Raw genomic sequence first — 57,671 nt, 5'->3', positions numbered from 1 at the left:
GATAGGTTTGAATCCTGACATTGAACGGCGGCACTGCCAATTGCCAAGTGAATACTACCCCAAATTTTTTCATCAAACAAAATATCGTTCATTGGCTCCCATATATATGGGTTTAGACCAATACCAAATTCACCTATATATCTTGCCCCCTCATCTATCTCTAATATCTCCAAGAGCTTCGCCGTGTCATTTGCTTTTGCATCAATAATTTTTCCATGTTCAAAGGTTAATACGATATTGTCGAATGTAGTCCCTCTAAAATTGACGGGAGTATTGAATTTAATCACTCCATTAATGGAATGTTTTATAGGAACGCTATAAACCTCACCGTCAGGCAGATTTTGTAGGCCAGCATCTTTTCTGACGGGCATTCCTTTAATGGACATCGTCAGATCAGTCCCTTCCCCCTTAATCCTCACTTTATCTGTTTTACTTAGAAGACTAACTAAAACATCCATTTGCTCTGATAATTTTGAATAATCTAGATTACACACGCTAAAGTAAAGATCCTCAAATTTTTCCGTTGACATCTTAGCGCGTTGCGCCGCAGCGGCATTAGGGTAACTCAGAATACACCATTTTGTTTTTGCCCATCTAGGTTCATGAACATGGTGATAATACACCTTCCAGTATTGATCAATTTTTTCTGAAGGAACATCGGATAGTTCACTGTCGTTGGCATCTGCTCTAATTAGCACATAAGCATCCATATCATTCATGCGGACAAAATCATATGATGCTAATCGTTCTAATTGTTCCGATGAACTATGCATCAATTGTGTTCGAAGAATATCCTGATCTGTGAATACTACAAAAGGATAAGCGCCTGCGTTATAAGCTTCTAAGACAATTGCTTTAGCTAATACGGTATCGTGGCCCTCTACTTCAATTAGCAACTTCTCTCCCTTTTGAAGATTTACAGAGTATGTAACAACGTTCCTCGCAAGTTGTTCTATTCTTAGGTCTTTCATAATATCCCTCCTGGAGTTGAATAATTCATATTATTAGACACATCAGATTGTTAAAAAGCCACATTATGAGTATTAGGGATATAGAATGTAAAAAGGAGCTACCCAAAAAGGCAGCTCCGATTAATCCTTGTTTGCTTTTTCAACAAGGTTTATTCGTACCGCATTCCTTGGTAACGGTAAAAAAGGGCGCACTAATCCCGTCTTTTAAATTACAGGATTAATAATGCATTTCCCTTACCATTACTGGAACACTGGCATGAATAATACCCCTTTCCATATATCCCCAACAATTTAAATATAAGCTTGTCTCACCAAATAATCAACAACTATTTATCTAAAATCATATCGTACCTAGGAAGCAGCTGAACAGGCTGCCGAAATGATCGGCTGCCTGTTGTTATTGCACTATCGTCTCCGTTAGCTTAACAGGACCGAGAACCGAATGACCCGAAGCGTGAATATGGTGCTAGCTACTGGATACGCCTTCTTTGATTTCCCCCTTAATTAACTTCTTAAAAGCAGTGTATTTTTTATTAGATTTTATAAAGTTTAATATCTCGTTGGCACACTCACTCGATCTCATTATTTCTGTATTGAATTCAAGATCATATTCATTAAAGCAATACACGTTATCGTATTGTGAACTTGCTAAACCAACCTCCCTGTCTCCTCTAAGTTGTTCTCTTCTAGCAAGTTCTTCCTTTGAACATTTAACTACTACGAATATGACAGGGTGATCCGAGAATAATTCAATACAAGTATTGAACCATTGGTCCTGTTAGCGAAGCGAGGCTGCCGATCTTGGGCATCTGTTCATTTGGATTATTCAATTCTTGTGCCCGTTAGTTCAATCTTCTGGATTTTCCCATTCCTCGTCTAATACCAGCTTACCTGTACGTCCCATTTTCTTTGTCGCTATGTTCAATTTCTTCTTCAGAACCCGACTTACTTGACCGGCCCCATCCAGGTTGAAATCGTCTTCTGCTGGTGCGGCAACGGCGGTTTCAACTTCCCGTTATCGATCAAATGCTTCAAAATATAAGCGACCAGCCGGCCTCCGCCGGTATTGCCTCTCACCATGTAAGCAAGCTGCGGCTCCAAATGCTTCGGCTGATTTTGCAGGAACAGCTTGAGCATTTTATCGTAGAGCTTGCCGACAGCAGGCGCATACAGAGCGGACAAATCCGGCATTGCCTTGTTCAACCGATCCAACGTTTGCGGAGAGTCGATCCAAACCGCATTGAACTTGTACCCCTCCTCCGTCTTGCGGATGTACCCCTTCTCCAGCAGGAACGAATATTGCTCGCTGTTCTCTTCGTTGTCGGGCAGTTCCCCTTGTTGGAACGCATGACAAATCTCGACATCCCGGTATTCCAGGAAACGCCAATCCACCTGGCGGTCGCTCCAGTACGTATTGAATTGCCACAAGTATAAGGGAGTGTCTTCGACATAGCGGAGCGACGGACCGAAGGTGACGTAACTACTCAAATCAAAACCCGGATCGGCATTGCGGCTCCGGTTCAACGCCGCATAGGCAATATACTGCCCTCCGTCCTTTCGCATTGGTGCGACCGCATCGAAGTTGTCGCCCGCCGGCATGCTCCGCCAAGATTGCTCCTCGACGTTCTTGGGCAGCAAGGTCCAGAGCAGGAAGTTATAGTCGCCGTCCGGAACGTACACTCCGCTATCCTCGACTTGCCGGCGAACTTCCATTAACGCGTCGAAATGAACATCGGCCACTTCGGCGGCGCAATCTTGCCAGAATTGATGACCGGCTACGACCAACTCGAAGAGGTCCCAGACGATGGTATTGCTTTGATATTTGCCGGGAGAGGTTTGGATGAGAAAATTGTAATCGGCCAGGTGCCGGACTTCGCCTTCCAGCAAAGACGGCGGCATTCCGAGCTCCTCCGCGATTTGATGTACGGTACGCGCCTTGTGATAAGCCGCGTAAACGATATTTTGCGCCAAGGCGCGTCCAAGAAAATCGTTGGTTTCGCCCAGTCTGCCGGCCGAACCGGAATGGCCCATTTCCCCCATGCTGACCGGATTGACACTCAAAGTTCCTGTTGCACGCATACGTTTCATCCCTTTCCTTAACTCCTTTTTGGCCTCGCTCAAATGCCACTTCACCGTGTTGACAGGAATGTTCAGAGCAATCGCGATATCGCCGATTTTAAGCTCGTCGTAGTAATGCATGACCACGATCCGGCGATGGATGTCGGACAGAAACGCGACTTCTCGGCGCAGCTCGCGGTAAGCTTCGGTTACCAGCAGCCGGTCAAGCGGCTCCCGGGAAGGGGCGGCCGACAGTTCAGACATGCCGTTGATTTCGATCGCTTGGGGAGCGTGCGCACGCTTTTTCAACCAATTCACCCAAGTGTATCGGGCAACCGTCCAAACGTAAGCCTCCAGGCATCTAATGTCCCGCACCCCGGAGAAGGATTTCAACAACTGCAGCATAATCTCCTGAGCCAGATCCTCCGCCTCCGCCCGCTGCTTGACCCGGTTCAACGCAAAACCGAAAATCGGTTTGACATAGCTCCGAATCGCTTCCGCCGCTTCTTTTCCGTTCTTCCCGATCGAATCCATCTTTCGCCTCCGCAGTTGCATCTGTAATTCCTGACAATCAAATAGTGTGCCAGGTGAAATAAAGGTTGGGATATTTTTTAAAAAAATTTGGACGTTGAACTCCCTCCGTACGATTCAGTTTTCTCACAAATGCTCGCTTATTCGCAGGATTTCGCCCGGTTGATAAAGGATGGAAGACAAGAAGGGGAACTCCGTGTCAGACTTTGGCAACATGAAAGCACACGGGAATAGAGGGGATATATGTTCCCCTAGATAATTCCCTTTACTGCACGCATTCTCCACGCCGCCCCTGGAGGTTATCACTCCCATGTCTCAACGGGTCTTTGCCCTCTCATTCCTTCGTTACGCCTGTCCAAGGGGTGGTGGCCGGTCTTGCTATCGTTACGGGTCGGTGCCCTTTGGTTCAATGCATCCGGTACTCCGTGCTTTCTTTTGAAATCCTGCGAATAAGCCAAAATTCGTACGACGAAACGGTTAAATGAAGCTTAAGCTGCTAGTTGAATTGGCATCGTTTTATGCGGATGGTATGCCTCGTTGCTACGAGCCATTCCAACTCAACCCAACGATGAATTTGGTTTTTAGCGCTTACGAGTCTCGTCACTACAGAATCTCGGTTAGAAAGAAAGACGCGCAGCTCTTCAAAAGCTTCTGGCGTGTTGCGAATGAATGAATAGTAACCATTTTTAACCATGTCTGCAATGACAAGAGCATCTTTTTTGTCGCTCTTCGATGGTGTATTGTCTCGGTTTTCCTTGTTCTTTTTCACGAGATGAGGATTAACAAGAACCACTTCAAAGGCTTCTTGCAACGATTGAATCCAGCGAAGAAGGATCTGGAAACCTTCTTCGTCATTAGAGAAAGATAGTGGATTGCCAATTGCGATCCCGCGAAAGTTTACTGCACGAGCGACATGCGTTTGTTGTGCAATGTCGATTCCGACGACGAGATGCTGAGGGGTAATTTTTTCAATGAGTTGATTTTGTCTGTCTTGGGCTTTAAACTTCATAGTAAAGCGTCCTCCTGGATGATGGGATTTTAAGGGCTATGACCCGTTGCGTACTCCCATCGTACCGAGGCGCTCTTCTTTTTGCAAAGCTGATAATTAACGCTCTACAGGAATGCTATCGTCTCCCGTTACCTTAACAAAGGCAGGATTAGAACAAATCGATCCAGCTTCGTAATATACTTATTGTCTTAAGAACTCAAGAACCTGAATAGAATCTTCTCCCCCAGCTTCAGCATGATTTATAAGTGGGATACCGTGCGGTCCAAGTGAATGTTTCAAATCAGGATTATCAGTAAGTACAGCTCTGACAATGTCGATCTTCCCTAACATAGCAGCTGCAAATAGATCCATGCGAGCCCCTTTACTTAAAAGAAAACTAGCAATGTCTTTTCTGCCCATATGAGCGGCAGCCCCTAAAGCAGTCTCCCAATCACCATTTCCCCAATCCCACGATGCATTTACCAGTCCTGGTTCTTGATCCAATAGCTGCTTAATTCGTTCTAAGTCACCATGAGCATTACCTACGAACTCTTGAACAAGTTCAGGATTGATAGTTTGTTTGTTCTCCATTAATAATCTCCTTTAATTTAAATTATTTTAAGAGTTCGGCTGACTCTGGATGCCCTTTTAAAATGGCTACTGTATATGCTGTTTCCCCATTATCATTTAAAGCGGTTTTGTCAGCATCATTTTCTAATAGAAGTTTAATGATCGATTCTCTGCCAAAGTATCCAGCAACATGAAGTGGAGTAAACCCTAAACGCCATTTCCCTTCACATTTAGCATTAATATCCGCTCCTTTAGCAATAAGAGTCCTTACAACATGCTCGTGATTCCCTGCGATCGCAGCGTGAATCGCCATGTTATTTAAGTTATTATCTTTGCTCCTAGCGTTCACTTCTGCGCCATGATCCAGTAAAAAATTTACGGTTTCCTCGTTACCAAAATGGGACGCTAACCCTAGGGGAGTAAAGCCATCATTACTATAGCTATGTAAAAAATCAGGAGATTTTTTCAATAACCTCTTCAGTTGGGGGATGTTTCCGATTGCTGATGCTTCAAAAACATTTAGTTCTGCACCATTACTTATAAGCAGCTCTTTAATCTCATTTGTTCGATAATAAGCGGACATGAGAACTGCTGTTTCTCCCTTGTCATTTCTTGCATTTACAAGCATCGAATCTTTATTTATTAGCTCAGCAACTTTTTCAAGATCGTTTATTTTTACAGCTTCAATCATTTCATTTTTTAGTTGATGAACATTATCTGCAAGACGCTGAGCTTTTATTAGCAGATCTTCTGATGATTTAATACCAGCATTAATGAAATGGGAAACTGCCCTAGAGCGATTTGATTCTAATCCCGATTCAATTAACAGATCGACAGCACGTAACGATAATTCATCTAAGCGGATAGATATAACTACACTCTGTTTTTTATTTTGCATAATGGTCTCCAATTGTAATTTTAATTACAAAATTACAATATCACAATTCCATTTTTTGTTCAACCATCCTGCCCAATAGCATAACGAGGCTGCACGCTTGATTCCGCGGCAGCCTAATGGTGTTATTTATTGAGCTCTCGTCTCCGTTAGCGTAACGAACTTTCTTATTCCGAGGAGGATGCTTTGCGAAGAAATGTTTTTATTAATGGATGAGTAATATTTTTCAGCGCCGAACGCTCAGGTTGAAATAAAGTCCCGATAAAAAAAGGATGTCGATCCAGTTCCATAATACGCACTTCGCCATCAAGGTCTACTCCGGCAACGCTTAAACCCGCATTTTCTAACCTGGAGCGATACTCCGAATTCAACCCGTAATTACAAATTCCATACTGTTCAACTATTTCAGGAGAGCCATAAAAATCTATCGTTTTTGAACCGGAGGCCAGCTTAAACGTATGCGTTTTTTCGCTAACCGAACAAGAGAGCGGAGCAACTAAAATCAACGAGGCGTCAGGATTTTCCTCGGCATGCTCTGCTGCAGTAAGTCCTACTACATTCCTTGCAAACTCAATGATCATATGTTGAAATCCACCGCACGTACCTAAAAAGGGAATCTGTTGCTCACGAGCAAACCGGATACCGTTGAGAGCTCCTTGCATGCTTCGGTAAGGACTGGCAGGGACGACCCAAATCGCATGATATTTAGATAACTTTTGTTCGAAATCCCGATCCAACGAAGGCGTTGGAACCCATTCGAAATTGAATTGAATACCCAGTTCATCTGCCGCCAATTGAATTGCTAGCGGTATAGCCACATGTGCTACAACATCCTCATCGTAATCCCCGATTAAACCGATACAATACACATCTAAACACCCTCTCCTCATTAAATAAAATAAAAATTGTAATCCAAGACTTGTATCAAGTCAAGAGCTTATATCCGTTATCCTGTCGTTTCTTCAACGAAAATAGCGCCCTATCGTATGACCGGCTGCCGTCTTGAAGATTGAACTATCGTATTCTTTAGCGTAATGACATTTTAATGACATTTCTTAATCAGCGAGAGCACGTTTTATGTTCGCTTTTGCCTCATCAACTAACCTCTCATCATTGTCATCAATTGCCTGCATCATTATCCCAGTTGGAATATACATGGCAATCAATCGAGCTAATATCTTCGTTTCTTCATCTACATCCCCATATACATTGAAAATGTCAGCACGCGCTTCCGGAGGTAAAAAGCTATACACAACATTCAAGTCACAAGCAGGATGTCCTATATTGACATCTCCCCAGTCAATAACCCCTGAAACTTTTCCATTTTTTTCTACCAGTATATTTTTAAAATGAAGGTCACCATGTAGGAATACGTGCTTTGGTTTCACTCTTTCAGTTCTGAGCTGTTCCAAATAATTCGTTATGGCATGATACTCTTCTTTACTAAAATGACGGGCAAGGTCGGTAATGCATTTATGCATTTTTTCCTTACGCAGCGCTATATCAGTCAGATTTCTATGGTCATGTTGAACTCCAATTTCTCGAGCTACTTTCACGGGGAATGCATGCAAACCTTTTAAAAATTGTGCGAGCGTTGTTGCTGAGAACGCACGTTGTTTGTCAGTTAAGCCGACTGGAAACTCCCCGGATAAATAGGGGTAGCCAAGGAACGGCATAGGATAATCATAGTCCCCTTCCCCAAAAAACATAGGTAAAGAATAGGCTATGGAAATATAATCTTTAAGCTTAGGTAATATCTTTCCTTCCATCCTTAAAGAACTAAGTGCAACTTTCCTTCTTGGAAAGCGAAATACATATTCAGCCCCGACAAGAAAAACAGTGTTATCCCAACCATGTCCTAGTTTTTTTACGCTTTTTGAAGCTAACTGTGGAAACTGATTGCTTATTAATTTATGAGCCAATTCTTCTGATACTTCCCATTCTGCATCCCATTGATTCGAACTTCCCATTCCCCTTTATCGACTCCCTCGCAAGCGCTTTTATTCGTCTAATCTGTTCGTTACTTCAACGATCAGAAGCAGGTCGCCGCGGCGCCTGCTCCAGTCATAATCATTTCACTATCGTACCCCTTAGCGTAACGCTCCTTCGAAAGACTGAGATCCACCAACTGCAAATAATGCAATCTTCTTGGCTTATTTGAGGTAAGACCAAGCCACCATAGCTGCTGCGACAAGAGCAACGCATGTTTCTTTAATATATCAAGACAAGGAGTTAACGAAAAATGAAAACTATTGCCATAGTTGGTGCATGAATATGGTCTTAGACGAAGATAACGCTTCTTTGAGCCGCTCACATACGATTTAAAAGCTTTTTCTGGTTCACTTCTTTTTCCAATTGTGTTATCATATTTTTAAAGAAGCCGAGTGCGGCTAACACTCGGCGAACAATCGGCTTGGATGGGGTATCCCTTCTTAGTTGAATAGGACTAAAAACCCACCTGGGCGCTCACCATAGGGTGGGTTTTTACTTTCTCTTGTTGTTTGAGTTGATGTATGTTAGTAGTGCAAGGATAAACGATCCAAACAGAAACATGATCGTTAAGGCATCCTTAACCTCCATGGCCTCACCTCCTTTCGAAGGGAAACCATGCCCACCCGAGATTCAATTGTCTTTCCCTATTATACCATCATCTACCTTGGGAATGAAGAACAAATGTTCCGGTTATGCACTCTGCTCAGTAAGCATTTCTGGTCGATCCTATTAACCAACTTTCCAACAATTTCTCAGTTTTTGAAAGGATCTGATCACAAGCCAGCAAGGGAAATTCGGGGTTTTCAGCATAACCAACAACTCGTGCTTGAGCCTGTCCCGAATTACGCGCAAAAAAATCTTCAATATCGCCGTTTTGGCGAAGATGAAGATTCTTTTCGGGAATGAACAGCCGCAGCCGGAATGTTACGAATTAAACTTGGGGACAGGGCCATTCCCTTTTTAAGCTTTGGGGGTCAAATCGACGTCGATCCGGAAAACGGCCCGCCCCTTTGCGCTACCCTGCTTGACGATCGTACGGAGCTTATGGACCTTCGTAATATCGGTCTTCCCGCTGCGGTCCTTCCGAATGGTCAGTGTCAAAATCATGCCGCGGAGCGTGTGTACGTTTCCGCGCAGCCGGTCCGAGATGAAGTTGCCGAGCGAATAGGCGGCGACCCGCGTGCGGACCTTGCCGTACCTGTCTTTCACTTTGCTCTTCGTGACGGGCTGAAGCACGTGAGGATGCGCGCCCAGCACCGCATTGGCGCCATGCCTCAGCAGCAGCCGGACAAGGCTCCGCTGCCTGTCGTTCGGGACGCGCTTAAATTCCTTTCCGAAGTGCAGACAGACGATAACGGCATCCGATTGTTTCTTCAACCGCCTTATATCCGCAATGATTTGCTTGTGCCTGATTCGATTCACGAGCCACGGCTCCGGAACCGGCAGCGAATTGGTCCCGTACGTGTAGGCGAGAATGCCGAGCTTGATTCCCTTGGCGCGAACGATGAGAAGCCGCCTCGATTCTTCGGGCGAGCGGGCAGTGCCCGTGTGGCGCAGGCCTTGCTTGTCGAGCACGCGCAACGTTCGCTTCAAGCCGGCCGGGCCGCCGTCCATGCAGTGATTGTTCGCCGTCGTCAGGACGTCGAAGCCAAGATGCTTCAGCGTCCGCGCGAGCTCATCCGGGCAATTGAACATCGGGTAGCCGATGCGGCTTTTCCGTTCGTATTTGTAACGCTTCCCCGCGCCTTGCTCGAACCAGCGCCTGCCGGAGAAGGTCGTCTCCAGGTTTCCGATCGTCACGTCCGGCTTCCTCAAATGGGGCGCTACCTTCGCGAACATTGGTCCGAATGCGTAGCTTTCCTTCTTCTTGGTGCGATCCGACCGCCTCGCCGACTCGATGATCGCCCCCCTCATCAGCAGGTCTCCGACCGCCGCCAACGTAATGGTTGCCATGTGCTGTTCCCCCTTTCGGCCTGTTCTATTACTGTATTCGCCGGAGAGGAAATCGTTCATGCCACTTAGGGCAGCGATTCAGACAGAACCTAGTTCATGTTCTCATGCTGCTCGCGAAACTGGGTTGGTGAAAGGCCCGTTGTTTTTTTGAATAGCGTGAAGAAATACGTCGTGTTTATAATACCGACTTTCTCGCTAATGACGGCAACGGATTCATTTGTGGAGAGCAGCAGCTTCTTCGCTTTTTCTATACGGATATTTTTTAAATAATCATTGAAAGACGTTTGTGTATGGCTACGGAATAGCTTGCCGAGATAACCCGGCGACAATTGAACCATTTGGGCGACCGTCTCAATGCCGAGATCGGGATTATGATAATGCTCCTGCAAATAGGCGCATACGGAATCAATCATGCTATCTGATCTGCCCGGCTGTTTTTTCTCGCCAAGCATTTGTATGAGCATACAGAATTTTCTAAGCTGCGACTGCACCTCTTCGAGCGTTTCGACATGTTGCAGCGCATGAACCGTAGTGTAGTATTCCTTGGAATGTTCCTGCATAATGGGCAGCGTTTCCTCAAAGTGGCGGTGCAGTGAGCCAAGAAGCTGGTTGGCGCATAAGAATGCCTGATAATAGTTCATGACTTGTAGCTGCTCAATAAATTGACTGAGCGTCTGCTCGATTTTTTCGGCATGACTCAGCCTTAGCGCTTCGATTAGTTTCTTCTCTGTCTGTGCAGGGTAGGCGTGGGACGAGTATGGCTTGTTTTGCAAAAGATTCGCCTGGATGACCGATTGTCGACCATAGAAGAAGCGGTATTTGACGTATTCATACGCTGACGCGAACGACTGCTGAATATCGTTACGGTCAGTCACCAAATTGCCTACCCCGAAAGAAACCGTAAAGTGGAAATAGCTGCGAATCACTTCTTGAACTTCCGTCAACGTAAGCAGAAGCTTGTCCGGATCAATCGGAGCTTCAGGAAGCATTAGAATGCCCATCGTTCGTTCATCCACTACGATCGATTCGTTAGGAGCATGCTTGGCAAGCAATTCGCTGCTAATGTTGTTAATTGAAAATCGATACAAACCTTGCTTGGTCTGATCGTTTTTCCGTTCAAATTCCTCGTAGCAGTCGATGGCAGCCACAACGACCATATAATAGGCGCTCGAGAATGCCTTGTTAATCGCTGAGTTGAGGATATGCGTCGATGAAAGATCCGCGTGCGTGCCGCGCAGCAGATGCTGCAAATAAGTCTTCTTCAACACCGGAAAAGACTGCTTTTGAGCCGTCTCTACCGTCATCGCCTGATCTACGACGTTCGTGAACGCCTCAGAGAGCAGAGAGAATTCGTTGCGATTTTTCTTTTCGTCCGAATAGACTCTCCCCGTGACGTCATTCACTTTGCCAATGAGCCGCCCAAGTGGGTTATACAGCTTATTTGTGGCGACATACGCAGTTAGGGCGCCGAGTGCTAGAATGGCAATTGCAACAAGCATCGTATACCCTCTTAAGGCAGCAATATCCTTTATCAGCTCATCATAGGGCTTGATGCTGACAAAGTACCAATTCATCTGGCTCGATTGAACGAAAGTTACCAGCTGGTTTCTGTCGTCGATGTTTGCTTTGAAGTGGCTGGATGATCCTTCATAATCCAGAATGCGCTGAATATAAGGCTGCTCGTCAAATCGTTTCATGAATTGGTTGGGGTCCGTATGGGATAAAACAAGCCCATTGCTATCCATGACGAAAACGTTGTCGCTGCCACTGCTGATCGACCGGATGGTTTTCAGAATGTATTTTTCATCCACGTGAATGAGAATAGCGCCTTTATCAGAGGACGTAAGCGCGTACTTGGGTCTTAATATAAAAGTAATCACATTCTCTACTGCTTTTGTGTTCATGGAATAGGATGGAAGGAGTTTTTGTGAGAAATAGCTCATATAGTCAAGCTCGGTCATACTCGTCAATTGCTTTTTCTCTTTATCATTCAACTCGTAAGGTGTTCCCGCCGTGCTTAAATAACGTTTCGTATTGTCATTGTAGATGCCTAAATGTTTGATGAAAGGGTACGTTGACTGAATGTCGGTCAAAATATTCATCGCTTCATGCTCCTGAACCCGGTCAAGATGCTTGTTCATCAATACCGTTATAATGCGGTGGTTGTTGAGCAAATGACTACCAATCGTTCCGACTTGCTCCTGTACGACATTAGAGGTATAGCTTGTCTGCTGCAGCATGGATATGACATGTTTGCCAATCGTTTGCTCGGTCTTGGATGCAAACATAAAGTAGAGCGTGCCGCTAACGGCTAGTACAGTCAAGGCAACGATTAGAACGAAATACATGAGCATTTTACGGTATACCGCATAACGAAAAAACGATTTTCCCCACATAAGATGTTGCCCCCTGATTCTTCCCGGTTCCGTTTAAAAACGTTTTCAATTTGATTATAAAACTTTAAATGAGATAGCTGATTTTTGCAATCCGGAGTGGCTTCATTTCGCAAAAATTAAAGGATGACTGAAATTTAAAGGGTCAAAATCTCTTGATTTTAAACGGTTTCTAAACCTTTTAACTACCCAGCGAAAACTAGAGAATTCATACTACAAACAGGTGAAACGAACACCAACAGATGACGAAAGGGGATACACGCAATGGAACACGCCATTCCAAAACGATTAAAACGCTACGGCTTTTTGACCGATATCCGGAGGAATCCGGTTTCTTATTTACTGGTGCTGCCGGCCTTGCTTTACACCATTATATATGGTTACTTGACGCTGCCTTATATGGTCATTGCGTTTCAAAAATTCAATTACACGAAAGGGATATTCAACAGCGAATGGGTAGGCTGGAAAAACTTCGAGTTTTTTTTCAATTCGACAGCGGCGTCGATGGTCACCTGGAACACAATTAAGTTAAATGTACTGTCTATCTTCTTTGGTACGGTCGTTGCGCTTGCTTTTGCCATCTTATTGAACGAGATACGATCAAAATTATTCAAACGTATTTCGCAATCGACCGTACTGTTTCCATACTTTTTGTCGTGGATTATTGTCAGCTACATTGTATATTCGTTCTTCGGAACGGAGCATGGTTTGATTAACAACTTTATTGAGAGGCTAGGCGGTGAACCCCATAACTGGTATGCCGATCCGAAGCCTTGGACATGGATCTTGGTTGGTCTTAGCGTATGGAAAGAAGTGGGCATGTCGGCGATCATCTATTTGGCGGCGATCACGTCCATTGACGATTCGCTATATGAAGCGGCGAAAATGGATGGAGCAAATCGCTGGCAGCAGATCAAATCCATCACGATACCTATGCTCATGCCTACCGTATCCATCTTAACTCTGCTCGCCATCGGGAAAATTTTCTACTCCGACTTCGGCATGTTCTACGCTATTATCGGCGATAATGGCTTGCTGTATTCGACAACCGACGTTATCGATACGTATACGTATCGCACGCTTCGAACTTCTGGAAGCCCGGCTATTGCGATGGCAATCGGCATGTATCAATCAATCGTTGGTTTCATTCTCGTATTATCCGCGAACTGGATCGTGAAGAAAGTGAACAAAGACAGCGCAATGTTCTAATGGGGGGAGGATATTCGGATGAACATAAGAATCGATCTGTTTCAATCAGTCAACACCATATTTATTACCTTATTCGCACTGGCATGCACATTGCCAATGTTGCTTGTTCTCGTCGTATCGTTCACAGATGAACAGACGATTATGCAGAACGGCTATAGCTTCTTTCCAGAGCAATTTTCACTTGAAGCCTATAAATCCGTTTTCTCAAGCAACGGTCAGTTGCTGCAGAGCTATAGCATTTCCATTTTCGTAACTTTTGTTGGTACGCTAGCAGCCGTCGTCATGACAGGAATGGCCGGATATGCCCTTGCGAACCGTCAAGTGCGCTACCGCAACCGACTGGCCTTAATCTTCTTCATTACCATGCTCTTTAATGCCGGTCTTGTGCCATGGTATATGATCAATGATCTACTCGGTATCAAGGACAATATATATGCGCTCATTATACCCTCGCTGTTATTCAGCCCGTTTAATTTGTTTTTGGTCAAAAACTTTATGCAGGAGTTGCCGGAATCGCTCCTGGAGTCGGCCAGAATCGATGGCGCAAACGATGCTTATATTGCTTTTCGAATCGTGTTTCCTCTGTCGCTGCCGGTATTGGCTACGATTGCATTATTTTATGGGCTAGGTTATTGGAATAATTGGTTTAACGCCATCATGCTTATTGATTCAGAAAACCTGTATCCGCTTCAATATTTGCTGTACAAACTGCAGTCGGAAATCAACATGATTAATCAAATGCAAGGCATTGCGGCTTCGAATATAACGGCGCCGACCGAATCGTTCAAAATGGCGATCGCGATCATAACGATCGGTCCAATCGTTTTCCTGTATCCGTTCCTGCAGCGTTTTATTATCAAAGGGCTTATCGTCGGCGCAGTCAAAGGGTAAGTTAGGTATATCGCTGAAAAGCTATATATAATAGATAATCTTAGAGAGGGGAAAAAACATGAAGAAGCTTTGGGGGATTCCTGCATGTCTGGTCGTTGCCATGTTATTCACATTTCTGATGGCATGCAGCAATACAGGTAACAACAACGAGGGCAGTTCAGGCAATGCAACGAGTAATAACCAGGAGGAAGTTTTGCCGGTCCGTTATGTCGTTCCCGGTACGGCTAAGCCGTTCTTGGACGACGTCGTGAAGATCGTGAACGAGAAGTTGATCGCGGACGGCGTCAACGTCAAACTTGAGATTAATTATATTCCCTGGGATGCCTGGGATCAGAAGACGAACTTGATGTTGAGCACCGGTGAAGAATTCGAACTGCTTCACGTCATGGAGAACGGAACCGTTCCTGTTGGATCGTATGTAGGCCGTGGAGCGCTCCAGCCTCTGGACGAACTGATCGATCAGTATGGCCAGGATCTTAAGAAGATCATTCCTGATTACGCATGGGAAGGCGCAAAGATCAATGGCAAAATTTACTCCATACCGGCCGTCTGGCGTTTTGAAACTTCTGGCAGCGGCGAGATGGGGACCGTTGGTTACAGACAAGATTTACTCGATAAAGCGGGCGTAGCATTCCCGCAAACGGCAGATGAATTCATCTCAGCTGCGGAAGCGATGAGGAAGGTCGCCGATAAAAATTTGTACATTCAGACGGAAGCTGACGGTTCGCCTAACTTCCTGCATCGCACGTATGATTCCTGGCCGTTTTATGTCGATTACCGCGATTCCATCGTCAAAGTCGATCAGGATGGCAACGTAACATCATGGTTGGAGAGCGAGGAATTTAAGAAAGATGCTGAATTTTTCCGGAAGCTGTACGAGAAAAAGCTGATTAACCCGGATATTCTAACTTACAAAAAAGAAGAGCGTGACAAGGTCGTGTCGATGGGGGACTTCCTGTTCACCACGAACGCAGCGTTGTACGCTTCGCTTGCGATCTCTAAAAATAACCCGACAGCCGTTGTTGCCGAAAATTACCTGGCATCTGAAAAGCCGCTGCTTCAATTTTTTGCTTTCGGCAACACGAATGCCGTTCCGATAACGGCCAAGCATCCGGAAGCGTCTATCAAATTTTTGAACTGGCTCTACAGTAACAAAGATAATCATAACCTGTTCCTATATGGTGAAGAAGGTACGCATTACAATAAAGTCGGTGATCGAACGATTGAATTTATCGACGACGAGAACGATGAGAATTACTACTTCGATTCATGGATGATTGGTAATATCAACTACATGCTGTTCGATGCGAACACACCAGAAGCGCATCTTAAGGCGCAATCTGTAGAACCGACCAATCCGGTTGAATTCTCGCCGGTTTTAGGATTCCGTCTTAATACGGAGCCTATCGCAGTCGAATACGCCAATGTGCTGTCTGTCGTCAAATCGAGTATCATTCCGATCAAGATGGGCGTCGTTCCTTACGATAAGCATTTCCCTGCAGCGCTGGAAAGCTTGAAGGCTGCAGGTCTCGATAAAGTAGTGGCCGAATACCAGAAGCAATTCAAGGAATGGCAAGCCACGCAGAACAAATAGCGTAATTGGAGAAGGTGGAAGGTATGAAATTTGTATTAATCGGCGGGGGCAGCTTCGTCTTCGCGCCTACTGTGCTGGAGGATGTTATCATTAAACACCGGCTAATGGAAGGAGAGCTTGTCCTAGTCGATCCGAACGCGGAAGCCGTAGAAGCGATGGCCGGCGCGGGTCAACGAATTGCGAAAATCGTCGGCTCTGCCATTCGCATTACATCGGCCGTCGATCGGCGAGAGGTGCTTGCAGGAGCAGATTATGTCATTGTGTCTGCATCGCCGCAAGGAGCGCGTCGATGGGCAATGGACTTCAACATATTAAGCGAACTGGATATGCCGAATCAGGCACGGGAATGCGGCGGCCTCGGAGGACTCATGAACGCGTTGCGCTCGATTACGTTGCTGCTCGATGTATGTCGCGATATGGAGGAACTATGCCCTCAAGCCATATTGCTTGACGTGACGAACCCGATGCCGCGCGTAGTGACGGCTATCGATAGGTATACGTCGATCCGGGCAGCAGGCTTTTGCAACATTGCTTATTTAGGTCCCGATGGTTATGCGTTTTTGCCGGGTCTCGTTGGCAAACAAGCGGAAGAGGTTGAGATTGTAACGGCAGGACTGAATCACTTTGCCTGGGTCGTATCGATGAAGGATAGAAGGACGGGTAAGGACCTAATGCCGGAACTCGTTTCGTTCGTGCGTGAAGGCGATTGGTCGGCATTGCCGCTCAACAAGCAACGAGAGCTTACGGTCATGCGTCGATGGTTGAAGCAATACGGTGCGGTAGCGGCTGGCGCCGTCGATCACCATGCCGAATATTTACCAGAGCAACCTGACATCCATTATGCGACAACGCCACCTTATCACGGCACGGAGGAAGAGCGTAAGCTGCGGCTGAAGGCATTACAGGACATTGCGTCCGGCGAAAGCTCCGATTGGCAAGCACTCTTTGGTCATCCAAGCTGGGAGCATCCTGTCGATGTTGCGCTAACGCTCGGAACTGGTGCATCCCGCACGTTCGATATCCTAAACGTGCGCAATAATGGAGCGATTCCGCATCTGCCAGCCGAGAGAATCGTCGAGGTTACGGTTCATGTGGAGAATGGTCAATGGAATCCGATTGAGATTCCCGCTTTCCCGGACAATCTGGCTTCTGTCATACGTCAACTGTCAGACGTTCATGAGATGATCGCTGAAGCAGCCGCTACTGGAAACGTCGAATTCGTTCATAAGGCAGTTGATCTTGACCCGGCAATCACCAATAAAATAGCGGCTCACATAGCAGTTGACAGAATGCTATCCGTTCATTCGGATTTGCTCCCTCAATTTAGCTAGCTAAAACCATACCCGGGCTGTCAATTTTTGAGGTTCACCCTTTAGAATAGTCATTGGAATAACCCCTGGTTATTTTGATGTCTATTCTAAGGGGTACTTTTTTACTAGCCAGCTTGAGCTGTGTTCCAAGTTTTCCAAGTTAGTTGAACCAGTAAGCAGCTTATAAATGAGCGAGAATATTGACAAGCTTGCCAAATGGGTCGCGGACATAGAAGCGCCTAACGCCCCAAGGCTCATCTACTGGCCCGTATTCAATCGGAAACCCAGCTCCCTGTACGCGTTCAAGTGCAGCATCGATATCATCGACTTCAATCGATAAATCAGGCGTAGGCGTATTAGAGCCTCCCTGTGATGCGAAACTAATTTGGATGCTCATCTTCTCACGAGAGCCGTACGTTCCTATCCAACCATGATCCATCAATAATTCGAGGCCGAGCACTTCCTCGTAAAAGCGTTTAGCTGCCGCGATATCCTGCGTATCAATATTGGCGACAATACGTTTCACCTTCATTTCTAACCTTCAGCCTCCTATATGAGGCCACCGATCTTGCCGGCAGCCTCGTCTTTAATCCCAAACTTTCAGACGCTTGATTCCAGCCGTTCTTAAGTAATCTAATCTTTGGTATTCGGTTAAAACAAACCCCGGCGAATGAGGTTAGCCGTCACGGGGTCTTTGCCTATTTCCCTCGACCATACGGACAATTGACCGATATGGTGGATTTCATGGGCGATAACATGCCGCATGATTTCACCATATTTGAAGTTTACGGTCTCCCCCTGGGGCGATAACTCCAATAACTCCTTCAACTCCATTTCATTGGTCCACGACATGACAAAAGGACGAACTTCCTCGTGGAACCTGGCGGATAAATCCGTCACTTTCTGCAGACTGGCATAGTGTTCGAACGGCTCCGTGAACTCCGGCCTCCCTTGCAGACCGGATATCCAACTGAATTCCACATCCGCAATATGAAACAACGTGTGCAAAATGCCTCCGATCCCGCCTGTCCGCTTCTTGAGCAACTCTTCTTCGGAAACGTCTTGGCACCAAGCGAACCAGTCTTGCCGAACTTGCCAGTTATACTCGAATAGTTTCAACATCTGTTTGCCTCCATAATCGCTTCTGAATTTGAAATCATAAAAAAAGACCATGGGCAAATCAACCCATAGTCAGATGAGAGCAGATACGCGCACGGCGTATCCTAAACGCAAATCTGTTCCGTAAAGGGGGCTAGTTGCGAAACAACATCTATTCGGTTTTTATTCATAGCGCCCACCTCCTTTGTCGATGCCATAATCTTACATGACGACTTCCGGTGCGTCAACCTCTTTTGCCTATCCCGTGAACAGATTACTATGAAAAAGGATCTTTTTCACGATCGTACAACCTCCATCCAGATTCAATATTTTAAAATGATGCGACACCGTTGCGATTCCATAAGCTGCTTTTCCAACTTAAAGGATGGGCTGCCTAAAAACAACAGGGCATCTCAGCCCTTTTATAGGCTCATTTCACTAACTGCCCGTTTGAATAGAAAAGGCAGCCGATCGGCTGCCTTAGTGTCTGTATTCAGCTGACGTACCCGTTTAGTTCAAACGCCCGCACTCTTGTTTTAAGCCAGAACTTTTCTCAAAAACGCAAGCATCGGGTCGTTAAATAGTTCGGGCCTCTGCAGCGGTGCAAAATGGCTCACACCATATAGGTTAACGAATTCCGCGTTTGGAATGCTTCGAGCAAGATACTCGGCGTGTTCGCGCTTTATGAATTCATCATGCTCGCTATGCACAATCGCCACCGGTACGCCGATCCGAGCTAAATCGGACGCCGAATAGTTTGGCTCCGTTTGCATCATGAGGCTGACCGCATCAGAAAATGCCTCGAATTGATCTGGCGTAGCCGATAGCTGAGCGTAGTCCTTCGCATGTCGGCGGAGACACCGGTCGAGGATCGGAGTGATCTCCTTCATTTCTTTTGCACCGCTCGGATCCATGTTGCATCCAAAGTAGAAGACACCCGCAACGCGTGAGGGTGCTTGCATAGCGAGAATCATTGCAATGACAGCCCCGTCGCTCCAGCCAACCAAACCCGCCTTCTCAAGGCGCAAAGCATCCATTACCGCCAAAACATCGCATGCCATCCGTTCATACTTAAACGGCCGCTCATCGCGCGTGCTGCGGCCGTGGCCTCGGCTGTCTACCAAAACCGCACGATAGCCGCTCCTCACCAGCGATGGAACTTGATAACCCCAATTGCCGCTATGGCCCAGGCCGCCATGAAGCAGGATCACGGCCGGGCCGGACCCGTAGGTGGCGTACCAGATTCGCGCGCCGTCGCGTTCAAGCCAGCCTTGATCCATCTTGTCCGGCAGCGGTGCGGCTCCTTCCGCTTCAAACTTATAGAGATCGTCGTCGTACGTTTCCATAGTAATCTCCTTTCTTTGCCAAACGACGAGGCCACCGCTTTTGCCGGAAGCCCCGTCTTTAATCCCAAACTTTCGGACGCTTGATTCCGGCCGTTCTCAAGTAATCTAATAGCTGTCCGGCATGGACGGCTTCATGGTAGGCTACTCTCAAAAGCATATCGCCTAATGGGCGAATATATCCGACGTCGCTTCGATCGATCTTTATGTTCGATAAATCCTCTTGCGAGTACGATTTTACCGTATCCATGAAGCCTTTCCGATATGAATCTGAAAAGCTGAGTTCCTCTTTGAGAGTTGTAAACGTACGTTTTTCATAGGGGGATTCATAGTCAGCCAGACTTCCTTGATTCAATATGGCAAGATGATAGTAATGCTCGCTATCTAATACGTGCCGGATCATTTCTTTCACGCTCATGGCTTCTCGATCCGGTCTCCAATCAAGGTATTCGGCAGGTATGCTTTCCCATATCATCAAACTTCGGCGGCGAACCTCTTCCAAATTCCATACGATGGCGTCTACTGAATTCATACGGGCCCTTCCTTTCAATCCAAATACTCTTCTGTTATTGTAACGAAATCTTTCTGACCAACGTTAAATTTTTGAAAAGTCCAGCTCTATATATGGCGTGTTATTCAGTAAGTTCAAATAATAGAAGCGCCGAGCTTGTTCATTCCATTCACTCCAATCGGGAGCATTAAAATCTCTGCTTCTATATAGCGCGGCTAAAACTCTAGCCTGTCTTAAATCGATAAATAAAGGTATTTTCTTTATCCATACTTGACTTATCGTATTTTCTTTACAATAGCCGTTCATGAAGTTGGAGAAAAAGCGCTTTGCAATCTCCTTCCTTGCCTCGCCGTCCACAACCCACGGGATAGGGATTTCGTATAATAATGGCGTGGCAATATCGGAAACAAACCAGCAATATTCCGCCTCGTCAAAGTCGATAATATGGGCCTTATCCCCATCATTCAGATAATTACCGCAGCTAATATCCCCATGAATAAGGCCGTAAGCATCTTTATCTTTGGAAAGAGCGCCAACTTCCCCGATTAAACGGTCGAAACGGTCATGTAACTCTGACGGACAATAGTTTTTAAATGAAGCCAATAAAGCATTCTCATTCCATTCGCAGCGTACATGTTGGGAGGGATAGCGAAGGGAGAGCTTATGTATTTTTCCAACAAATTGACCTATATTCTCATAAAACGTATTGCTCTCCTCGGCAATTTTCGCATTTCTGCCAGGGACTTTCTCAAAGGCCGTCGCAACAAAAGCATCGTCAATGCTATGAAGAAGATCACCGGTTAGTGATTGAATCGGTCTAGCTGCTTTTACGCCGGACTCCGCCAAAAACATAATAAAATCTAATTCCGCTTTCGTTAATGCTTCATTCCGATGCGTGACATGGGCAATTCTTAGAATAACTTCACGATCTCCGGCCATTCCGGAATAAACGAAGTTTTGAAACCCATTTAATTCGTTCAACGAGTCTTCGCGAATTCCGTAACGTTCCGCGGCTTGTCTTAATATATCTTGAGTGAATAGCTGTTTGATCTTCTTATCCATATGATTCTTCGATCACACTCCAACTGTAAGTGATCTTATTCTAATCGAAATCAATTCATTGCGATCAATAAAAAACGTCTTTAATTAAACTATCCTTCCAGTAAGTTAAACCATCGTACCCTTAGTTCAAACATCTGAATAGAGCGTAGCAACAGAATCGAACATAATACTCCCCCAAATACTCAGAACTGGTGTTCGGACTCCATTATAAACCAAGTTATTAGGGAAGTCATTACTCGCTGCGCCTCTGAAGCAAAGACCGCTCGAACAATTGTCCGGCGGTCCTTTGGAAGGGCTATTTATGATTGAAAAACCGACTAGATACCTCCACTAAGCTTTTCAATATCTCTAAAGACTGATGCAAATCGCTTACCTCTAATGCGTGATTAGCATCTTTTATTCTAAGCACTTCTGTATTTGGAAATCCTTCGATATGTTCAATATCTTCCTCATGAAATACTGGATCTTTTGTGCCGCTTACAACTAATCCGCCAAATTTCTCAATGATCGGGATTGTTGATCTTATAGGTGTTAAGAACACATGTCTTATCGATCTTTCTTTAAATAATTCAGCCGTTTTACCAGCTATGTAAGTTCCAAGACTTTTGCTGACAAATACGACATCATTATAATTATTGATTATCTGGTTTATTGAGGTGTAGCATTCTTGAATCAACTGATCAACCTTCGCTTCTTCAAAAGCAGTTCTTGCAGATTGATAGCCATACTCAAGCATTAATAGATCATGGCCCTCATCATATGCGGATTTGCCCGTATAGTATAAAAGAGGTAATTCACATGAGTAATTCTGCCCAGGGAAAAACACAGCAACAGTGGTGTTATCATTTTTTATGTGTTTGTGAGAAATATCCCTGCCCCATTCCGAAGGTAAAATAATCTTATCAATATGCATCCACGTTACCTCTTTTCAAATGATTTGGTAAAACATTCAACATTTACTGTATTATACACTGCCTGTTCCACTAAACTGCCAAATCGTTCAAAAAACGGCAGCCTCTTATTGAAGGCCACCGTTCTGTTCCTCAAGTATTTGTTTTCCTTGATCTCCAGCACCTGGGTTAACCTATTCTTCTAATCCAGCGCTTCTATCCACATATCCCAAGATCTCTAAAAAGCGCTTATTTTCATTAATATCCTTCTCTGTTAATTGTCCCAATTTCAACTTAGCAAGAAGAACCAGCTCATTATGCTCAGTGTATGAGAAGTCCTTATATATATCCTGATTTTTCTTATGAAAGAGATGAATTAGCTCTGTAAGTTCAAAATATCGCAAAGAGCCTGATTTCCATTCCATAAAAGACTGATACAAGGGTTCCAGGGCTTCTTCAGTTACCAATTTGTGATATTCCTCAATAATTTCACGCTCCTGTTGCCGTTTTTGTTGTCTAGTAGTTAATTTGTTATCCAAGTTTCCATCCACCTTTTTTCATTCGTTTGTCCATTTTTGGTTCACGAAGTTTTAAAATATTTCACATGTTCAGAGGCCCACTGTGCGAAGGTTCGTGCTGGACGACCAGTAACCTGCTCGACGGTTGGAACCACGGTGTACCCGGATTTTGGAGGGTTCGCATGCCATCCTAAGACGAAATCGATGGCGTCCTCTGACGCTCCCTGCTCCCGCATACGTTCTCGTGCTTGATCTTCGGTGAGCTCGACAAACCGAATTTCCCTGCCGACCACCGCACCGAGAATTCGAACCTTATCGAACACCGTCAGTACCTCCGGACCAGTCAACGTGTAGGTTTTTCCGGCGTGGCCATCACCGACTAATGCGGCTACCGCTACGCTAGCGATGTCGGCAACGTCGATCATAGCGCTGGGCGAGTTGCCGAATGGTTCCCGGACAATACCTTCCAAGCGGATAGATTCTGCCCACCCAAGCGCATTGGACATAAACTCTACAGGCTGGAGAAGTGTCCATTCGAGGTCACTGGCTTCTACAGCCCTCTCCACAGGCCCATTCTCGCCATTCCATAAAACCGTGATTCGCCGCACTCCTGCCTTTCGAGCAAGTTCAACAATCTCGGGTCCGGTTTGCAGCGGGGTGTAACCGTCACTATTGAAGGTGATCAAGTGTATAGCCGTAACTCCGTTCAACGCTGGCGCAACAGTCTTTGGCTCCGTAAGGTCGCCATACACGACTTCCACGGCTTCGGGCAGCTTAGCGCTTGACGGATTGCGCGTGAGTGCGCGTACATGATGGCCAGCCTCGAGAAGCTGGTTGACTATATGACGACCGACATTTCCTGTTGCTCCCGTTACTAGAATGGTCATTGTTCATCCTCCTCTTCGTGTACCCATTTATCCCGGTTTTCTTTCATTAGGTTGATTTGTTTTTCCAAACGGACTTGCGCCTCATCGAGCGCCCTTTTTTGCCGGATCACTTCATTCAGTTTGGTTTCATAGATTTGCAGCAACGCTTCGCAATACTCGTCTTCTGTTTTGTCATACCTTAGATCTTCAGGGCAATACACAATATCTTTAATCTGGTCGGTTGTTAGACCTAAATGAAGATAAAGTTGGATTGTATTGACAGCTTCGATAATCGAATCATCGAACTCGCGATAATTATTGTCGAGACGAGAAACCGTTATCAGCCCTTTTTTCTCATAATGCCGTAAGGATCGAGAACTGACCCCGGTCATTTTAGCGATTTGACTTATTTTCAAAGCTCCACTCCCCTTCCTTGTCATTATGAATATCATCATAAAGGATGACACTAGTGTCAAAGTCAAGTTTTTGTAGATATTAAAAAGCCGCGTCTTACGCATAACTGCTTTGTTGACGGATCAGTTGTACCTGCGCAGCGTAAAGGCTGGCGGATCGCCGGAGCCTTCGCTTAGCTCCATTGTCTCGTAATAGCCCGGCGTTACCTTGCGGCTTACGGACAGCGACTGCAAATCGAGCGCCACGATCTCCGTATACATCCGCTGGCCCGCCTTCAGACCTTCCTGCAGCAGCTTGTAACGGTCGTTCTCGTTGCTTCTAAGCAGAAAGTAGAGGCTGCCGTTAAACTTCACAGGCTTGCCGATATCGGCGTAATTTTGGCGAAAAACCGTCTTGACTTCGTTCCGTTTCCAATCCAGCGCAAGAATACGGTAGCCTTGAACGAGGTACAACAGGTCTGCTGCTTCGTCAACGATCAGTGTGTTCTCCCCTTGCGTCGTATGGTCGTAGATGCCGTCCGGCTTGGAACGCGGATAGGCCAATGTGCTCATCCACTTGCCCTGCCGGTCAAAACGCTCCAGCCGGCGGTCGAGCAACACAAGCACCTCGTCTTCATAGGGAACGATATGCGTCTGCGCGCGCGCATTCTCGTTATAGCCGATGTAGAAGGTGCGATACTCCCGCTTCGCTTCCGCATATTGATACAGCCAGCCGTCGAGATAATACCACGTGAGCCCGCTGACCTTATCCCGATACCACTCCTGCGGACGGAAATGGTCGTACGACGCCATGTTCACAGCCGTTGCGGTCTGAAACGGCTGCGGCTCGGCGTTCATAAGCTGAAGCTCCTCATCCGTAGTGTAGCGGTACGCCGTCGATGCAATGTGCAGCATTCCTCCCTCTACCGTGATCCGATAAGGGGCAGGAATCTCGAGCCTCTTCACAATCTCGAGCTTATCGTTCAGCTTCAGCACGCGCGAGCCTTCCGTATCCGCGACGATCCAGCCGTCATTCACGCGGGTGAAATCTCTCGCTCCGCGGCCGCTGAAGCCTTCCCCGACCGTAACGGAAACGGTAATCGGCAGGTCTCCGATCGCCGTAAGCGAACCGTCCTTATACTCGTAGAGATGCTCGTCAACGAGCGCGAACCACCGCGAACCGAATTTCCGATACGTTTTCGCAAATCCGTAGTCGGAATCTAAGTGAGCCTCGTTCACCGCCCGTTCCAGCTCCTCGGGAACCGGAGCATTCGTGTTCATTTGTTCGAAGTCCCATGCAAGCACCTGATGACTGACCCAATCCGGATCGTAGGGCGGCCGCTCTTCTTGTTTGAAGTCGGCATTGTCAAGAGGCGCTGACCACAGCGTCTTCGGATCGGCGTTCTCCGTATGAAGAAGATCGTACCAGGAAATATACTTCGTCTCGCCATCCATCTCGTATTCCAAGAGCGAGCCTTGCGAGGACTTCCACGTTGCTCCGTCCAATGGATACTGCTTATAGCGAGGTGGAGCAGTTCCTGTTTCCGTCGAATCACCGCTAGCATACTGAATGATCTCCAGCTTCTCTGGCGACCTGTGCGTGAATGTGTAGGCATTCAGCGCCTGCCAATCCTCCTCCCACAATCTCGGCTCTCCTTGAAGAATAGTATCGAAGTTGCCTCCCACGAACGATGCGACCTCGTCGCCGTCCTGGCTTCGGAACCGTCCGAGCAGCTGCGGCGGTTCCTCCATGAACGCCATCAGCTTCATATCGATCAACTCATATCCTGCATACCTCCACACCAGATAATGAGGAGCTTTGCTGTAAATGAGGCCGCCATCGTTATCGACGAAAGAATAAGCAGTCGTTCCATCCGATAATTGGAACACTTGCGCATCGGTTATGACTTGCAGGCCTTCAACCTTATCTGGTATCTTTCCCGGGACGTCTCCCGGGACGCCTCCCATCGTATTCCGATTCAGCGACTCCCATTCGCCACGGGACAAATCAAATACATGCTCGGAGAAGCTTGATCCGTTAAGCGTCTTGATGACAAACCATTCAGGCTGTTCAATTGCCGTCACCGACAGCAGCTCTTGCGGGCCAAAAAACTTCTTTTCCCGCGGAGCGATGATCACCGGCTTCGGCTGCCGGATACGTACGGCCATCCACGCTCCATGATTCCCATCTTCACGCGAGCCCTTCTCTATAAGCTGCTCGCCGATAAGAAGGTGCTCGCCGTTCAGCCATGCATGCGCGGCATGCGGCTCCGTCCATTCGTACATCACTTGCTTATCGACTCCGTCTGAGGTGTAGTAGAGATGGAGATTGTGCACATAAATGGATTGCTGCTCCTGCCGCCACAGCACATGCGGCTCGCTCGTATCCGTCGCAAACTCGCTCACGTTGAAATTCCGTTCCGGCTTCGCCGACGCTTCCGGCTGAGCGGTACCGGTTGGCTTTGCGATGGACGCCTGGCTAGGGACTTTATCGCTTCCGACATAAACACAGATGACAATGACGAGTGAAACCATGACCAAGCACCCGATCAAGATCAATGATTGTCTGTGCAACCTCATAATAGGCCCCCCGTTATTTTAAAGATACCATCATCTTTTTTGACGATATGAATTGGTAAAAGTTGCAATTAACCAGCCGACCCTCCCGAGCAGAAAAAAACCGATTCCCGGCGGCAATCGGCTTTTTCTCATTAGGCTTCCAAGTTAAACAGCTTGTCTAGCGATATCTGAAAATCCTTGAACACGTTCGAATCGCGAAAAGAGTGAATTTAGCTATCGTACCCAGTTCGTTCAAGGAAATTGTGCTTACATAAAAATACTTAAGAAGCATCAACCTAACTATGAGGTGTTAAAAATGACAATTATAAGAAATAGCTTTGCGATTAGTATATCCGTATTATTAGCTTTCTTCGGGTTCGTCTCAAGTTCTTATGCACAAGCATTGCCGAACTCCCATACAAGTGTCTCAGAAGAGGTAAATAAACGGGTTGAAGAGCTGGAAACACGATTGGACCGGCTTGAGCCATCCGAACCGACATGATTGTATATGAAGAACATTGGCATAGCACCTATTGGGGAGGCCGATGGAGTTATGTTCCTAATCGAATCCATTACGCGCTGCATCGGCTGTTTACTACGTATGACATCGGAATATCCGGCGAGCTGAATTTCAAACAACATGTCGGCATTGATTTTCCCATGTTTCAAAATAAAACCGACCTTGATCTGTATATCGTTGTTTTTCAAACAACGGTCACCGATGTCTATACCAAAGGAAACCAAATCATTGTCGTGGGGACTCCCGAACGAAATGGAGTTCAAGTGTTGACCGTCAAAACAGGCGATTTGCATCCTTCCGATTTAAAGAAATTGCTGCTTATTCAATTGGCGACTCCTCTTGGTCATGAACTTGATTACTCGCTCATTGTCTACGAACCGCCTGATTTTTGGTTAAAGCAAATCCAAAGGGCCCATTGTGATGTTTCACAAATAAAATAGCGGAGCCGAATAACATTCGGCTCCGCTGTTGCAGCTACATGATCAATTTGACTTACGAATCACATTCAGTTCTCTATTTATGACGGCCAGTAATTCCGGGGGAATATTAAAATGTGCCAATTGGGCCATCTTCTCGATAGACATGACGCTTTTCATCACCTCAAAGAAAGGGTTATCCGTCCTTTCCCCGAAATATTTCTGATAAACCTCTCTAGCCTTTTCATTACTCAAAAGGTCTTCGATCGTGTCGAAAGTCGAGTAGTAACCTTCCTTCAACTCTATTTTTTCGACATTCGATAAGTCGAATTTTTCAAACCAATTCACGACATTTTTAGCCTTCTCCAGATTCACATGGACATAGCTTTGATCGAGTTCGGGTCTGCGGAATATCCGAATTTCATCTGTATGGACACCGCCCTCGCCATCGATTCCCTCGACTCTCACTATATGTTCTCCTAATGGAAGCGGTACGTCTTTTACGATTTTCATCGTTTGATCGTTCTTGATTTCGGCAAGGAGTTGAGTACCTTTATATACGTTGACATGGTGCAAATTGGTCAAGACGACGATATCGTTCAGTTCCATATGCCGATTTTCAAACCGCCGGCCGGCCAGATGAACGAATGGAACCTTGGACCAGTATGCCTTATACAGGTAAAAGGCGTCTTTTTTCAGTTTACGATCGATCGTAACAAGACCCTTTAGGTTTTTACCGGTCTCGCCTCCTTCCCGCCGATTCGCGCTGCCGAAATCGAACATATTCCATACATAACCGCCTTGTACGTAAGGTCTCCGATTAATGGTTTCAAGGGCATTATGATGGAATAATAGCTGATATTCCTCCGTATAATCTTGAACTTTAGGCGAATAAGCGTGAAACCTGGGGTTTGTATCCACCCCGTATTCGGATAGAATGACAGGGACATCAGGGTTAACACGGTGAAAGGCATCGAACCGCTCTGCCAAATCTTTCATTTCGCCGTAGTACCAGCCGTAATATAAATTATAGCCGACGATGTCGGTATATCTGTTAATGATGCTTTCGTCTTCAACCCCATTGATATTGGCTTGCGCGGTTAAACGATTAGGGTCCAGCTGTTTGGAGAGCGCCGTCAGCTTCTTGATCGCTTTATGGGTGTGTTCCGTTTCGACGGCAATCGTAATTTCGTTTTGAACGCCCCAGCAGTAGATGGAGCAATGATTATAGGCTTGCTTTATAAGTTTTTCCAGTTGCTCGACCGCGTTATGATTATCGGGATCTTTGGTAGACGGAACACTGATAAAAGGAATTTCCGCCCATACTAACAAGCCATATCGGTCGCATAAGCTATAAAAATAGTCATCATGCTGATAATGCGCAAGTCGAATGCTGTTCGCTCCGACTTCGCGGATCAAGGACATATCTTCATCCATTTGCGCTTTGGTTATCGCGTTGCCCATACCGCCGTAATCCTGATGACGGCAAACGCCGTTTAGCTTGATCGGCTTCCCGTTTAAGAGTAAGCCGCGGTCGGTCGTGGCTTCCACCGTACGAAAGCCAATTGCGATATTTCGCTCATCGCATATTTGCCCATTTGAGTGGACGGATACCGCCGCCGTATAGAGATAGGGCTGCTCGATGCCGTCCCATAACACCGGATTGCATATCTCGCCGCGAATGCGAAATTTCGCTTCACCTTCAAGCACCAGATCAGAGTCCGCTTCAAATACGGTGTTTCCCTCTTGGTCTATAAGCCTCACCTGAATCGTTCCCGTTTGAGGTTTCATGGATTCATTGGCGACTGTACCGTGAACGAACAGTTCAAAGGTATCACGACCGATTTTTCGCTGCGTCAAATAAACGCCATCACGACCGCTGTCCATGACGTCGAAATGAATATCGTCCATGACGAGAAGTTTTACTTCCCTGTATAGGCCTCCGTAAAACGTAAAATCCGCCATAAGAGGGAACACTTCATTATGGTAGCTGTTATCAACCATAACAGCGATCAGATTACTCCCCGCCTTTAAGTAAGGATTCAAGGCGATTCGAAACATCGAATAACCGCACCGGCTCTCGCCGGCCAGATTACCGTTGATATACACTTGACCGATATTCCCTGCTGCTCCAATCTCCAAGTAAAACCGTTTCGTCAAGTTCTCGGAAGAGATTGACAACGTTCGCTGATACCAGCATTGACCGCGATAATATTGCTCGCTTCCGCCTTGCCCGTCGGCTTGATTCCACGTATGCGGCAGGGTGACGGTCACCCCCTCTTGAATGAACTCCCTAGAGAAGGATGGGTCGTTCTTCTTGGTGAACAACCATTGATCGTTGAAAGAAATTTCTTCTATCATTGCGTTACCTCTCCTATGAAACGAATTTTAAATCTATTCGATTCCTCCGTCTTGGCGCCTCCAAAACATTTTACTTCAATGCGCCGATTGTAATGCCTTTAATGAAGTATTTTTGAAAGAACGGATAGGCGATTAGGATCGGCAGCAAGCCGACGACGGCGATTGCCATTCGGACGGACGTGCTTGGAAGCTCGGCCATTTCGTTGCTAGCTGCTGACGATAGGTTGCTGTTGTTAGAAAGAAACTGAATGTCCGTGATGATCCGGTTCAGTATGTTTTGGATGCTGAACAGCTTTGGATCGGTTACGTACGTCATCCCGTTAAACCAGTCGTTCCAATAGAGAATCGCTTCGAATAATCCAATCGTAGCCAGAATCGGCATTGAAAGCGGAATGACGATTTTATAGAATGTCTTGATTTCCCCCGCTCCGTCGATATAAGCTGCTTCCATTAAAGCCGGCGGAACGGAAGTGATGAAGAACGTTCGAACCAGTAACACGTAAAAGCCGTTCATAAGCAATCCGGGCACGATCAACGCCCAAATCGTGTTCTTGATCTCAAACACTTGCGTATAGATTAAATACGTCGGGACAAGCCCTCCATTAAACAGCAGCGTGAAAAACACGAAAAATGCCCAAAAATTTCTCATCGGGATATCTTGCCGCGACATCGGATATGCGAGCATGGTCGTCATTGCCAGGCTTGCCGCGGTACCGATTACTGTAATAAACGCGGTTATACCGTACGCGCGCCCCAGCTCACCCCGGTGATTCCATAAATATTCGTAAGCCATCAGGCTGAACTGTTCGGGCCAAAACGAATAGCCGAATTGAATGATGCTCTCTTCGCTTGAAATCGAGGACATGATCAGCAATACGAATGGAATGATGCATGCAATGGAGAATGCCATTAGAAATGTGTGTGCGGTCCATCTGACCCATTTGCTTTCGTGCGCCATTGTCTGTTACCTCCATTAGAATAAAGCGTTTTCTTTGCTGATTTTTCGAACCGCATAGTTGGAGAGGATGACCAGAACGAATCCGACAATGGATTGATATACACCCGCAGCCGATGACATCCCAATATCACCCAAGTTCATGAGCGCGCGGTATACGTACGTATCGATGACGTTGGTCGTCTCCGACAAAACGCCCGAGTCCATAGGCACCTGGTAGAACAACCCGAAGTCGGAATGGAAGATGCGCCCGATCGCAAGCAAGGTCATCATCGTAATGACCGGAATAATCAGCGGGAGCGTGACGAACCGGATCTGATGCCATTTCGACGCGCCGTCGAGCGTGGCTGCTTCGTAATATTCCGGATCGATGCTAATGATCGAAGCCAGGTAAACCACGCTCAAAAAGCCGATGCCTTTCCAGATATTCACCGCTGTCAAGATATACGGCCAGTATTCTTTGCTGGAATACCACGAAATGCTTTCTATCCCAAGGATGGGCAGAATCGCTTTATTGATGAGTCCCGTCTCGCTGCTAAGCACCGCGAACACGAGATAGCTGACAATAACCATCGAAATCAGGTGCGGCAGAATGATGATGCTCTGATAAAACCGCTGAAAAAATTTTTTCCGGATTTCGTTAAGAATTATCGCTAAACCTACCGCTCCGATCGTGTTGATGGCGATGAACGCTACGTTATACAGAATCGTATTGCGAGTAATGATGTAAGCGTCCGCTGTCTTGAACAAATATTCGAAATTTTGGAATCCGATCCAATTACTGCCCAGGATGCCCTTCGAGAAATTAATATCCTTGAACGCGATGATCATCCCGAACATGGGCAAGTAGTTGTTGAGCAGCAAATATGCGAGCCCCGGGAGCATGAGCAGGAACAGCGGAGCGAATCGTTTCCATCTTCTAGCCCTATAGCCCATAATGTTCACAACCCTTTCATAGATGCTCAGTTACCGTTGGAAGCAGCCCATGCGTCCAACTGCTTCTGCTTCTCGGCAATAACTTTGTCGATGCCCGCGTCCTTGAGCTTCGCGATGAACTCGGGGAGCGCCTTCTTCGGGTCCAAAGCTCCGCACTCCAATGCGATTCGATATTGGCTCATAACGTTGCTGACAGCGGCAAACTCCGTTTTCACCGAAGTGGAGTCGAACGTAAACCCGAGTGCCTTGGACTTAATAGCGCCCGAGTTAAACTCTTTCATCTCTTCCCACAGCTTCTCGTCATCGCCTTTGAATATATAGGACAGGAATTGATTGCCGAACAGCCATCCCAATCCCGAATAACCTACTGTAGAGGCGTCCACGCCTTCCGGGTAGTCGATGACGTTCTCGGATACTTTCACATAATGCTTGCCTTCGATCCCCCAGTCCAGCAGATTGACGACTTCCTTGTCCGTGTACAAAAGGTTCAGGAGTTCCATCGCTCTCACTGGATTTTTCGAGTTCTTTGCGATTCCCCACATGATGTTCGTCACGGTATTCGTCTTCGCTACCGCGGGCAGCATTTCGACGGATACGATCGGCATGCCGGATTGACGAGTCTCTTGGGCGTCGAATCCCGGTTTCATTACGGCTAGGTTACCTGCGCCTTTTCCGGCTTTGATGATATCAGACTTGGATTCCTTGACCGTAATCGCGTCCTTGGCGATATATCCGGCCAGATACCATTCCCTCATCTTCTCTAGCGCGGCCGCGTATTCTTCCGTTTCGAACCAGTTCACTACCTTCAAGTCCTGACCGTTATTGAGCAGTACGCCCATATCGTCGCCGAGCGAATCCCGCGTGTTATACGAGGTGATCGGAGAGTTGCCGACACCGTTGACCAACGGGATCATATTCGGCTCGTTTTCTTTAATCGTTCGTAAGATCGGTTCCAAATCGTCCAATGTTTTTACTTCGCCCAGTTTGAGGTTGTATTTATCGACGAGGTCTTTGCGAATCAAGAAACCATACTTTTGAGCCAAATCGCGAATAGTCGGAACGGCATACGTTTTACCGTTAATTTTGGACGCGTTCGCATAATCCGGGCCGAGCGCCTCGACGATTCCCTCACCTTGGTTGGCTAGCAAATCGTCCAGTTCGTTCAATTGGCCTTTAGCCACTTGGTTCGCGTACATATTTCCGAATATCGGCATCAGGTCAAGCTTCTCGCCGCTCGTCAGCATCAGGTTGGTTTGATTTTGCCAGGCGCTGAAGCTGATCGGAAGCAATTTTACATTCGTATTCAGTTTCGCTTTCGTGATCTTATTGAGCTCTTCCTCAATAAGCAGCTGATCCTTCGGCACGCTGCCGAAACTAAAGTACGCCATCGTCAATTCGTAAGGCGCTCTGGTTTCTTCATCCGAAGCAGGATCCTGTGCCGTGTTGTTTCCGGATGAGCCCGTTGCTTCGTTCCCCTTGTTGGAAGCGCATGCGGAAATCAGCAGCATGATCGCAAACATCGCGCAAACCCAACTTAACTTCTTTTTCATATTTCTCCCCCCATATCTTGAAAGTGTGCATCCGATTCGGCTTGAACGACATCGGCCGTTCTTCCTTTCGAATCTACATTCATCATAAGATAGCGATACTATCTCCAACTACCAGGATGTCGACTAACAATGTCACTGAGTCGACCTCCTATCGATCTTCCGATCGGGATCGCTCTTCCTGCCGGAATTCGAGCGGATTTCGGTTCGTGTATTTTTTGAATACGCGAGAAAAATACGAAAAGTTGGTCATTCCAACCTGGATCGCAATTTCAGATACAGGAAGATTGGATTTGCTTAACAAACGTTTGGCGACGGCGATCCTTTCTCGAACGACGTACTCCGTCACGGACAGCCCTACCTTTTTCTTAAACATTCTGTCCAAGTAATCGGCATTCAAAAAGACATGCTTCGCGATATCATCTCGCGACAACGCGCTGTCCAGATGCCGGTTGACGTACGCTGTCACGCGGTTGACCACCGACTCGGACTGTTCGACAGTATGGATATATTCCATCGCTTTCGCAATGACACGTCGACACCAAGCGATCGTATCTTTGACCGATCGTGATGCATTCAGTGACATCTCCATGGATTCGTCGTCACTGAAAAGCTGACGAGCTTGAATGCCTTCCGATTGCAAAAATGAATATATCATTTGAAGGAAATCATGGTGAAACTGATGCAGCCGCTTTGCGTTCAGACCGGAAACCTGAGTTTGACCCTCCAAGTATCGTGCGATCTCGGACGCCAACTTCTCGCTTGCCCCCTCCTTCAACATGAGCGACCAAACCGGAAACTCCGGTTCTCGAAGCGAGATCTGCGCAGGCTCCAGTCTGTCCATCTGAAACACGAGATTTTCTAACGTTACATTATTCCGATCCTGGGCTCGAAGCAGGTCAGACATCGTCGGCAGCTCATGAGCAAAGGAAGGATGTCCGATATAGCAACTTATATCGCAATAGAAATACTGGCGGCAGGAGCGAATGAATGCTTCACAGCTTCTCAACAGTCGCTTCGCTTCAGTCTCTGTCCAAGGCTCGATGGAGAGAACCGCGAGCAAGCTGCCTTTGCCGAATGGAAGAAGTTGGCGGTAGTTTCCCAGCTTTGCCAACAGCTCTTCGGCAGAATTTTGAAGCGCGTATTCGAGTATTTTCTCGTCTCGCATGCTTAAGGTTTTGTGCCACCGCTTCACGACGATGAAAACGGGAATAAACTTCATATGTTCCGAATAAGGAATATTCCGCTCCTCTGCAGCCTGTTTGATCGACTCCGGACGGGACGGTATGATGCGGTTCAGAATATCCAGCCAGAATCGTTCGATAAGCAATGGTTGATGCTGAATCCAATATTGACCGTACTGGCTGTACTCCGATTTTTTACTTTCCTCGGCTTTCTTCTCGATCGCTTTGGAGATTACGATTTCGAGTTCGGCGCTCGGAACCGGCTTCAGCAAATAATCGAAACTTCCTAACTGAATCGCTTGTTTGGCATAATGAAAATCCGCGTGGCAGGTCAAGAAGATCGACTCCGTATCCGGGTAATGCTCTCGGACCCATGCGAGGAGCTCCAGACCGCTTCCCATAGGCATTTCGATATCGCATAGCATAAGATCAACAGTGTCAAATGACGCAAATATTTCCTTTGCCTGCAAAATATCATAAGCAGTGAGTACCTCTGAAATCCCCAGCTTGTCCCAATCGACAGACGCCTTAATCCCTTCAACCGCATGAACTTCGTCATCTACGAGCAGTATTCGGACCATGTTCGACTCTCCTCTTTATGATTTTGGTTGAAGGGGCAGCAGCAGCACGATTAGCGCTCCCGTCGGCAAGCCATTCGAGATAACCAGGCAAGCTTCATCGGAATATAGCAGCCTGAGTCTCTGTTTCACGTTCCAGATCCCGATATGCTCCCCCTGTTCGTCCTCGATCCGGTTGCCTGCTTGAATTTCATCCAGAATGTCCTGATCGAAGCCCTTTCCCGTATCCTGGATTTCGATCATGAGCCGAGGCTCCGGACCGGAATCATCCAAATCGATTCGTACGGAAATTTGAATGGAAGCGTTGGGGGAAACGGCATGCTTGATCGAATTTTCGATGAATGTCTGAATAATAAGCGGCGGTATTCGCGTGTTCAGTAAATAATCGGGAGCCGTCAATTCGAAATTGAGCTTGCCGGGAAACCTTAGCTCCTGGATCCGGACATAATTGCGGACATGCTGCAGCTCGTCCTTCAAAGCTACGAAAGTTAGATTGCTTTTGAACATGTACCGGAAATATTGGACTAGGCTCATTGCCATCTCCTGGATCAACTCATATTTCCGTACCAATGCCAGGTTGTAGATAATATTTAAGGAATTCAGGAAAAAATGCGGATTGATTTGCAGTTGCAGGTGTTGCAGTTCAGCCTTCTGCTTGCTTAACTGCTCCTCGTAAATGTGTATGCGCAGCTCCTGTACCTGGCCGATCATTCTGTTAAACGTTTCGTTGACGAGACGGAATTCATCCGAAGTCCGAAACGGCTCGATACGCGTGTTCAAATTCCCCTCTCCGATCCTCTTCATAGCCGCAAGAATCCGATTGAGAGGTCTTAACACCATCTTTCGAAGCAATAGAAGGAAAGCCGGCACCAAAATGATTGCGCCGATAGGTATTGCCGCAGCAATCATCCGGAGATAAGGCAAGTTTTCCAATATCTGTTTATCCGGGATGAGCGAAATAAGGCTGAAGTTGCCTTTAGCCGATCTCTCCCCGATCACTAAATAGGAATTTGATTTGCCCGAAATATAATAGTTATTCAAATCTCTATCAAGGTCGATTCCGTTCTCGCGAACGGCTTCCGCATGGGTCATCGGTGTTCCGTTCTCGGTCGCGAATAACGAGATTCCGTGTTCGCCATATTTCAACAGTTTGAGCGGAATGTACAAATTTTCTACATTAACCCAAGCTCCGACATAGGCATCGCTAGTCTTCAACACCCTGAATAAGTAATAATTTATACCGATTTGTTTGACATACCATTGCTGGTTTCGCAACTCTCCATCCTTCTCCAGTTCCTCCAACAGCTCCTGAATATACCTTCTTATTTCATCTCTCTGCTGCCAGTTATAGAGTTCTTGAAAGGCTTCAAGGTAGTCCTTCCCGGGGATCGAATAAACGAATAAAGCATCGACCGACCCGAACGATGCGATGTCCCCCCTTATCCTGTTGTCCAAACGGACTTTGGCCAAAATCCGATCATGTTCCGTGGAACCGTACTCCATGGCATGAAGATCTTTATCGTTCACGAGCAGGTCCGTCATATATTTGTCGACATCATTTAAATTGTTATCAATTTGTCCCATATACATCGAAATAAGGTTCCGATTGGACTCGGCTACCTGATTGTGAACGACGCGTATGGCGTACAAATTGTTGTATATAAGGAAAGCGAAAGCGGGCAGCGTGATTAGCAGCAGGCCCACGACTAGCTTAAGACGAATAGAATGCCAGGAAAGGCGGAAAAGCTCGCCCCTCATCGCGATCACTCCTTACTTACGAAAAAATGACAAGCCGCATTGTAACCCATATCATATGAGAATCCGCCGCTTTCAACTATCAAAATCTCGACTTTTCATGTCACTCAGTCGACCTTTTTGCAATATTTAAAATTCCATATTGTTTGTATACTATACCCCGAGTCGAGACAATCGATTACTGCCTATAACACTGTAACGGTTTCTTTCCATTCCGGACCCCCTCTCCTTTATACCGTCATTATCAAGCTTCACGTAAGAGGTGTCCAATTTTATTCTAATGGCAAAAAAGCAGCCAATCGGCTGCCTTGGTGTTTTTTATTCAGCTAGCTTACCCCAGTGTTGAACAACCGGAGTTGGAGAACCTCACTTCACGGCAATGGCCTCGATCTCAACGAGCAAGGCCGGCGAGGCGAGCGCTTTGACAATCAATAACGTCGTCGCCGGAGGAGGGGTAGGCAACGATCCCGCGCCAGCCTCCATGAAGGGACCGATTAGACTTTCGTCCGTTAAATAGATCGTTGTTTTTACGATGTCGTTGGCTTCCATATCTGCGCCGGCAAGGACTTTGTATACGTTGCCGATCGCGAGCTCCGCTTGTTCCCGAATATCTTGGCCGGGAATTCCGTCCGGACCTACGCCTACTTGACCTGAGACGAACAGCATGCGTTGAATGGATGTAACGTCTACGCCGTGGTTATAAACGTCTGAGGCTGCCATTCCCGGAGGGTTGAATTTTCTTAACATCACTCGATCTCCTTATCATTCCATATTTTAAGCGTGCTTTAAATTTTCCTTACGCCGAACCATAGTTCTACGGAATGAAGCCCGGCTTTCTCGCCGAAAACTTGCAATTCCATACCATCCAACTGCTCATAGCCCGACGTTGGAAGCCATTCCGTATAAAATCGTCGATACAGCGTCTCGATGGTTCCGCCGATCTCATCCCAGGCAATGGGTTCCGAGGGGAAGATGGCCCATGTTTGCGCGGGAATCGTTATGACGGAATATCCGTTCGCGTTGCTGGTTCCGCTCTTAAAGGCGCACAGCATATACGGGAAAGTATCATTTCCTGTATGTTTGTAGCTGCAAAGCGCATGTACCTTGTAGGAATCTTGGCTCACAAAGCGGGGCAAGTCGCCGGCATTCGCGGCAAGTCTCTCTACTTCGCCATTGGCATGGCTTTGCTTCCAGAATTGTTCCGGCGTGTCCGGTTCATCCCCGCCTCCATCGGTACGAAAAACGCGTTCCATACCGAACACCTCGAATGATTCCTTCGTTTCAATACGATAATTCATCGCATCTACTCCTTTGATCGTAATCAGGAAGGAAAGGCGAGGATAGGCTTTCAGAGCAATACCGTCTTGGCGGGCCATTGTCGGTGTAATCCCATGAAGCGATTGAAAAGCCCGCGCGAAAGAAACCGGGGATTCGTAGCCGTATTTCATGGCAATATCGATCACTCTCGCCGCCTCGTTATTCTGCAATTCGAGTGCGGCAAGCGTAAGCTTCCGGCGCCGAATATACTCCGCCAGCGTTACATTGGTAATGAAGGAGAACATCCTTTGGTACTGATGAGACGAACAGCAAGCTCTACGCGCGACTTCGCTCAGTTCAATCTCCCCCGCCAAGTTCGATTCGATATAGTCCATCGCCCGGTTCATCCGCTCAAGCCAATCCATCCGACTCCCTCCTCTCGACCAAAGTATAAATTACCGGCCATATCGCATCGCAACTATTTGTGCACAACTAAGTTGCCTCTTCTTTGACCGTTGTTATTCGCTTCCAATTGCATACGTAATTAATAAACGTGCGATATAGAATAAAGTTTCTCAAAGCCTCAAGCGGATTGCCCTTGTGTCTTATATGGATTTTCTTGGGAATAATGAATGGGGAACGCTTATTAGAAAAGGATCGGTTGCCGATGCGCTTAACCATTTCGCAGTTTTTTTGGACGATTGCCACGATGGAAATAACGATGAATATTTGGCTAACGATTTCGCCTACCATTACTTTGGTTGGGCAAGATGCCTGGATCGCCATGCTGATCGGAGGGATGATCGGTACCGGCGTTACGTACGCGGCATCTAGAATAGGCGCGCATCATCCGGGGAAGTCATTGATCGGGCTGTCGGAGGATCTATTCGGAGAGTGGTTGGGCAAGGCGGTATCTCTTTACTATTTGCTCGGCTGGTACAGCGTCACCATTATCATTCTTCGAGCGATGGCCGAGTTTATTCAGCTCATCCTGTTCTCGCGGACGTCTGCCGTCGTCCTGTCCGCAATCATGGTCGTAACTATGATATACATCACGCATCGCGGCGGCATTACGGCAATCGGAAGATTTAGCCAAATTGTCGGACCGCTCTTTTTTCTCGTTATTTTGATCACGTTTATCTTGAATAGCCCGAATATCAATCTGCAGCACCTGCTGCCTGTCTATGCCGACCACGGTTTTGCCGCCATAATGGGAGCAGCGGTTCCGCATGCGTCTTTTTTATCGGAGTCCATTCTCATTATGATTCTGATCCCATTCCTGCAATCGAGGAAGGCTACGCGTCCCGCCATCATTGCGGTTATCGTCTCCTCGCTGTTCGTTACGGTCGCGACGGCTTTAGTTATTATGACCTTCGGTCCCCACTTTTCCGGAAAATTCATCAATCCGTATTTTAATATGGTTCGGTTTATTTCCGTACTGGAATTCATTCAGAATATGGATGTATGGGTGATCTTTGTATGGCTGTTATGCGTATTCGTAAAATTGTCTCTCTATCTGTTCATAACAAGCCATGCAACGGCCGAGCTGCTTCGGATCAAGGAGTGGAGAAAGGTGGTATGGTATTTGGGCGGCATCTATTTGCTCGTGTCCGCGCTGCCGCCCAATATCGTCACCGTGATAACCGATTACTATGAAAAAATGTGGATTCCGCTCATTTTCTGGCCCAATATGATTGTCCTTCCTTCGATCATGCTGGCGATAAGTCTGGCCAAGAAGCGCGCCGGCGGGTGATTGCACGGTTCAGACCCGTTTCCCTTGCGCTCCGATCCGTTTGATCTTCAGATGGACCTCCACGGATACTTTCATTTTCGGAAAAGCAGCCAGCCAATCCTTTTTTAATTCTTTCCACAGATAAGGATGCTGCCGGTGAACGGCTTCGCCGAATCCGAAAATGTCGGTTCCGTACTTTTGCTGGACTTCCCGAATCGTCTCTTCCACGGTTTCTTTCGTTTGCTCCTCCATGACCTGTTGTACAAGGAGGACATTGCCGGGTCTTAATAGATCGAGGGAGGTACGGTTTTCTTTGATCGTGCCTTTGCCGGTTAACCTTACGGCGACGGTGATCTGGCCGTCTTTGACCGAGGTCCGGATAACGCTTGCCATATTGTTTTCGCTGACGGTTACGTACCCGCCATTGCCTTTGCCTTCGGAGATATAACCGGTCAGAAAGGTTCTTTTCAGCTTGTTCATGATCCATAAGGCGTGAAGCGATTCTTTTTCATCCAATAAGCCGACCATTTCGGACTTCCGGTTAAATAACGCGAGCCGCTCTATCTCGAACGTCTTCCCTTGCTCCTCTTTGCTTAAGGGTTGCAAATCGATCGCCGAGAGGATCGGGCTCGTTGTTTCGCTTTCCATGGCGACGATAAAATCCCTTAGCGCCTTATCCCCGATTCTGCTGTAATTGTCCTGATCGACGGCCGCGTTGGCGGAGAAAGGATCGAAGGGACTATTCAAGGTCAATATTTGCTCCGGATGCTCGCCTAATACGACGAACACGCTAGTCCTAAGCGACGTATCCATATTGCGCGTATACATATCCAGACTGTCGGAAATCCCTTTCTTGGCAAGCGATTCTCCCAGAAAAACCGACCTGCGGTGGCCGATGAACAACCGTCTGGGCAGCTTGCTTTGGATTTTGTCGCAAGTATCCATTAAGGTACGTCCGACGGCACTGATAATAATATTGCCTCTTTGCTCCTGAGCCGTTCGGTTTCCCGAAAATCCGATCCGCGAAGGGATGGCGATTTGCGCGCTCACCTTCAAGTCCCCGCCTTCCAATCGTTCAAGCAGCGTGCCCATCCAGAACGCATATTGATTGATTTCGGTCCGGTCCCAGCAGCCGGTCAGCAGCACGGTCAAGCCTATTATTGCGAATAGGACGGCTTTCTTTTTCATCCACTAAACTCCCTTATCATCCTAAGATCGATTGGGCTTCGGTTTGCGGTAAAACGTATCGCCCATTCCTTTGTCCCCGATTGTCGAGGCGGGGGACAGGTAAGGAACGCCGAATGATTCCAGCATGCAGAGATGCCCCAATATGAAGATCGTACCGATCGCAATCCCGTAGAAGCCCAACGATCCCGATAGCCCGAGCAGAGGAAAGCGGAGCATGCGGAATGGCAGGCTTAGGCTGTATCTCGGAACCGCAAAGGAAGCGATACCCGTGCTCGCTACGATAATGACGATGGGGGCGGATATAAATCCCGCTTGGACGGCCGCTTCTCCGATGACAAGCGCGCCGACGATGCTGACGGCCGATCCCACGGCGCGCGGCATTCGCAGTCCGGCCTCCCGCAGTCCCTCGAACATAAGCTCCAAAATAAGCATTTCGATTACGGTCGGAAACGGGATCCCTTCCCGGGATGCGGCAATGCTGATCAATAAATTGGCCGGTATCATTTGCGGGTGAAACGTGGTCAGCGCTACGTAAAAGGACGGAAGAAGGAGAGACATCGCGAATAAAAGAATCCGGATAAACCGAACCGCCGAAACATACAAAAATCGTTCGTAGTGGTCTTCCGCGGCCTGAAATCCGGACCAAAAGGTCATCGGAACGATTAGCGCATTGGGCGAACCGTCGACCAATATGGCCACCTTGCCCTCCAGCAAGCTGGCGGCGACCGTATCGGGACGTTCGGTATTTTGCACTTGAGGGAATAAAGAGAATGGCTTGTCTTCTATTTGTTCTTCGATAAAATTGGAATCGATAATCGCTTTGGAATCGATGCGTCCCATTCGCTCTCTGACCAACCGAAGAACGTCGGCGTCCACATGTCCTTCCAGATAAGCGAGCACGACTCGGGTTCGGGTCAGCTTGCCGAGTTCGATCGAATCCAATTTTAAAAGATGACTGTTTATTTTGCGGCGCAGCATACTGGTGTTGGTCCGCAGCACTTCGGTAAACCCTTCCCGCGGACCTCGAATGGAAGCCTCGATGACCGGCTCCTCGATGGATCGCGACGGAAAGTCCGAGAGGCCGACGATTAGCGCGCTTGCTTCCTGATCCGAGAAAACGGCGGGATTTCCGTATAGAATGCTTTGAACGGCATCCTCCAGCCATTCGACCTGTTTCGAATCCGCTACCGGAACGAGCTGCCGTTTCAAAACCTCCTGCAGAGGTTGATCGGATGCGGGATTGCGTTCAAGCAAAGGCTTGATGACCATTTTTTCCAGCTCATTCGTGTTTGTCAATCCGTCCGCATAGACAACGAGCGCCTTCGTGCCATCCGTCCAATCAAGATGACGAAAAACAATATCCGAACAATGGCTGAACGTTTGGCGTAAGACCGATTCATTCCGTTCCAGTTGAAGGCTGATCCGCTGCGTACCTTCCTTAAGTAACATGGGAAAACTCCTTCAAAATGATTATTGAGCCTTATTATAAGAAATGTTGGCCAATTTATGCGCGTTGCAAGGGCACCGCTCATTAAAGAACGATCGTTCAAAAATAATTCTTGACCGATCGTTCTTAATATAGTAAATTGATGTTGAAAGGAGGGAGGACACAAGATGGCCAGGACAAAAGAATTCGATGAAGATGACGTTTTGCTGAAAGCGATGCTGTTGTTCTGGGAGCAAGGCTACGAGAAAACCTCCATGCAGGAGCTGGTTACCCATATGGGTATTCATAAAGGGAGCCTGTATGATACCTTTGGCGATAAACAATCCTTGTACGTCAAGGCATTGAAACGCTATATCGATATGTTCGAGCAAGCGGTTAGCGAGCCGGTTAAGCGCCGCTTGGCCGATACCGGCTCCGCCAAGGAAGCCGTCCGATTGATGCTTGAAATGGCGGTCAACCGAAACGAGGAATATCCTGCCGGCTGCTTCATGGTCAATACCGCGGTCGAGTTAGCCAAGCAGGATGCCGTGTCCCGGGATTTGGTTCAGATGGGCTGGACCACGATCGAGCGGTTCATACGCAACCTCATTGCGGAAGGCCAACGATCGGGAGAAATTCCGAGGGAGCTGGACGCGGAAGGGCTGTCCCATTTTTTCAACAACGCATTAATAGGACTTCGCGTCATGGTGAAGACTACAACGGGCAGTGAAAAGTTTCGACAAATCATTGACATGAATATGTCGGTTTTGCAATAAAACGAGCGCATGACAACAAATCCAAACCTAAAAGGAGAGTTCCCCACATGACGAAAATGGAAAAGAAATTGTACACGGCTACCGTAAACGTTCAAGGCGGAAGGGATGGGAAAGCCGTATCCAGCGATGGCGTCCTGAACCTGGACCTCAGATACCCGAAGGAACTCGGGGGCAACGGAAACGGAGCCAATCCGGAGCAGCTGTTCGCCGCAGGATTTGCCGCATGCTTCGAAGGCGCGATGGGTACCATTCTTCGGAAAAGGAATATTAAAGCGGAAGGAATCTCAATTGATTCCAGCGTTACGCTTGGCAAGGATGCGAACGACGGCTTCCTGCTTGCCATCCAAATGGACATCACGTTGAAAGGCGTAGAAGCCGGCGTTGCAAACGAAATCGTAGAGGAAGCCCACAAGGTGTGCCCATATGCCAAAGCAACCCGCGGCAATATCGAAGTCGTCACGAACGTCGTCGGTTAATCGGCGTCGACGACGGATATGGAACTCGAAAAGAAGAGCGCTCATTGAGGCGCTCTTCTTTTTAAACATTAAAAAATCGGTTGAATGCTTTTCGTTGATTCTGTTTACGGCTGCAGAAGCATTCGCTTCAAGCCGGCTATTTGCTTCTCGCCAAGTCCGATCCTTGCCAAATAGCTTTCCGCTCCGCCGAAGGCGTCGTGCAGATGATCAAGCATCAGCGCCATGTTGCTTGGCGCGCTGCCAAGGAAGAGCTCGTACATATCGGCCGGAATCTGCTCGGGACGATCCTTGCGCAGTTCATCCATGATCGGCGACAGATTGGCTTCCGTCTCCGCATAATCGGCAATGATGACCGAGCGTTCAACGCCGGCAAGATCAAGCAGCAGGGCGGCCACGACCCCCGTCCGGTCTTTGCCTGCCGTGCAATGGAACAGCACGCAGTCGCCCTCGGCTTCCGCCATCCGTCCGAACACTTCCTTAAGCAGCGGTCCGCATTCATCCAGCATATTCACGTACAAGTCGCCCAAGCTGCGAATCGCGGCATTGCTTGAGGCAGCCGGGTTTATCAAGCTAATATTGTAGTAATTGGCCCGCTCCGAGCCGTTGAACACGTTGCGCTTCTGTTCCAGCTCCCTGGCATGCCGAAGATCGATGACGGTGCGGATGCCCATACCGACAATTTTATCCTGATCGTCGCTCGTCAGCCGATGAAGGCCGTCCGCGCGCAGGAAACGGCCCCATTGAACCGTGCGGCCTTCAGCCGCCTCGTAGCCGCCGATATCCCTTACGTTATAAGCTCCCTCCAACCGGAGCAGTCGCTTGTTGCCGTCTATTGAGGTTGTCATTATTTCAGCCCGCCTTTTACGAAAGAATCGATAATTTGTCGTTGCAGCAATAAGTAGATTAGGAGCACGGGCAAGCTTGCGATCGTCGTGGCCGCCATGAGCGCCCCCCACATGTTGCCGTCGGAAGAGATGAACATTTGCAGCCCCTTCTGCACGGTCGTGTTCTCCAGCTTCGTCGTCACGAGAAGCGGCCAGAAGTAATCGTTCCAGGAGGTGATGAATAGCAAAATGCCGATGGAAGCGATCGAAGACTTCAAATTCGGCATGATCGTGCGCCATAATACGCCCCAGTCCGAGGCGCCGTCCAATCTTGCGGCTTCGATCAATGTTTTCGGATACGATTTGAATGCATTGTACAGCTGCAGCACCGCAAAAGCCGAGGCGATGTTCGGGACGATAAGCCCGGCCAAATGATCCCGCCAGCCAAAGTCGCTGATGGCGACATAGTTCGGAATCATAATGACTTGGAACGGAACAAGCCAGGTGAGTGCGATCAAGCCGTAGATCAGGCTGCTTCCCCGAAATTCCCAGCGCGTGAACGCATAGGCGGCCAAAATGCTCGTAAGAAGCTGCATGACGGTCTGGATCACGGCAACAACCATGGAATTACCCAGCATGCGGCCCATCGGTATGGCATTCCAGGCATTCGCATAATTTTCGAATGTCAGATGAAGCGGAATGAAGCTCGAGGTGAACACTTCGCTCTCCGGCTTCAAGGAGGTGACGATCATCCAATAGATCGGAAATACCGCCACCAGCGCGAGCGCGATCAACGCGGCATGCTTAATCGTAGCGGCCGTGTAAAATCCGGCATTGCGTCCAACCTTCTCCATCGTCGTCCCCCCTTTAGTTATCGAAGAACGATAGCTTCTTCGTCAATTTCATGAACAGCCAGGCCAGCAAGCCGAAGCCGAGGAAAAATACGACCGCCGCAGCCGAGCTTGCTCCGATATTGAACGATTGGAAGCCGTACGTCCATAGCAAGTAGTAAATGTTCGTCGTCGTGTTGAAGGGCCCGCCTTGCGTAAGAACGTTAATGTACGAGAAGCTCCATTCCGATGCGAACAGCGTGCTCATCATCGCCATGAATAAGATCGTTGGCGACAGCAGCGGCAATAGAATATGCCAGATGATTTGGAGCCGGTTGGCCCGATCGATTTTGGCCGCCTCGATATATTCCTTATTGATGCCCGTCATGGCCGCCGAGAAAATAAGCGTACTGAAGCCGATGAGCTTCCAGCCCGTAATAAACGTGATCGACCAGATGGCCCAATGCTCGTCCGTGAAGAATCGAATCGGCTCGGACAGATGGAACCAATCCGTTAACGCCTTGTTCAAAATACCGTTCGTCGGATGCATGATCCACCGCCATACGGACGATACCGCGACCGGCGCCATAATCATGGGCAAGAAAATAAGCGCGCGATATACATTGCTCGCTTTTCGTCCGATATTATCGGTGGCGATCGCGATGATCAGCGGAATAATAAGCGAGAACGGAATCACGCCAAGCGTGTAGATCAGCGTGTTCCATAACGCGATACCCATCTCCGGCAAGCCCAATAGATTGGTGAAATTTTTCATACCAACGTATTGCTTCGGCGATGTAGGAAGCAAGTTCCATTGATAGACGCTTAGATTGAACGTCTGCAGCAGCGGCTTGTATATCCAGAACCCGATCGACACGAGGGCCGGCAGCAGATAGATATACGGCTTGATGCGGGCAAGCCGCAGCAGGAACGGCTTGCGTTCCTTGCTCTGCGGCTTGGCGCCCGATGCGTGACGGCGAGTCACGCCTACCGCTTCATAGCTCATTGGATCAGCGCTTGCGCGCGAGTTTGCGCATCCTGCATAATGGAGACCACATCGCCATCGCTCACGATCGCCTTCGATACGGAATCATTCAAGATCGTCTCGATCTGTTTCCAATTCGCGCCCGGATACGATACCCATGGCTGCAGAGCGTCGAGCTGCTCCAGATTCGGCTTCACGAGCGGGTTCGCTTCTACCCAGCCCTTCAAGTAGTTCGGGTCGTCCACGATGGCCGGACGAAGCGGCAAATACCCGATTTCCGACGTAATGATCGTGTACCCGCGCTCGCTCGTTGCGAACTTCAAGAACTCCCAAGCCGCTTGCTGCTTCGCTTTGTCGTCCGTCAGAATGAATAAGGCGCTGCCGGAGTTGACCGGCGTCGTCGGCTTGTCGCCGAATGCCGGCATTTTCGCCGTCTTCAGCTCCCAGCCTCCGGCTTCCGAAGCCGTTACGAACGAGCTTTGGAGCGCGCTTGTGAACAGCAGCATGCCGACCTTGCCTTGGCTGAACGCTTCGATCGCTTCGCCGTCGTTCAGCTTGCTGTTCGCGCCGCTCTTGATCAAATCCTGCCACATTTGAACGGCTTCGACCGCCTCGGGCTCGCCGAACTTGATCGTCTTGCGGTCGTCGGACAGCGCTTGACCGCCGTTGCTGCCGATGATCGCCTGGATAATCCAATCACCGCCCGTCGCGCCGCCTACATGAGTGCCTGTCTCGCCCGTCTTCTCCGCGATCTTCAAGCCGTATTCCTTCACCTGCTCCCACGTCGCCGGCGGAGCGGCCGGATCGAGGCCCGCTTCTTCGAACAGCTTGGCATTGTAGAACAGAACCGGCGTGCTGAACGTGAACGGCAGGCCGTACGTTTTGCCGTTCAATTGTCCCAGCTTCATGCCGTTCGGCGAGAAGCCTTCGAAGTTGCTTTGCAATTCATCGGCCGGCACGATATCTTCGAGCGGCTTGGCGTTGAAGTTGTTGACGGCAAAGTCGAGGCCGTCGAACGTCAGCTGCGCGACGTCCGGTGCCGAGCCCGCAACGATATCCGCCTGTACCTTGGCGTTAATATCCGTCGAGGGAACCGGAATCGCATCGATCTTAATGTTCGGATTCGCCTCTTCGAATTCCTTGATCAGCTTCTCCGTGCCGGGAATTTGGCTGGCAATGGCCAGATTATAGCTGTAGAACTTCAACGTAACCTGCTCATTCGATACCGTACTCGCTTTGTTGCCGGCAGCAGCCTTGTTCGCGTTCGCGTCCTCCGCATTCGAGCCTGTCCCCGCGTTGCCGCAAGCGGATGCCAGCAGAGATAACGATACGAGTGCCGCAGCCGCCGTTTTTTTGTAAGCCATGGTTAACTCCCTCTCCTTATTGGCCCGTGAGGGCTATTTATGTTTATCGTTGCTTTCGAAACCTGTCGATCCGCTCACGCATGAGCGTGAGCCGCATCCATCTTCCACTCGAATACGATGCTTTGATCGCCCGCCATCGCCATCGGGTGAACGATCATTTGTCCATTCTTCACCAGCACGAGGTTATATCCGCTGTTGTCCACGAACTTCATGCTGTCGTTGCCCGTAGGCTCGATTCCGAACGCGACGCCGGTAGCCGCCGCGCTAATGACGCCTTGGAATAGTCCGATATTGTTGCAATGAATATGGCCCGACAGCAAGCCGATCACGTCGCTTCCTTCAATCGCCGCGGCCAAGTCTTGCGGGTTGTCCAGCAGATGGCTGTCCATCAACGGCGTCATCGTCGGAACGACGGGATGGTGATGGACGATAATCGTGCCGTTCGGGGCCGGCGCGGCAAGCACGTCGCGAAGCCAAGCCAATTGCTCTTCGTCCAAGCGGCCGCCATGCGTGCCCGGAACTTGCGTATTCAGCACGACGATACGAAGACCGTCTTCCATAAAACTGTAGTAGTACGATTCTTCCGACGGCTGCTCCCGCAAATAGCCTTCGCGGAAGAACGGGCGCGAGTCGTGATTGCCGAGCGCGACATATACCGGTACGCCGAGCTTCGCTTTCTCCTCGTCCAGCACCTCGCGCAGATGACGGTAGTCGTCGACATCGCCATCCTGCGTCAGATCGCCGCTAATGACGACGAATGCCGGCTTTTGGCTGAGCTTGCCCAGCTCCGCGAACATATCCCGCAGCTTCTTCGTTGCATCGATTTCAAATAGCGGATTTTTATCGGGAACGTTAATGTGGGTATCGGTAAGATGGGCGAACATAATCGGTTGTCTCATGACTTGGCCTCCTCGGCATGGGCTTTCGGTTCGTAGCTGCCGATTTCTTGGATGCCGTTCAAATGAATCACCCGGTACGAGGGCTTGCCGTTCCGTACGTTGACCCACAAAAACAAATTGTCGCTCTCCGGTCCGTTGCCATGCGCATGGCCGCCGGTTCTTCCGAGCTGAATGCGCTCGCCGCTGCCCGATACGGAATATTCCATCGCGTGCAGATGTCCGGCAAAAATGGTATGCGGGCGGCCGTCCAGCAGCTCGATCAGCTTGGCGTAACGCTTGTCTTCCGACTTCCATCCCGGCTTGTGCATGCTGATGAAGGTCCACTTCGCGTCGCGGTTCTCCTCTAGAACACGCTCCGCGAACGCCATTTGCTCATCGCCGAAAGCAAGGTCGATGCGCCCCAGCTCCTTGAGCTGCTCAGGCGACATGCGGCTTACGATGTCATCGTAGAAAGCCTGCATATGGGCATCCGAATTCTCCGGATCGTTCTGGACGTTGTAGGTCGCTTTTTTGATCATATCGATAAACTCGTCGGACAGCTCGGACGGCGGATCTTCCGTGTTCAGCACGAGGAACAGCGCGTCTCCCGCCCGGAATGCGTAATACTCGAAGCCTTTGCGCTCCCGCCATACGTTCAGCATGACGTTATTGCCGTAATCGTGATTGCCGACGACGTGGAAGAACGGCAGCCCCGTTGCCCCGATCTTCGCATCGATATCTTCCCATTCCGCGATCGCGTCGTTAGCGTCTCTCCAATAGCCCTCGATCAGATCGCCGACCGATACAACGAAATCCGGCTTCAAATCCTTTACGACCTCGAGCGCTTTCTCGAATACGCCCGCCGTCGCCATGCCGCAACGGTCGCCCAACACCGCGAAAGAGAAATCCCCCGTGGCCAGCTCCGGCAATTGACCGAACCATGGACGCTTGTCCGTTAGGAACCTTGCGTCGTCATACCATATTTCGCCTGCACTGCGACTTGCTTGAACGATTGTCACTGCGTTCTCTCCTCTCGGATCTAGAAATGGTTAATTCTCCATCTGACGTAAGTATGCAGGTTGTATGTAAGTGGATTGTTATCGCGTTCTAAAGGATCTGTAAATGACTAAGCCGGCTTAGAAGACAAAAAAAGGATGCCTGGGAAGGCATCCTCATCACCGCTATTCCGTTCGTCGCTTCGTTAAATGACGCCGCTCAGCATAAGCTGCTGCGTCGTAAAGCTGTAGTTTTCCTCGATGGCCGCCTTCGCTCCGTCATAGTCGTTGCGAAGCAGCGCCTGATAGATTTTGGCGTTCATGACATTGGCCCATTGCGGCTTCAATTGCGGAAACTGCTTGCGGAAGGTGACCATCTTGCAGATGAACTTGCCGCGGTAGGATTCGAGCACCTGAAGCATATAGTCATTGCCCATAGCGCTAAGTATCGTCTCGATGCACTTCAGCGAATTGTTATAGTAGCCAAGAAAGTCGCCCTCCTCGCGGGAGACGTCTTGCTGCTTCAAGTAGAGGCCAAGCGCCTCCAGATCGAATGTCAGCTCTCTTTTCTTTGCGATCTCCAGGACGAACACCTGCATCGACACGAGCACCTCGAGCATTTGGCAAAACTCGCGGAACGAAATTTCCTTCACGAGCACCCCGCGGCCTTTGAAGCTCTCGACATGCCCTTCCTTCTCCAGCATCGCAATCGCTGCTCGGATCGGCGTTCGACTCATGCCAAGCTCGCCTGCCAGCTCGTTCTCGGACAGAAGCATGCCGGGCATTACGTCCGCGCGCACGATCCGTTCCTTGATTTTAATGTAAGCTTCCGATTCCAATGAAGTCGCTCGCATGCTACCCTATCCTTTGTTTTTCATTTTGGACATTATCCTAACAAATCGGTCGTGAGATAGAAAGTTAAGATATTGTAAATGAAATCGCTGGCCCGCGCGTCAGAAAGGGGTAGGAATCGGCGGACACGCTACGGCATCGATGAATCGCGGGTCGATACCGTAGAAGTACCAGTATGATCCGCTCCATCTATATCCTGCAACACCGTCCATATCGATAGAAGTCGGATAAAACCAGAAGTTCTCGCCAGACCTGAGCCAAACATAGGTAAACTGGTAAACGCAGTCCACGATATAAGAAACAGCGGGTTTCGGCGGGATGAATGCGGGAGGAGGGGACAACGGCGGTTGTCTCACGGGTCCTTTATTTCCCATCTGAGCCATAACATCACTCCTAGCGGGAGGAATTCATACTTTTACATGCCTCTTATACTACGTAGGTGATTAACCATTTGACTGTACGCATGCCTACAAATGTTCTACGGATGCAAAGACATCCAATTTATAATTTCCTTTTTCGTAAATGAGTTTTGTTATCGAGCACTCCGAAACCAGATTGCTTTGAGCCGCCACAAAATCAGGGTGCCATCGATTTAGCCGGTCCTCTGAAAAGGCGTGAACCAAAAAATCGGTTATGAGTCCCCCATGAGTCACCAGTATGAGGTTGCTTTCAGGCGGATATGTCTTTGCCAATTCCTTCAATAAAGAGGATAAGCGGGCACCGGCCTGCTTCGCGGAATCGCCTACCGGCGGCACATAGTCCGGATCGCGAGTCGATCTCTCCCACATCGCGACGAATTCGTCAAAGGTTTGTTCCGGCAGATCCCCCCAGTTCGCCCGTTCCCGCAAACGACTATCCTCCGAATGGGCGGAATTTGTTGCAATTGCAATATATTCGGCGGTTTCCTTCGCCCTTCGGAGCGGACTCGCGACGATCGCCGTTATCGGTAAGCTGCTGAAACGCCGTGCTGTCGATTGTGCTTGCAAAATACCCTCGGGCGTAATCGAGACATCGCCGATCGCCTTTTCTTTTATCGCATGTCTGACAAGAAAGAAAGTCGTACTCATTCACTAGCCTCCTGCTGATTTATTAAATGAAATTAGATGAACATCTAATTTAAAATTCATCTAATTACATTATAATACTTCTGCTGCAGGTTAGGCTAGGGTTCCTTTGTAGTTACATTAATCGTCGAATTAGATTGCGTATAGCTATCGCTCCCCAACGCCTGAACATGAATGTGGTCATGAAGTCTCTCATGGCCGAACTCCCATGTTAATGACCATCCATCATGCCCATCCTTGTCATAACCGATGAGTTTTCTTTCACTCCAAGTCTCCGTCCCCGTCGGGATTAACCAGAAGAGGACGGTTTCTGTATTTTGGGCTTCCGCATGGATGGTCATCTTGGTTACGCCTTTTGGAACCACCCACCACCCAGATTCCTCGGGTAAATCGGTATATACTCGCAAAAGCTGAGCCTGATTATCTTCATGATTTTGAGTTTGTCCTATAAAAAAGCTAATGGCTAAAAGTACATAACTTAGCTTCACTAAAATTCACCTCACTGGATAATATACCCAGTAACATGAAATGAATTACATCGATCGCGACTTTCGCTCCATATAACCTAGTAAAAATTCTCGATCCTCAGGGAATGAGAGTTGAAGTTCTTTAATTTGCTCCGCCGATTTCCAAGCAATTTCATAGATGAGTCCATCCGGATCCTGTATCGTTGGTTCACCCTCTATTAGCTCAACCTCGAAATATGTTACTTCGTACGCCAAGGCGCCATATCCCCCTTTCTTTTCCTTGATTTGATGAATCACCTTAACCCGGTAACCCGTCTCTTCAAAAACTTCCCTGATGCAGCAATCCTCTAACGCTTCTTCCTTTTCTTTGCCTCCGGAGGGCACCGACCACCGTTTTTCCTCTTCCGGCTTACCTTGCAAGACCATCAGCAATTGTCTATCCGAATTCATGCATATACCCGCTGCCCCAAGCCATTTGTTCAATCGATTTCAACCTCCCGATTTCGGTCATAGTCCCAATCTCTTTCGCAATCGCTCCGCCTCTATCCCGGCTTCCAGCTGGTACTCCGCTATTTGCAGCAGCCGCAGACTCTCGGACGAATGCTCGTCTTGTGCCAGTTTTTGCAGCAGCTTCGGTACTTCCCACACGGACCGCAGGGCAAAAGCGGCCAGATAACCGAAACGCGGAAGCGTCTCGTCGCCCCGCCATCCCGCATCTCTCATACCTTTTAAATACGATGACAGCAATAACTCCCTGTACTCCCCAAATTGATCGATAGGCACTTGTCCCACGCTGACGGATAACCCCAGAAATCGGCCCAGATCCTCTCCTATTCCGGATATGCTGGCGAACTGCCAGTCAATTAAGGCAATTCTTCTTTCTTGGCATCGATCGGCATGCCATAAAATATTGAGCTCATAGTAATCTTGATGCGCGAACGTCTTGGGCAGACGGTCCAGTGCCGCAAGCCAGTCAACGATCGATCCCTCCAGTTCACGGAACGGATCCAGGAGGGCGTACACTCTCTCGCTTGCTGCCGTCCAGTCCTCTGTGCGGGGCATCGTCCGATAGTTCTTGCATTCGTTTATCCAGGAGCGCATCCACCCTCGATTCACCCATGGCCATTCGGGCAATGGCTGGCCGTGCAAGTAGGCCGCTTGGAACTCCCCGAGCTTTTCCGCCGCGTATGCATAATCGTTCCGCTCCCACGCTCTAGGCTCATGCTTCATATCCTCCAGCCACAGCCATACTAACCCGTCGTCCTTCTCGTCGACGGCATAACATTCCGGTACAATAAATTGAGCCGGCAGACGGCGTAGCGCTCCCGACTGGTAAGCCATCACTTCTCGCCGCCAGTAGTTATAATGAACCGGGTCGTCCCGCTTCGGATCGGCTATGACGACTTTGAGGATGAGGGTCCAGGAGAGGACCGCTCCGTTGCCGACCTCCGTATTTCCCGATATCCGGTAGACTCCGCCGGTTACGAAATTGCCGTTAGGCGATCCGATCGGGTCGCAGCGCCAATCCGTTAGGCAGCCATTTTCGATCCGAAGCATTTGGTTAGCCAGCTCTTGCAGCCGAGCCTTGTCGATTCTTTCCGAAATCGCTAATTCATCTGTATGTCCCACTTGTTTTTTGGTCCTCCTCAAAGGATAGATCAGGCAGTCGATGCCTTAGACAGTAATTCGTCTTCCGCATCGCTTTCCCCTTCCTCTGCTTCGTTCGGTGCCTCTCTCGGCCGAGCAACGCGATGCCGCAGACGAGACTAAACAAAAAATGCAACGCAGCCGCTTCTTTCGAACGCGGCTGCGTTGCATTTTGTACAATGAAATGGCGCTGTTCAGGTGCGATCCCCGCATGCAATGAGGCCTCATGTCAGGTTTCTGTTGCACCAAACTACAGCGTAGCTGCGCGACACGATCCCTCTACCTCCTGCCGCGTTCCACGAGGTTGATGCCTACCCCCATACAGATGACCGCGAATAGCAGCAGCTTGGCGAGCGGCAGGAAAATGTCTCCCCATCCCGCGTCGTAGAGCGCGATGCCCAGCAGCGCGTCCATCGCATGGGTAAGCGGCACGAACTCCCCGATGACGAGCAGCACGTCATTTGTAATCGTGCCGGGCGGCATGTAGGCGCCGCTGATGAGCGGAAAGATCGGGACGACGGAAGGATACACCATATTGAATTGTACGGGCGTCTTCGTCATCCCGGCGATCAGCATCGCCAAGGCGACAGCCGCAACCGTATATAAAGCGGACACGATAAGCAGCATGCCGAATCGGCCGCCCAGATCGAATCCGAACCCGTACAGGAAGATCAAATAGACGATCGCAAGCTGCAAGAACCCGGCGGCGAAGCCGTACGTCAGGTGACCGAGATACATCTGCGTCTTGCGGACCGGCGACAAAATCATGCGGTTCCAGATGCCCGACGTCTTCTCCGCGTTTACGGCGTTAATCTTGGAGCCGATCGTGAACATGGCGAGGAACAGCGCAAAGCCGAACATGAGCTGCAGCCCCATATCGTACGAGACGATCTCCCCGCCGTCCGGCGCGGCGGCATGCAGCGTTAGAGGCGGATTTTGCAAAATTCGCTCCGCGTCCAGGCGGAATCGTTCCGGATCGCCGGACCGCTCCGCCGCTGCCCGGAGCTGCAGCTCCTGCCGGAACACGGTATCCACGTGCCGCTCCGCCAGCAGGCCCTGAATTTCATCCACCGCGGCAACGATCCGATAATCGTCCGGCAGCAGCTGCACGGCCGCCATCGCGCGGCCTTCGCGCACTTCTGCCCTGGCCGGCTCCTCGTCCCGGAGGACGAATTCGAACGCCTCGCTCTTATTCAGCCGCTCGATCCAGCCTGCAGCCTCCGCTTCGCTCGTTCCCTCGGCGAGGAATACGTCGATTTTCGTCTTGCCCTCCGAGCTCATCCCGAACAGCACGACGGCTAGCACGCTAAGCCCGATGAATGTCAGCAGAAGATACGGCGAACGGCGTTCCTTCATCCACTGCGCCAATAGATCGGGAACCATCAGATCCGCCCCCTTCTCGGAAATAAGAGTATGCTTGCGCCGATCGCGGCGAGGGAGAATGCAAGCAGCTGAAGGAGAGGTGCTGCGACGACTTCCGGCGAACCTTGCTGCACCCACTGGAGGAATGCGGATAACGCCCGCCCGTTCGGCGTCCATTCGCCGACCAGCTGAATCCATTGCGGCAGGACGAACCTCGGAACGAAGCTTCCCCCGACCGTGCCGATCATCATAAGAATAATCGTCATCACTCCCCCGGCCGTCGCTTCCTCCAATCGAAACGCCAATGAGGTAAAGACGGCGGACAGCGACGCCACGCTGAAGCAGAACACAAGGGCGACCATTGCGAGACCGAGCCAGAACTGTACGGTGCGCGCGGGAAACAAATCAAGAATAAAGTGGCATACGATGAAAATGAATGTCATCTGCAGCAGCGCCATGCAGAAGGTCGATCCGATTTTCCCGGACAAATACCGGATCGGGTGGCTTCCGGTCAGCACGATGCGGTGAAACACGCGCTCTTTCCGCTCCGTGGCGGCCTTCAGCGCCGTCGTCATCGCGACAAACAGAGAAAACACGACGCCGATCGCTAAGGTGTAGTATTGAAAAGAAGTGACCATCTCGAAGCCTTCGATCGTCTCGCGGCCTCCGACCGGCCCGATCAAGCCAACCGAATTCGATGCCGCCGCTTCGCCGCCGGATGCAAAGCCGATCGCCGCCTGCAGATTAACCGTCTGCATAAATCCTTCCAATAGATTACGGAGCATATCGACCTCCGTCGACGATTGTTCCGCGGTAAGGGCGACCGCCATCCCTTCCCCCTCGTTAAGCAGCCATTTATTTAGCGTACTCAGCGTATATCCCTCGGGGAACGTTACGATCGCCGAGACGTCTCCGTCCTCCAGCTGCCGCATGGCGGCTTCCTCATCCAGCTCGATCGCCGAGACGAACGCCCTCACTTCTTCGCTTTCCAGCAGCTGCATGAGCATGGCGGACGGCAGAAGCCGCTCAGCGCTGACGGCCAGCGAAGAAGTCTCCTCGGGAGCGAGAGGCAGCGCATCGAGCGAATTTCGGAAACGCTCCAAGCCGTCCTCCGCATCGTCTTCCGTCACGACGGCCACCTTCAAATCCAGATCCCCGGTCGGATTTTCCACCCAGTTCGGCATCGCAAAGCCAAGCACCATAATAATGACAATCGGCGTAAGCAGCGCAATCGCCATCTCTTTGCGGTCGCGCCAATAGACGAGAAAATCTTTTTTGAAAAAAGGCAGCAAGTCTCTCCCTCCCCTCAGTCTCTCAATGTTCGGCCGGTGAGATGGAGGAATACATCCTCCAGGCTCGGCGTATGCACGTGAATGTTAATGATTTGCACCCGCTGCCGCTCCGCAGCCTGCACGACGGCCGTCAGAATGTTGCTTTGCTTCGTTACGATCAGCTTCAGTCCGTTATCGGTTTCTTCCGCCCGCCTTACCGGTTCAAGCTGCTGCAGCTCCTGAATCAACCCTTGGCTCGGCGCGTTGAGCTGAATGAGCAGCGTGTCTTCGCCGGACAGGATACGCTGCAGCTCCTCATGCGTCCCCGATGCGATAATGCGCCCGTGATCCATAATGTACATGCGGTTGCATAGCTGCTCGACCTCTTCCATATAGTGGCTCGTGTATAGGACCGTGGTGCCCTTCTCCCGATTGAGCAGCCGGACCGTATCGAGGATATGGGTTCGGGATTGCGGATCGATGCCGACGGTCGGCTCATCCATAATGACGATCTCCGGGTCGTGAAGCAGCGCCGCCGCAATGTTGATCCGTCGCTTCATGCCGCCCGAGAACGTCTTGATCAATTCCTTCTGCCGCTCCCTGAGACCGACCATTTCCAGCGTCTCCTGGATTTTCGACTCGAGCGCGGCACCCTTCAGCTTATAGAGCCTCCCGAAAAACGTCAGGTTCTCATATGCGCTTAATTCTTCGTATAAGGCGATTTCCTGCGGCACGACGCCAAGCACCTTGCGGATGTCCTGCGGCTGCTTGATAACGCTTCTCCCATGCAGCCGCACGTCGCCCTTCGTCGGCTTAACCAGCGATGAAATCATCGAAATCGTCGTCGATTTCCCCGCTCCGTTCGGTCCGAGCAGGCCGACCGATTCCCCTTTGTTCAAATACAGACTGACGTCGTCGACAGCGGTTTTCCCTTTGAACTCCTTGCGAAGTTCGACCGTTTCCAGCATGCGTTCCGCCTCCCGCTTTTTTCGCTATGACTGCAGTTTACATGCAAAAAGACAGTGCGAGCACTGTCTTCCGTCACAATCTTTGCCGATACCCATGACCGGAGTCATGGTGTCCTTGCCGTCATACCACGTTATGGCGAATCGCGTATATCGCAAGCTGCGTCCGGTCGCGCAGCTCAAGCTTATCCATCACCTGGCTGATGTGATTTTTGACCGTTCCGACCGACAGCCCGAGCTCGTCCGCAATTTCCCGATTGCTTCGTCCCTCGCCGACGAGTCGTACGATGGCAAGTTCCCGAGGGGTAATCGACGCGTCGACCGTCGCCTGCGGCTCCTGCCCTTGAAGGAGGCGCGGAATGACTTTGGCCGCCACATCCTCCTGCAGTGCCATGCCGCCGGACAAGCAGCTGCGGATCGAGCGGATGAGCGCCTCCGGCTCAGCGTCCTTCAGCATATATCCGTG

At 48.9% G+C, this 57,671-nt stretch carries 52 protein-coding genes and 2 pseudogenes (2 of these 54 running past the window's edge); 8 read left to right on the top strand and 46 right to left on the bottom strand.

Annotated features, from left to right (window positions below; translation table 11 throughout):
- From IDH41_RS11060 to IDH41_RS11015, 11 genes and pseudogenes are all read right to left on the bottom strand, one after another.
- Window positions 1–971, bottom strand: the 5' portion of a protein-coding gene (locus IDH41_RS11060; RefSeq protein WP_190860948.1) for an aminopeptidase. The gene continues 139 nt to the left of window position 1, outside the view; the window shows 971 of its 1,110 coding nt (coding positions 1–971); the start codon lies at window positions 969–971; its stop codon lies off the left edge, out of view.
- A 466-nt stretch (window positions 972–1,437) separates the two neighbouring features.
- Window positions 1,438–1,731: pseudogene (locus IDH41_RS11055) on the bottom strand (phosphotransferase-like protein); the annotation flags it as partial.
- Window positions 1,732–1,916: 185 nt separating this feature from the next.
- Window positions 1,917–3,563 (bottom strand): RNA polymerase sigma factor, encoded by a 1,647-nt coding sequence (locus IDH41_RS11050; RefSeq protein ID WP_190860946.1) that lies wholly within the window; start codon window positions 3,561–3,563, stop codon window positions 1,917–1,919.
- Between the two features lie 550 nt (window positions 3,564–4,113).
- Window positions 4,114–4,569: pseudogene (locus IDH41_RS11045) on the bottom strand (IS110 family transposase); the annotation flags it as partial.
- Between the two features lie 180 nt (window positions 4,570–4,749).
- Entirely contained in the window at window positions 4,750–5,139 is a 390-nt protein-coding gene (locus tag IDH41_RS11040) for an ankyrin repeat domain-containing protein (protein WP_190860944.1), read from the bottom strand.
- Window positions 5,140–5,161: 22 nt separating this feature from the next.
- Window positions 5,162–6,016, bottom strand: a complete 855-nt coding sequence (locus tag IDH41_RS11035) for an ankyrin repeat domain-containing protein (protein ID WP_190860942.1) — start codon at window positions 6,014–6,016, stop codon at window positions 5,162–5,164.
- A 164-nt stretch (window positions 6,017–6,180) separates the two neighbouring features.
- Window positions 6,181–6,882 (bottom strand): CTP synthase C-terminal region-related (seleno)protein, encoded by a 702-nt coding sequence (locus tag IDH41_RS11030; protein WP_190860940.1) that lies wholly within the window; start codon window positions 6,880–6,882, stop codon window positions 6,181–6,183.
- Between the two features lie 186 nt (window positions 6,883–7,068).
- A complete protein-coding gene (locus IDH41_RS11025; protein ID WP_190860938.1) occupies window positions 7,069–7,983 on the bottom strand; it encodes a phosphotransferase in 915 nt (304 codons plus the stop codon).
- A 514-nt stretch (window positions 7,984–8,497) separates the two neighbouring features.
- On the bottom strand, window positions 8,498–8,593 hold the full coding sequence (comI, locus tag IDH41_RS31285) for a competence inhibitor ComI (protein WP_219930283.1): 96 nt from the start codon (window positions 8,591–8,593) through the stop codon (window positions 8,498–8,500).
- Between the two features lie 372 nt (window positions 8,594–8,965).
- Window positions 8,966–9,958 (bottom strand): CapA family protein, encoded by a 993-nt coding sequence (locus IDH41_RS11020; RefSeq protein WP_190860936.1) that lies wholly within the window; start codon window positions 9,956–9,958, stop codon window positions 8,966–8,968.
- Window positions 9,959–10,047: 89 nt separating this feature from the next.
- Window positions 10,048–12,354, bottom strand: a complete 2,307-nt coding sequence (locus IDH41_RS11015) for a helix-turn-helix domain-containing protein (RefSeq protein WP_190860934.1) — start codon at window positions 12,352–12,354, stop codon at window positions 10,048–10,050.
- 261 nt (window positions 12,355–12,615) lie between these two features.
- Between IDH41_RS11015 and IDH41_RS11010 the strand changes: the two genes are divergently transcribed.
- Genes IDH41_RS11010 through IDH41_RS10995 form a run of 4 tightly spaced genes read left to right on the top strand, consistent with a single transcriptional unit; the run spans window position 12,616 to window position 17,376 of the window.
- Window positions 12,616–13,560 (top strand): ABC transporter permease, encoded by a 945-nt coding sequence (locus IDH41_RS11010; RefSeq protein WP_190860932.1) that lies wholly within the window; start codon window positions 12,616–12,618, stop codon window positions 13,558–13,560.
- Between the two features lie 18 nt (window positions 13,561–13,578).
- Window positions 13,579–14,451, top strand: coding sequence for a carbohydrate ABC transporter permease (locus tag IDH41_RS11005; protein ID WP_190860931.1), 873 nt, complete (start codon window positions 13,579–13,581; stop codon window positions 14,449–14,451).
- 58 nt (window positions 14,452–14,509) lie between these two features.
- The gene (locus tag IDH41_RS11000) at window positions 14,510–16,045 is read left to right on the top strand and encodes an extracellular solute-binding protein (RefSeq protein ID WP_190860929.1); all 1,536 of its coding nucleotides are present in this window, start codon (window positions 14,510–14,512) and stop codon (window positions 16,043–16,045) included.
- A 23-nt stretch (window positions 16,046–16,068) separates the two neighbouring features.
- Window positions 16,069–17,376 (top strand): family 4 glycosyl hydrolase, encoded by a 1,308-nt coding sequence (locus IDH41_RS10995; protein ID WP_190860927.1) that lies wholly within the window; start codon window positions 16,069–16,071, stop codon window positions 17,374–17,376.
- A 160-nt stretch (window positions 17,377–17,536) separates the two neighbouring features.
- Here IDH41_RS10995 and IDH41_RS10990 read toward each other — a convergent pair whose 3' ends face one another.
- The 10 genes from IDH41_RS10990 to IDH41_RS10945 all read right to left on the bottom strand — a co-directional run bounded on the left by IDH41_RS10990 (window position 17,537) and on the right by IDH41_RS10945 (window position 26,615).
- On the bottom strand, window positions 17,537–17,887 hold the full coding sequence (locus IDH41_RS10990) for a VOC family protein (protein WP_190860926.1): 351 nt from the start codon (window positions 17,885–17,887) through the stop codon (window positions 17,537–17,539).
- Between the two features lie 119 nt (window positions 17,888–18,006).
- Window positions 18,007–18,477, bottom strand: a complete 471-nt coding sequence (locus IDH41_RS10985) for a DinB family protein (RefSeq protein ID WP_190860924.1) — start codon at window positions 18,475–18,477, stop codon at window positions 18,007–18,009.
- A gap of 512 nt (window positions 18,478–18,989) precedes the next feature.
- The gene (locus IDH41_RS10980; RefSeq protein WP_190860922.1) at window positions 18,990–19,799 is read right to left on the bottom strand and encodes an alpha/beta fold hydrolase; all 810 of its coding nucleotides are present in this window, start codon (window positions 19,797–19,799) and stop codon (window positions 18,990–18,992) included.
- 58 nt (window positions 19,800–19,857) lie between these two features.
- Window positions 19,858–20,328, bottom strand: a complete 471-nt coding sequence (locus IDH41_RS10975; protein WP_190860920.1) for a DinB family protein — start codon at window positions 20,326–20,328, stop codon at window positions 19,858–19,860.
- A 63-nt stretch (window positions 20,329–20,391) separates the two neighbouring features.
- Window positions 20,392–21,369 (bottom strand): phosphotransferase enzyme family protein, encoded by a 978-nt coding sequence (locus IDH41_RS10970; protein WP_190860919.1) that lies wholly within the window; start codon window positions 21,367–21,369, stop codon window positions 20,392–20,394.
- A gap of 295 nt (window positions 21,370–21,664) precedes the next feature.
- Entirely contained in the window at window positions 21,665–22,282 is a 618-nt protein-coding gene (locus IDH41_RS10965) for an alpha/beta hydrolase (RefSeq protein ID WP_190860918.1), read from the bottom strand.
- Window positions 22,283–22,453: 171 nt separating this feature from the next.
- Complete coding sequence (locus IDH41_RS10960) at window positions 22,454–22,798, bottom strand: hypothetical protein (RefSeq protein ID WP_190860917.1); 345 nt, start codon at window positions 22,796–22,798, stop codon at window positions 22,454–22,456.
- A gap of 41 nt (window positions 22,799–22,839) precedes the next feature.
- The gene (locus IDH41_RS10955) at window positions 22,840–23,664 is read right to left on the bottom strand and encodes an NAD(P)H-binding protein (RefSeq protein ID WP_190860916.1); all 825 of its coding nucleotides are present in this window, start codon (window positions 23,662–23,664) and stop codon (window positions 22,840–22,842) included.
- The gene (locus IDH41_RS10950; RefSeq protein ID WP_190860915.1) at window positions 23,661–24,059 is read right to left on the bottom strand and encodes a MerR family transcriptional regulator; all 399 of its coding nucleotides are present in this window, start codon (window positions 24,057–24,059) and stop codon (window positions 23,661–23,663) included. Before IDH41_RS10950 ends, IDH41_RS10955 begins: the two co-directional genes overlap by 4 nt.
- Window positions 24,060–24,179: 120 nt before the next feature.
- The gene (locus tag IDH41_RS10945) at window positions 24,180–26,615 is read right to left on the bottom strand and encodes a hypothetical protein (RefSeq protein ID WP_190860914.1); all 2,436 of its coding nucleotides are present in this window, start codon (window positions 26,613–26,615) and stop codon (window positions 24,180–24,182) included.
- Window positions 26,616–27,092: 477 nt separating this feature from the next.
- Here IDH41_RS10945 and IDH41_RS10940 point away from each other — a divergent pair, with 477 nt between their 5' ends.
- Window positions 27,093–27,554 carry a hypothetical protein gene (locus tag IDH41_RS10940; RefSeq protein ID WP_190860912.1) on the top strand — a complete coding sequence of 154 codons (462 nt, stop codon included), beginning with the start codon at window positions 27,093–27,095 and terminating at the stop codon, window positions 27,552–27,554.
- A gap of 42 nt (window positions 27,555–27,596) precedes the next feature.
- Here IDH41_RS10940 and IDH41_RS10935 read toward each other — a convergent pair whose 3' ends face one another.
- From IDH41_RS10935 to IDH41_RS10900, 8 genes are all read right to left on the bottom strand, one after another.
- The gene (locus IDH41_RS10935; RefSeq protein WP_190860911.1) at window positions 27,597–29,891 is read right to left on the bottom strand and encodes a glycoside hydrolase family 2 protein; all 2,295 of its coding nucleotides are present in this window, start codon (window positions 29,889–29,891) and stop codon (window positions 27,597–27,599) included.
- A gap of 70 nt (window positions 29,892–29,961) precedes the next feature.
- On the bottom strand, window positions 29,962–30,849 hold the full coding sequence (locus tag IDH41_RS10930) for a carbohydrate ABC transporter permease (protein ID WP_190860909.1): 888 nt from the start codon (window positions 30,847–30,849) through the stop codon (window positions 29,962–29,964).
- A 15-nt stretch (window positions 30,850–30,864) separates the two neighbouring features.
- On the bottom strand, window positions 30,865–31,782 hold the full coding sequence (locus tag IDH41_RS10925; protein ID WP_190860907.1) for an ABC transporter permease: 918 nt from the start codon (window positions 31,780–31,782) through the stop codon (window positions 30,865–30,867).
- A gap of 26 nt (window positions 31,783–31,808) precedes the next feature.
- Window positions 31,809–33,332, bottom strand: a complete 1,524-nt coding sequence (locus IDH41_RS10920; protein ID WP_190860905.1) for an ABC transporter substrate-binding protein — start codon at window positions 33,330–33,332, stop codon at window positions 31,809–31,811.
- A 148-nt stretch (window positions 33,333–33,480) separates the two neighbouring features.
- A complete protein-coding gene (locus tag IDH41_RS10915; protein WP_190860903.1) occupies window positions 33,481–35,094 on the bottom strand; it encodes a response regulator transcription factor in 1,614 nt (537 codons plus the stop codon).
- A gap of 15 nt (window positions 35,095–35,109) precedes the next feature.
- Window positions 35,110–36,849 (bottom strand): sensor histidine kinase, encoded by a 1,740-nt coding sequence (locus tag IDH41_RS10910; protein WP_190860901.1) that lies wholly within the window; start codon window positions 36,847–36,849, stop codon window positions 35,110–35,112.
- A gap of 363 nt (window positions 36,850–37,212) precedes the next feature.
- On the bottom strand, window positions 37,213–37,593 hold the full coding sequence (locus IDH41_RS10905; protein ID WP_190860899.1) for a RidA family protein: 381 nt from the start codon (window positions 37,591–37,593) through the stop codon (window positions 37,213–37,215).
- Between the two features lie 38 nt (window positions 37,594–37,631).
- Window positions 37,632–38,528 (bottom strand): AraC family transcriptional regulator, encoded by an 897-nt coding sequence (locus IDH41_RS10900; RefSeq protein ID WP_190860897.1) that lies wholly within the window; start codon window positions 38,526–38,528, stop codon window positions 37,632–37,634.
- 242 nt (window positions 38,529–38,770) lie between these two features.
- On the opposite strand from IDH41_RS10900, the gene IDH41_RS10895 reads away from it, so the two are divergent.
- Window positions 38,771–39,856, top strand: coding sequence for a GerAB/ArcD/ProY family transporter (locus tag IDH41_RS10895; RefSeq protein ID WP_190860895.1), 1,086 nt, complete (start codon window positions 38,771–38,773; stop codon window positions 39,854–39,856).
- Window positions 39,857–39,865: 9 nt separating this feature from the next.
- Here IDH41_RS10895 and IDH41_RS10890 read toward each other — a convergent pair whose 3' ends face one another.
- Window positions 39,866–41,023: a Ger(x)C family spore germination protein gene (locus IDH41_RS10890; protein WP_190860894.1), complete on the bottom strand. Its 1,158-nt coding sequence runs from the start codon at window positions 41,021–41,023 to the stop codon at window positions 39,866–39,868.
- A 21-nt stretch (window positions 41,024–41,044) separates the two neighbouring features.
- Window positions 41,045–42,472 carry a spore germination protein gene (locus IDH41_RS10885; RefSeq protein WP_190860892.1) on the bottom strand — a complete coding sequence of 476 codons (1,428 nt, stop codon included), beginning with the start codon at window positions 42,470–42,472 and terminating at the stop codon, window positions 41,045–41,047.
- A gap of 165 nt (window positions 42,473–42,637) precedes the next feature.
- Between IDH41_RS10885 and IDH41_RS10880 the strand changes: the two genes are divergently transcribed.
- Window positions 42,638–43,225, top strand: coding sequence for a TetR/AcrR family transcriptional regulator (locus tag IDH41_RS10880; RefSeq protein ID WP_190860891.1), 588 nt, complete (start codon window positions 42,638–42,640; stop codon window positions 43,223–43,225).
- A gap of 47 nt (window positions 43,226–43,272) precedes the next feature.
- Window positions 43,273–43,701, top strand: a complete 429-nt coding sequence (locus IDH41_RS10875; protein ID WP_190860890.1) for an organic hydroperoxide resistance protein — start codon at window positions 43,273–43,275, stop codon at window positions 43,699–43,701.
- A 104-nt stretch (window positions 43,702–43,805) separates the two neighbouring features.
- On the opposite strand, the gene IDH41_RS10870 is transcribed toward IDH41_RS10875, so the two are convergent.
- The 15 genes from IDH41_RS10870 to IDH41_RS10800 form a co-directional block, all read right to left on the bottom strand.
- Entirely contained in the window at window positions 43,806–44,546 is a 741-nt protein-coding gene (locus IDH41_RS10870) for a tyrosine-protein phosphatase (RefSeq protein WP_190860889.1), read from the bottom strand.
- Window positions 44,546–45,379, bottom strand: coding sequence for a carbohydrate ABC transporter permease (locus IDH41_RS10865; RefSeq protein WP_190860888.1), 834 nt, complete (start codon window positions 45,377–45,379; stop codon window positions 44,546–44,548). The genes IDH41_RS10870 and IDH41_RS10865 overlap by 1 nt, the downstream gene beginning before the upstream one ends.
- Window positions 45,380–45,392: 13 nt before the next feature.
- A complete protein-coding gene (locus tag IDH41_RS10860; RefSeq protein WP_190860887.1) occupies window positions 45,393–46,361 on the bottom strand; it encodes a carbohydrate ABC transporter permease in 969 nt (322 codons plus the stop codon).
- Window positions 46,358–47,704: an ABC transporter substrate-binding protein gene (locus tag IDH41_RS10855; RefSeq protein WP_190860886.1), complete on the bottom strand. Its 1,347-nt coding sequence runs from the start codon at window positions 47,702–47,704 to the stop codon at window positions 46,358–46,360. The genes IDH41_RS10860 and IDH41_RS10855 overlap by 4 nt, the downstream gene beginning before the upstream one ends.
- Before the next feature lie 74 nt (window positions 47,705–47,778).
- Window positions 47,779–48,603: a metallophosphoesterase family protein gene (locus tag IDH41_RS10850; protein ID WP_190860884.1), complete on the bottom strand. Its 825-nt coding sequence runs from the start codon at window positions 48,601–48,603 to the stop codon at window positions 47,779–47,781.
- Window positions 48,600–49,601 (bottom strand): metallophosphoesterase family protein, encoded by a 1,002-nt coding sequence (locus IDH41_RS10845; protein WP_190860881.1) that lies wholly within the window; start codon window positions 49,599–49,601, stop codon window positions 48,600–48,602. Before IDH41_RS10845 ends, IDH41_RS10850 begins: the two co-directional genes overlap by 4 nt.
- 182 nt (window positions 49,602–49,783) lie before the next feature.
- The gene (locus IDH41_RS10840; RefSeq protein ID WP_190860879.1) at window positions 49,784–50,431 is read right to left on the bottom strand and encodes a GntR family transcriptional regulator; all 648 of its coding nucleotides are present in this window, start codon (window positions 50,429–50,431) and stop codon (window positions 49,784–49,786) included.
- A gap of 465 nt (window positions 50,432–50,896) precedes the next feature.
- Window positions 50,897–51,496, bottom strand: coding sequence for a histidine phosphatase family protein (locus tag IDH41_RS10835; RefSeq protein ID WP_190860877.1), 600 nt, complete (start codon window positions 51,494–51,496; stop codon window positions 50,897–50,899).
- 95 nt (window positions 51,497–51,591) lie between these two features.
- Window positions 51,592–51,981 carry a hypothetical protein gene (locus IDH41_RS10830; protein ID WP_317890725.1) on the bottom strand — a complete coding sequence of 130 codons (390 nt, stop codon included), beginning with the start codon at window positions 51,979–51,981 and terminating at the stop codon, window positions 51,592–51,594.
- 45 nt (window positions 51,982–52,026) lie between these two features.
- Window positions 52,027–52,443 (bottom strand): NUDIX hydrolase, encoded by a 417-nt coding sequence (locus IDH41_RS10825; protein WP_190860875.1) that lies wholly within the window; start codon window positions 52,441–52,443, stop codon window positions 52,027–52,029.
- Window positions 52,444–52,467: 24 nt separating this feature from the next.
- A complete protein-coding gene (locus tag IDH41_RS10820; RefSeq protein ID WP_317890724.1) occupies window positions 52,468–53,589 on the bottom strand; it encodes a phosphotransferase family protein in 1,122 nt (373 codons plus the stop codon).
- 297 nt (window positions 53,590–53,886) lie between these two features.
- Window positions 53,887–54,990: an ABC transporter permease gene (locus IDH41_RS10815; RefSeq protein WP_190860874.1), complete on the bottom strand. Its 1,104-nt coding sequence runs from the start codon at window positions 54,988–54,990 to the stop codon at window positions 53,887–53,889.
- The gene (locus IDH41_RS10810) at window positions 54,990–56,261 is read right to left on the bottom strand and encodes an ABC transporter permease (protein ID WP_190860871.1); all 1,272 of its coding nucleotides are present in this window, start codon (window positions 56,259–56,261) and stop codon (window positions 54,990–54,992) included. Before IDH41_RS10810 ends, IDH41_RS10815 begins: the two co-directional genes overlap by 1 nt.
- A gap of 14 nt (window positions 56,262–56,275) precedes the next feature.
- The gene (locus IDH41_RS10805) at window positions 56,276–57,208 is read right to left on the bottom strand and encodes an ABC transporter ATP-binding protein (protein ID WP_190860869.1); all 933 of its coding nucleotides are present in this window, start codon (window positions 57,206–57,208) and stop codon (window positions 56,276–56,278) included.
- Between the two features lie 121 nt (window positions 57,209–57,329).
- Window positions 57,330–57,671: the 3' portion of a response regulator gene (locus IDH41_RS10800; RefSeq protein WP_190860867.1), read on the bottom strand. Its footprint extends 294 nt past the window's final position; 342 of the gene's 636 nt are visible here — the last part of the coding sequence; its start codon lies beyond the right edge, outside the window; its stop codon occupies window positions 57,330–57,332.

The sequence above is a fragment of the Paenibacillus arenilitoris genome (assembly GCF_014705655.1).
Taxonomy (GTDB): domain Bacteria; phylum Bacillota; class Bacilli; order Paenibacillales; family Paenibacillaceae; genus Pristimantibacillus; species Pristimantibacillus arenilitoris.
This window is presented reverse-complemented; position numbering and strand designations above follow the sequence as displayed.

Bases quoted from the DNA above. Each gene is read 5' to 3' on its own strand.
- IDH41_RS11050 (WP_190860946.1), bottom strand. From the start codon at position 3,563: ATGGATTCGATCGGGAAGAACGGAAAAGAAGCGGCGGAAGCGATTCGG.
- IDH41_RS11040 (WP_190860944.1), bottom strand. From the start codon at position 5,139: ATGGAGAACAAACAAACTATCAATCCTGAACTTGTTCAAGAGTTCGTA.
- IDH41_RS11035 (WP_190860942.1), bottom strand. From the start codon at position 6,016: ATGCAAAATAAAAAACAGAGTGTAGTTATATCTATCCGCTTAGATGAA.
- IDH41_RS11025 (WP_190860938.1), bottom strand. From the start codon at position 7,983: ATGGGAAGTTCGAATCAATGGGATGCAGAATGGGAAGTATCAGAAGAA.
- comI (WP_219930283.1), bottom strand. From the start codon at position 8,593: ATGGAGGTTAAGGATGCCTTAACGATCATGTTTCTGTTTGGATCGTTT.
- IDH41_RS11020 (WP_190860936.1), bottom strand. From the start codon at position 9,958: ATGGCAACCATTACGTTGGCGGCGGTCGGAGACCTGCTGATGAGGGGG.
- IDH41_RS11015 (WP_190860934.1), bottom strand. From the start codon at position 12,354: ATGTGGGGAAAATCGTTTTTTCGTTATGCGGTATACCGTAAAATGCTC.
- IDH41_RS11010 (WP_190860932.1), top strand. From the start codon at position 12,616: ATGGAACACGCCATTCCAAAACGATTAAAACGCTACGGCTTTTTGACC.
- IDH41_RS11005 (WP_190860931.1), top strand. From the start codon at position 13,579: ATGAACATAAGAATCGATCTGTTTCAATCAGTCAACACCATATTTATT.
- IDH41_RS11000 (WP_190860929.1), top strand. From the start codon at position 14,510: ATGAAGAAGCTTTGGGGGATTCCTGCATGTCTGGTCGTTGCCATGTTA.
- IDH41_RS10995 (WP_190860927.1), top strand. From the start codon at position 16,069: ATGAAATTTGTATTAATCGGCGGGGGCAGCTTCGTCTTCGCGCCTACT.
- IDH41_RS10990 (WP_190860926.1), bottom strand. From the start codon at position 17,887: ATGAAGGTGAAACGTATTGTCGCCAATATTGATACGCAGGATATCGCG.
- IDH41_RS10985 (WP_190860924.1), bottom strand. From the start codon at position 18,477: ATGTTGAAACTATTCGAGTATAACTGGCAAGTTCGGCAAGACTGGTTC.
- IDH41_RS10980 (WP_190860922.1), bottom strand. From the start codon at position 19,799: ATGGAAACGTACGACGACGATCTCTATAAGTTTGAAGCGGAAGGAGCC.
- IDH41_RS10975 (WP_190860920.1), bottom strand. From the start codon at position 20,328: ATGAATTCAGTAGACGCCATCGTATGGAATTTGGAAGAGGTTCGCCGC.
- IDH41_RS10970 (WP_190860919.1), bottom strand. From the start codon at position 21,369: ATGGATAAGAAGATCAAACAGCTATTCACTCAAGATATATTAAGACAA.
- IDH41_RS10965 (WP_190860918.1), bottom strand. From the start codon at position 22,282: ATGCATATTGATAAGATTATTTTACCTTCGGAATGGGGCAGGGATATT.
- IDH41_RS10955 (WP_190860916.1), bottom strand. From the start codon at position 23,664: ATGACCATTCTAGTAACGGGAGCAACAGGAAATGTCGGTCGTCATATA.
- IDH41_RS10945 (WP_190860914.1), bottom strand. From the start codon at position 26,615: ATGAGGTTGCACAGACAATCATTGATCTTGATCGGGTGCTTGGTCATG.
- IDH41_RS10940 (WP_190860912.1), top strand. From the start codon at position 27,093: ATGATTGTATATGAAGAACATTGGCATAGCACCTATTGGGGAGGCCGA.
- IDH41_RS10935 (WP_190860911.1), bottom strand. From the start codon at position 29,891: ATGATAGAAGAAATTTCTTTCAACGATCAATGGTTGTTCACCAAGAAG.
- IDH41_RS10930 (WP_190860909.1), bottom strand. From the start codon at position 30,849: ATGGCGCACGAAAGCAAATGGGTCAGATGGACCGCACACACATTTCTA.
- IDH41_RS10925 (WP_190860907.1), bottom strand. From the start codon at position 31,782: ATGGGCTATAGGGCTAGAAGATGGAAACGATTCGCTCCGCTGTTCCTG.
- IDH41_RS10920 (WP_190860905.1), bottom strand. From the start codon at position 33,332: ATGAAAAAGAAGTTAAGTTGGGTTTGCGCGATGTTTGCGATCATGCTG.
- IDH41_RS10915 (WP_190860903.1), bottom strand. From the start codon at position 35,094: ATGGTCCGAATACTGCTCGTAGATGACGAAGTTCATGCGGTTGAAGGG.
- IDH41_RS10910 (WP_190860901.1), bottom strand. From the start codon at position 36,849: ATGAGGGGCGAGCTTTTCCGCCTTTCCTGGCATTCTATTCGTCTTAAG.
- IDH41_RS10905 (WP_190860899.1), bottom strand. From the start codon at position 37,593: ATGTTAAGAAAATTCAACCCTCCGGGAATGGCAGCCTCAGACGTTTAT.
- IDH41_RS10900 (WP_190860897.1), bottom strand. From the start codon at position 38,528: ATGGATTGGCTTGAGCGGATGAACCGGGCGATGGACTATATCGAATCG.
- IDH41_RS10895 (WP_190860895.1), top strand. From the start codon at position 38,771: ATGCGCTTAACCATTTCGCAGTTTTTTTGGACGATTGCCACGATGGAA.
- IDH41_RS10890 (WP_190860894.1), bottom strand. From the start codon at position 41,023: ATGAAAAAGAAAGCCGTCCTATTCGCAATAATAGGCTTGACCGTGCTG.
- IDH41_RS10885 (WP_190860892.1), bottom strand. From the start codon at position 42,472: ATGTTACTTAAGGAAGGTACGCAGCGGATCAGCCTTCAACTGGAACGG.
- IDH41_RS10880 (WP_190860891.1), top strand. From the start codon at position 42,638: ATGGCCAGGACAAAAGAATTCGATGAAGATGACGTTTTGCTGAAAGCG.
- IDH41_RS10875 (WP_190860890.1), top strand. From the start codon at position 43,273: ATGACGAAAATGGAAAAGAAATTGTACACGGCTACCGTAAACGTTCAA.
- IDH41_RS10870 (WP_190860889.1), bottom strand. From the start codon at position 44,546: ATGACAACCTCAATAGACGGCAACAAGCGACTGCTCCGGTTGGAGGGA.
- IDH41_RS10865 (WP_190860888.1), bottom strand. From the start codon at position 45,379: ATGGAGAAGGTTGGACGCAATGCCGGATTTTACACGGCCGCTACGATT.
- IDH41_RS10860 (WP_190860887.1), bottom strand. From the start codon at position 46,361: ATGAGCTATGAAGCGGTAGGCGTGACTCGCCGTCACGCATCGGGCGCC.
- IDH41_RS10855 (WP_190860886.1), bottom strand. From the start codon at position 47,704: ATGGCTTACAAAAAAACGGCGGCTGCGGCACTCGTATCGTTATCTCTG.
- IDH41_RS10850 (WP_190860884.1), bottom strand. From the start codon at position 48,603: ATGAGACAACCGATTATGTTCGCCCATCTTACCGATACCCACATTAAC.
- IDH41_RS10840 (WP_190860879.1), bottom strand. From the start codon at position 50,431: ATGCGAGCGACTTCATTGGAATCGGAAGCTTACATTAAAATCAAGGAA.
- IDH41_RS10835 (WP_190860877.1), bottom strand. From the start codon at position 51,496: ATGAGTACGACTTTCTTTCTTGTCAGACATGCGATAAAAGAAAAGGCG.
- IDH41_RS10815 (WP_190860874.1), bottom strand. From the start codon at position 54,990: ATGGTTCCCGATCTATTGGCGCAGTGGATGAAGGAACGCCGTTCGCCG.
- IDH41_RS10805 (WP_190860869.1), bottom strand. From the start codon at position 57,208: ATGCTGGAAACGGTCGAACTTCGCAAGGAGTTCAAAGGGAAAACCGCT.